51 protein-coding genes, 8 tRNA genes, 3 rRNA genes and 1 pseudogene (1 of these 63 only partly in view) are annotated in these 57671 nt (G+C 48.7%); 9 read left to right on the top strand and 54 right to left on the bottom strand.

The genetic code is table 11. The features are described from left to right. Nucleotides 1–72 precede the first annotated feature (72 nt). From PUP29_RS00595 to PUP29_RS00570, 6 genes are all read right to left on the bottom strand, one after another. Nucleotides 73–149: transfer RNA gene (locus PUP29_RS00595), tRNA-Lys, on the bottom strand. Nucleotides 150–171: 22 nt separating this feature from the next. Further along, nucleotides 172–245 (bottom strand) — tRNA-Gly (locus tag PUP29_RS00590). 78 nt (nucleotides 246–323) lie between these two features. Next, a tRNA-Gly gene (locus PUP29_RS00585) sits at nucleotides 324–397 on the bottom strand. Nucleotides 398–457: 60 nt separating this feature from the next. Beyond that, nucleotides 458–532 (bottom strand) — tRNA-Gly (locus PUP29_RS00580). Between the two features lie 11 nt (nucleotides 533–543). After that, nucleotides 544–627 (bottom strand) — tRNA-Leu (locus PUP29_RS00575). Between the two features lie 101 nt (nucleotides 628–728). Continuing rightward, on the bottom strand, nucleotides 729–1430 hold the full coding sequence (locus tag PUP29_RS00570; protein WP_353423558.1) for a M48 family metallopeptidase: 702 nt from the start codon (nucleotides 1428–1430) through the stop codon (nucleotides 729–731). A 140-nt stretch (nucleotides 1431–1570) separates the two neighbouring features. On the opposite strand from PUP29_RS00570, the gene murC reads away from it, so the two are divergent. After that, nucleotides 1571–2953 (top strand): UDP-N-acetylmuramate--L-alanine ligase, encoded by a 1383-nt coding sequence (gene murC / locus PUP29_RS00565; protein WP_079547735.1) that lies wholly within the window; start codon nucleotides 1571–1573, stop codon nucleotides 2951–2953. A 33-nt stretch (nucleotides 2954–2986) separates the two neighbouring features. On the opposite strand, the gene PUP29_RS00560 is transcribed toward murC, so the two are convergent. From PUP29_RS00560 to cysK, 3 genes are all read right to left on the bottom strand, one after another. Beyond that, on the bottom strand, nucleotides 2987–4213 hold the full coding sequence (locus PUP29_RS00560) for a [Fe-Fe] hydrogenase large subunit C-terminal domain-containing protein (protein WP_079547736.1): 1227 nt from the start codon (nucleotides 4211–4213) through the stop codon (nucleotides 2987–2989). An 88-nt stretch (nucleotides 4214–4301) separates the two neighbouring features. Then, entirely contained in the window at nucleotides 4302–5543 is a 1242-nt protein-coding gene (locus tag PUP29_RS00555) for a glycosyltransferase family 2 protein (protein WP_079547737.1), read from the bottom strand. A 108-nt stretch (nucleotides 5544–5651) separates the two neighbouring features. Next, nucleotides 5652–6581, bottom strand: coding sequence for a cysteine synthase A (gene cysK, locus PUP29_RS00550; RefSeq protein WP_079547738.1), 930 nt, complete (start codon nucleotides 6579–6581; stop codon nucleotides 5652–5654). A gap of 155 nt (nucleotides 6582–6736) precedes the next feature. On the opposite strand from cysK, the gene dinB reads away from it, so the two are divergent. Further along, nucleotides 6737–7993 (top strand): DNA polymerase IV, encoded by a 1257-nt coding sequence (gene dinB / locus PUP29_RS00545; RefSeq protein ID WP_079547739.1) that lies wholly within the window; start codon nucleotides 6737–6739, stop codon nucleotides 7991–7993. 98 nt (nucleotides 7994–8091) lie between these two features. Here the strand turns inward: dinB and PUP29_RS00540 are convergent, their stop codons facing one another. Then, nucleotides 8092–9978, bottom strand: coding sequence for a heavy metal translocating P-type ATPase (locus PUP29_RS00540; protein WP_079547740.1), 1887 nt, complete (start codon nucleotides 9976–9978; stop codon nucleotides 8092–8094). Between the two features lie 93 nt (nucleotides 9979–10071). Beyond that, nucleotides 10072–10293 carry a cation transporter gene (locus tag PUP29_RS00535; protein ID WP_079547741.1) on the bottom strand — a complete coding sequence of 74 codons (222 nt, stop codon included), beginning with the start codon at nucleotides 10291–10293 and terminating at the stop codon, nucleotides 10072–10074. A gap of 168 nt (nucleotides 10294–10461) precedes the next feature. Here PUP29_RS00535 and PUP29_RS00530 point away from each other — a divergent pair, with 168 nt between their 5' ends. Then, a complete protein-coding gene (locus PUP29_RS00530; RefSeq protein WP_353423557.1) occupies nucleotides 10462–10827 on the top strand; it encodes an ArsR/SmtB family transcription factor in 366 nt (121 codons plus the stop codon). Between the two features lie 196 nt (nucleotides 10828–11023). On the opposite strand, the gene PUP29_RS00525 is transcribed toward PUP29_RS00530, so the two are convergent. From PUP29_RS00525 to PUP29_RS00460, 14 genes are all read right to left on the bottom strand, one after another. After that, on the bottom strand, nucleotides 11024–11455 hold the full coding sequence (locus PUP29_RS00525; protein ID WP_079547743.1) for an ACT domain-containing protein: 432 nt from the start codon (nucleotides 11453–11455) through the stop codon (nucleotides 11024–11026). A gap of 18 nt (nucleotides 11456–11473) precedes the next feature. Beyond that, on the bottom strand, nucleotides 11474–12775 hold the full coding sequence (locus PUP29_RS00520; RefSeq protein ID WP_353423556.1) for a phenylacetate--CoA ligase family protein: 1302 nt from the start codon (nucleotides 12773–12775) through the stop codon (nucleotides 11474–11476). 128 nt (nucleotides 12776–12903) lie between these two features. Then, the gene (locus PUP29_RS00515) at nucleotides 12904–14097 is read right to left on the bottom strand and encodes a S41 family peptidase (RefSeq protein ID WP_079547745.1); all 1194 of its coding nucleotides are present in this window, start codon (nucleotides 14095–14097) and stop codon (nucleotides 12904–12906) included. A 92-nt stretch (nucleotides 14098–14189) separates the two neighbouring features. Next, nucleotides 14190–15590, bottom strand: coding sequence for an MATE family efflux transporter (locus tag PUP29_RS00510; RefSeq protein ID WP_353423554.1), 1401 nt, complete (start codon nucleotides 15588–15590; stop codon nucleotides 14190–14192). Between the two features lie 591 nt (nucleotides 15591–16181). Further along, a complete protein-coding gene (trpA, locus tag PUP29_RS00505; protein WP_353423552.1) occupies nucleotides 16182–16952 on the bottom strand; it encodes a tryptophan synthase subunit alpha in 771 nt (256 codons plus the stop codon). Next, nucleotides 16945–18135 carry a tryptophan synthase subunit beta gene (trpB, locus tag PUP29_RS00500; protein WP_079547747.1) on the bottom strand — a complete coding sequence of 397 codons (1191 nt, stop codon included), beginning with the start codon at nucleotides 18133–18135 and terminating at the stop codon, nucleotides 16945–16947. The genes trpA and trpB overlap by 8 nt, the downstream gene beginning before the upstream one ends. A gap of 3 nt (nucleotides 18136–18138) precedes the next feature. After that, on the bottom strand, nucleotides 18139–18741 hold the full coding sequence (locus tag PUP29_RS00495) for a phosphoribosylanthranilate isomerase (RefSeq protein ID WP_079547748.1): 603 nt from the start codon (nucleotides 18739–18741) through the stop codon (nucleotides 18139–18141). Next, nucleotides 18738–19520 (bottom strand): indole-3-glycerol phosphate synthase TrpC, encoded by a 783-nt coding sequence (gene trpC, locus PUP29_RS00490; protein WP_353423550.1) that lies wholly within the window; start codon nucleotides 19518–19520, stop codon nucleotides 18738–18740. Before trpC ends, PUP29_RS00495 begins: the two co-directional genes overlap by 4 nt. After that, on the bottom strand, nucleotides 19517–20548 hold the full coding sequence (gene trpD / locus PUP29_RS00485) for an anthranilate phosphoribosyltransferase (RefSeq protein WP_079547750.1): 1032 nt from the start codon (nucleotides 20546–20548) through the stop codon (nucleotides 19517–19519). The genes trpC and trpD overlap by 4 nt, the downstream gene beginning before the upstream one ends. Before the next feature lie 3 nt (nucleotides 20549–20551). Then, nucleotides 20552–21121, bottom strand: coding sequence for an anthranilate synthase component II (locus tag PUP29_RS00480; RefSeq protein WP_353423549.1), 570 nt, complete (start codon nucleotides 21119–21121; stop codon nucleotides 20552–20554). Next, nucleotides 21118–22584: an anthranilate synthase component I family protein gene (locus tag PUP29_RS00475; protein ID WP_079547901.1), complete on the bottom strand. Its 1467-nt coding sequence runs from the start codon at nucleotides 22582–22584 to the stop codon at nucleotides 21118–21120. Before PUP29_RS00475 ends, PUP29_RS00480 begins: the two co-directional genes overlap by 4 nt. A gap of 582 nt (nucleotides 22585–23166) precedes the next feature. Then, a complete protein-coding gene (locus tag PUP29_RS00470; RefSeq protein ID WP_079547752.1) occupies nucleotides 23167–23355 on the bottom strand; it encodes a 4Fe-4S binding protein in 189 nt (62 codons plus the stop codon). 90 nt (nucleotides 23356–23445) lie between these two features. Then, a complete protein-coding gene (locus PUP29_RS00465) occupies nucleotides 23446–23637 on the bottom strand; it encodes a hypothetical protein (protein ID WP_079547753.1) in 192 nt (63 codons plus the stop codon). Nucleotides 23638–23693: 56 nt separating this feature from the next. Continuing rightward, entirely contained in the window at nucleotides 23694–24092 is a 399-nt protein-coding gene (locus PUP29_RS00460) for an Rrf2 family transcriptional regulator (protein ID WP_079547754.1), read from the bottom strand. A 393-nt stretch (nucleotides 24093–24485) separates the two neighbouring features. Between PUP29_RS00460 and PUP29_RS00455 the strand changes: the two genes are divergently transcribed. Both PUP29_RS00455 and PUP29_RS00450 read left to right on the top strand, forming a co-directional pair. Beyond that, entirely contained in the window at nucleotides 24486–25046 is a 561-nt protein-coding gene (locus PUP29_RS00455) for a hypothetical protein (protein ID WP_079547755.1), read from the top strand. Next, the gene (locus PUP29_RS00450) at nucleotides 25047–26441 is read left to right on the top strand and encodes an HIRAN domain-containing protein (protein ID WP_079547756.1); all 1395 of its coding nucleotides are present in this window, start codon (nucleotides 25047–25049) and stop codon (nucleotides 26439–26441) included. Nucleotides 26442–26535: 94 nt separating this feature from the next. Here the strand turns inward: PUP29_RS00450 and tnpA are convergent. The 11 genes and pseudogenes from tnpA to mnmA all read right to left on the bottom strand — a co-directional run. After that, nucleotides 26536–26898 (bottom strand): annotated as a pseudogene (gene tnpA / locus PUP29_RS00445) (IS200/IS605 family transposase); the annotation flags it as partial. Nucleotides 26899–27006: 108 nt separating this feature from the next. After that, nucleotides 27007–27123 (bottom strand): 5S ribosomal RNA (rrf, locus tag PUP29_RS00440). A 2-nt stretch (nucleotides 27124–27125) separates the two neighbouring features. Then, a tRNA-Asn gene (locus PUP29_RS00435) sits at nucleotides 27126–27200 on the bottom strand. Nucleotides 27201–27299: 99 nt separating this feature from the next. Beyond that, nucleotides 27300–30332, bottom strand: a 23S ribosomal RNA gene (locus PUP29_RS00430). A gap of 160 nt (nucleotides 30333–30492) precedes the next feature. After that, nucleotides 30493–30569, bottom strand: a tRNA-Ile gene (locus PUP29_RS00425). 42 nt (nucleotides 30570–30611) lie between these two features. Continuing rightward, a tRNA-Ala gene (locus tag PUP29_RS00420) sits at nucleotides 30612–30687 on the bottom strand. A 133-nt stretch (nucleotides 30688–30820) separates the two neighbouring features. Further along, nucleotides 30821–32356, bottom strand: a 16S ribosomal RNA gene (locus tag PUP29_RS00415). The 16S, 23S and 5S rRNA genes sit together here with 3 tRNA genes alongside, the layout of an rRNA operon. 280 nt (nucleotides 32357–32636) lie before the next feature. Then, nucleotides 32637–33521, bottom strand: a complete 885-nt coding sequence (locus tag PUP29_RS00410) for an SPL family radical SAM protein (protein ID WP_079545212.1) — start codon at nucleotides 33519–33521, stop codon at nucleotides 32637–32639. A 104-nt stretch (nucleotides 33522–33625) separates the two neighbouring features. Then, a complete protein-coding gene (locus PUP29_RS00405; protein ID WP_079545214.1) occupies nucleotides 33626–34084 on the bottom strand; it encodes a GyrI-like domain-containing protein in 459 nt (152 codons plus the stop codon). 71 nt (nucleotides 34085–34155) lie between these two features. Continuing rightward, the gene (locus tag PUP29_RS00400; RefSeq protein WP_353424035.1) at nucleotides 34156–35022 is read right to left on the bottom strand and encodes a helix-turn-helix transcriptional regulator; all 867 of its coding nucleotides are present in this window, start codon (nucleotides 35020–35022) and stop codon (nucleotides 34156–34158) included. 52 nt (nucleotides 35023–35074) lie between these two features. Beyond that, nucleotides 35075–36169 (bottom strand): tRNA 2-thiouridine(34) synthase MnmA, encoded by a 1095-nt coding sequence (gene mnmA / locus PUP29_RS00395; protein WP_353423548.1) that lies wholly within the window; start codon nucleotides 36167–36169, stop codon nucleotides 35075–35077. Between the two features lie 82 nt (nucleotides 36170–36251). Between mnmA and PUP29_RS00390 the strand changes: the two genes are divergently transcribed. After that, nucleotides 36252–37205, top strand: coding sequence for a ComEC/Rec2 family competence protein (locus tag PUP29_RS00390; protein ID WP_353423547.1), 954 nt, complete (start codon nucleotides 36252–36254; stop codon nucleotides 37203–37205). 66 nt (nucleotides 37206–37271) lie between these two features. Here the strand turns inward: PUP29_RS00390 and PUP29_RS00385 are convergent, their stop codons facing one another. From PUP29_RS00385 to PUP29_RS00370, 4 genes are all read right to left on the bottom strand, one after another. Beyond that, nucleotides 37272–37760, bottom strand: a complete 489-nt coding sequence (locus PUP29_RS00385) for a hypothetical protein (protein WP_353423546.1) — start codon at nucleotides 37758–37760, stop codon at nucleotides 37272–37274. 127 nt (nucleotides 37761–37887) lie between these two features. Then, nucleotides 37888–38643, bottom strand: a complete 756-nt coding sequence (locus tag PUP29_RS00380; RefSeq protein WP_353423545.1) for an exodeoxyribonuclease III — start codon at nucleotides 38641–38643, stop codon at nucleotides 37888–37890. Between the two features lie 41 nt (nucleotides 38644–38684). Continuing rightward, nucleotides 38685–39467, bottom strand: coding sequence for a hypothetical protein (locus tag PUP29_RS00375; protein ID WP_353423543.1), 783 nt, complete (start codon nucleotides 39465–39467; stop codon nucleotides 38685–38687). 141 nt (nucleotides 39468–39608) lie between these two features. Then, nucleotides 39609–40151: a ferritin family protein gene (locus PUP29_RS00370; protein WP_079545228.1), complete on the bottom strand. Its 543-nt coding sequence runs from the start codon at nucleotides 40149–40151 to the stop codon at nucleotides 39609–39611. 195 nt (nucleotides 40152–40346) lie between these two features. Here PUP29_RS00370 and PUP29_RS00365 point away from each other — a divergent pair, with 195 nt between their 5' ends. Continuing rightward, nucleotides 40347–41726 (top strand): aldehyde dehydrogenase, encoded by a 1380-nt coding sequence (locus tag PUP29_RS00365; RefSeq protein WP_353423542.1) that lies wholly within the window; start codon nucleotides 40347–40349, stop codon nucleotides 41724–41726. Nucleotides 41727–41768: 42 nt separating this feature from the next. Here PUP29_RS00365 and PUP29_RS00360 read toward each other — a convergent pair whose 3' ends face one another. Together PUP29_RS00360 and PUP29_RS00355 are read right to left on the bottom strand one after the other, a co-directional pair. Beyond that, nucleotides 41769–44108, bottom strand: a complete 2340-nt coding sequence (locus tag PUP29_RS00360; RefSeq protein ID WP_353423541.1) for a sensor histidine kinase — start codon at nucleotides 44106–44108, stop codon at nucleotides 41769–41771. Beyond that, nucleotides 44077–44769 (bottom strand): response regulator transcription factor, encoded by a 693-nt coding sequence (locus PUP29_RS00355; protein WP_079545232.1) that lies wholly within the window; start codon nucleotides 44767–44769, stop codon nucleotides 44077–44079. Before PUP29_RS00355 ends, PUP29_RS00360 begins: the two co-directional genes overlap by 32 nt. Before the next feature lie 303 nt (nucleotides 44770–45072). Here PUP29_RS00355 and PUP29_RS00350 point away from each other — a divergent pair, with 303 nt between their 5' ends. After that, on the top strand, nucleotides 45073–46104 hold the full coding sequence (locus PUP29_RS00350; protein WP_079545234.1) for a DUF4349 domain-containing protein: 1032 nt from the start codon (nucleotides 45073–45075) through the stop codon (nucleotides 46102–46104). Between the two features lie 101 nt (nucleotides 46105–46205). Here the strand turns inward: PUP29_RS00350 and PUP29_RS00345 are convergent, their stop codons facing one another. The 5 genes from PUP29_RS00345 to PUP29_RS00325 form a co-directional block, all read right to left on the bottom strand. Next, a complete protein-coding gene (locus PUP29_RS00345; RefSeq protein WP_079545236.1) occupies nucleotides 46206–46502 on the bottom strand; it encodes a winged helix-turn-helix domain-containing protein in 297 nt (98 codons plus the stop codon). A 274-nt stretch (nucleotides 46503–46776) separates the two neighbouring features. Further along, the gene (locus PUP29_RS00340; protein ID WP_353423540.1) at nucleotides 46777–47184 is read right to left on the bottom strand and encodes a VOC family protein; all 408 of its coding nucleotides are present in this window, start codon (nucleotides 47182–47184) and stop codon (nucleotides 46777–46779) included. A gap of 71 nt (nucleotides 47185–47255) precedes the next feature. Beyond that, a complete protein-coding gene (locus tag PUP29_RS00335) occupies nucleotides 47256–47990 on the bottom strand; it encodes an ATP-binding cassette domain-containing protein (RefSeq protein ID WP_079545239.1) in 735 nt (244 codons plus the stop codon). Next, nucleotides 47987–48886 carry a glycine betaine ABC transporter substrate-binding protein gene (locus PUP29_RS00330; protein ID WP_353423538.1) on the bottom strand — a complete coding sequence of 300 codons (900 nt, stop codon included), beginning with the start codon at nucleotides 48884–48886 and terminating at the stop codon, nucleotides 47987–47989. The genes PUP29_RS00335 and PUP29_RS00330 overlap by 4 nt, the downstream gene beginning before the upstream one ends. Further along, nucleotides 48883–49536: an ABC transporter permease gene (locus PUP29_RS00325; protein ID WP_353423537.1), complete on the bottom strand. Its 654-nt coding sequence runs from the start codon at nucleotides 49534–49536 to the stop codon at nucleotides 48883–48885. Before PUP29_RS00325 ends, PUP29_RS00330 begins: the two co-directional genes overlap by 4 nt. A 271-nt stretch (nucleotides 49537–49807) precedes the next feature. On the opposite strand from PUP29_RS00325, the gene PUP29_RS00320 reads away from it, so the two are divergent. Then, nucleotides 49808–51268 (top strand): 4Fe-4S dicluster domain-containing protein, encoded by a 1461-nt coding sequence (locus PUP29_RS00320; RefSeq protein WP_079545241.1) that lies wholly within the window; start codon nucleotides 49808–49810, stop codon nucleotides 51266–51268. 52 nt (nucleotides 51269–51320) lie between these two features. Here PUP29_RS00320 and PUP29_RS00315 read toward each other — a convergent pair whose 3' ends face one another. The 7 genes in view from PUP29_RS00315 to PUP29_RS00285 are tightly spaced (at most 18 nt apart) and all read right to left on the bottom strand, a layout consistent with a single transcriptional unit that may run on beyond the window. Further along, complete coding sequence (locus PUP29_RS00315) at nucleotides 51321–52934, bottom strand: CTP synthase (RefSeq protein WP_079545243.1); 1614 nt, start codon at nucleotides 52932–52934, stop codon at nucleotides 51321–51323. A gap of 18 nt (nucleotides 52935–52952) precedes the next feature. Further along, entirely contained in the window at nucleotides 52953–53522 is a 570-nt protein-coding gene (locus tag PUP29_RS00310; RefSeq protein WP_079545245.1) for an ANTAR domain-containing response regulator, read from the bottom strand. An 11-nt stretch (nucleotides 53523–53533) separates the two neighbouring features. Then, a complete protein-coding gene (locus tag PUP29_RS00305) occupies nucleotides 53534–54247 on the bottom strand; it encodes a glutamate synthase (RefSeq protein WP_079545246.1) in 714 nt (237 codons plus the stop codon). Next, nucleotides 54244–55476: an NAD(P)/FAD-dependent oxidoreductase gene (locus PUP29_RS00300; protein ID WP_079545248.1), complete on the bottom strand. Its 1233-nt coding sequence runs from the start codon at nucleotides 55474–55476 to the stop codon at nucleotides 54244–54246. Before PUP29_RS00300 ends, PUP29_RS00305 begins: the two co-directional genes overlap by 4 nt. A 3-nt stretch (nucleotides 55477–55479) precedes the next feature. Next, complete coding sequence (locus PUP29_RS00295; protein WP_079545250.1) at nucleotides 55480–55908, bottom strand: 4Fe-4S dicluster domain-containing protein; 429 nt, start codon at nucleotides 55906–55908, stop codon at nucleotides 55480–55482. 2 nt (nucleotides 55909–55910) lie between these two features. Then, nucleotides 55911–57416, bottom strand: coding sequence for a glutamate synthase-related protein (locus tag PUP29_RS00290; protein ID WP_079545252.1), 1506 nt, complete (start codon nucleotides 57414–57416; stop codon nucleotides 55911–55913). A gap of 1 nt (nucleotide 57417) precedes the next feature. Further along, nucleotides 57418–57671: the 3' end of a class II glutamine amidotransferase gene (locus tag PUP29_RS00285; protein ID WP_079547757.1), read on the bottom strand. Its footprint extends 865 nt past the window's final position; only the last 254 of its 1119 coding nucleotides appear in the window; its start codon lies beyond the right edge, outside the window; it ends in the stop codon at nucleotides 57418–57420.

The following is a 57671-nucleotide window of genomic DNA, read 5'->3' as shown; positions in this document are numbered from 1 at the left end:
AGAAGCGGCAGTAGAGCATAAAAAAACCCTCGCTTTTGCGAGGGCTTTGGAATCGCGGAACTTGCCGCGACGTGGTGGGCCTTCAGGGACTCGAACCCTGGACACCCTGATTAAGAGTCAGGTGCTCTAGCCAACTGAGCTAAAGGCCCAAACCTGCATATTTGCAGAAGATGGAGCGGGTGATGGGAATCGAACCCACGTATTCGGCTTGGAAGGCCGACGCTCTACCATTGAGCTACACCCGCATATATTCTCTTTTCGTTCTGCCTCCTGCAAAACAAAATCCACTCATTCCACAGGCCGCTCCTCCGCAAAAGATGCTTTGGAGCGGGTGATGGGAATCGAACCCACATAGCCGGCTTGGGAAGCCGGTGCTCTGCCACTGAGCTACACCCGCATTTCATCTTTCCTAAAATGTACGTTCCCACCGCGCTGATGGGAACGACATTTTATTTTGTGGAGCGGAAGACGAGATTCGAACTCGCGACATTCGCCTTGGCAAGGCGACGCTCTACCACTGAGCCACTCCCGCATATATGAAATTGGTGCGGGCGAAAGGACTCGAACCTTCACGCCTAAGGCACCAGATCCTAAGTCTGGCGCGTCTGCCAATTCCGCCACGCCCGCGCTCTATACGCGTCCGTCGCGCGCAAGAATTATTATAATAGATAAGCATTCCTATTGTCAAGAGGATTTCTGCTTTTAAAATATGTTTTCTGTGGTTTTTCTTAAAACATTCTTATTCCGGCACTTTCGCTCGCCAGGCGGCGCTTTCGTGCCTTCCAATCCGGCATATGATCTGTCAGGAATGTTTTAAAGTCTGCTCCATGGTCCGGATAAAGCAGGTGTGCAAGCTCGTGGAGCACGACATATTCGATGCACTCAGGCGAAGCACACATCAAATAATAATTGAAACGAATGGTTCTTTGAACACTGGTACAGCTCCCCCACAGTGTCCTCATTTTTCGTATCTTGATCGTCGGTCTGTCTTCCTGCGGAAGTCCTAACACAGGGTACCATTTATCCACCGCTTCTTCCAAATAGGAATATGCCTGCCTTTCCCACCATTCCTGCAGTACTTTTTTATATTCCTCCGGGTTTCCGCAGAATACCGTCATGCTCCCGCCGCTTATGGCAACACCTGTCCTGCGGTCCTTTACAGCCTCCAGCGTATAGTCATTTCCCATAAACAGCACATGACCATCCTCCTGCTTCGCCGCCGTAAGACTTCTTATGTGTTCCTCGATCCATCCCTTTTTAGATGAGACAAATTCACGAATACGCCCGCTGTCTACACCAAAGGGTGCGCTTACGCAGGCCTTTCCGTCCCTGCAAATGCGCAGACGTATATTCTTCATCGTTTTTCGCATAATACCGATGTTCAGCTCACTGCCGTCGGATAATTCGATTTTTATAAATTCACCGCTCATATTGTTTATTATAGCACATCCATGGCAAAATAGCACGGCAAACGGTTGATAAACCGGCGCATATTCAGTATAATAGAAAAGCATTTAAAGAACAGGCGTATACCGGCCCCGGAGGCCGTAATGAAAATCAGGAGAATCGGATGGATACAAATATAACAATTCCCAGAGACAAGAAAGTCCATTTTATCGGGATAGGCGGCTGCTCTATGAGCGGACTCGCGCAGATCATGCATGCGAACGGCTATCAGGTAACGGGCTCCGATATGAAAGAATCCGCGTTTACCCGGCAGTTGGCCAAAAAGGGAATACCCGTCACATTCGGGCATGACGAAAAAAATGTCCGCGGAGCAGGTCTTGTCGTTTATACCGCAGCAATCAAGCCCTATAATCCGGAATATGCTTATGCTGCTGCTCATGATATCCCTATGCTCGAGCGCTCTAAGCTGCTCGGCCTCATTTCCCGGCACTATAAACGCGTGGCTTGTATTTCCGGCTGCCACGGCAAAACGACGATCACGTCCATGCTCGCGCTCATCATGCAGCATTCCAGTGAAGACTGTACGGTACACGTCGGCGGGATGGTCGATTTTCTTTCGGGCGGCGTCAAGATCGGTACAAACGATGCATTCATTACGGAAGCATGCGAATATGTTCGTTCTTTTCTGACTCTGCACCCCACTCATATCCTTGTAAACAATATCGATGACGACCATCTCGATTGCTATCGTGATATCGACGATATTTTCGATACTTTCGTCGAATTTATTCAGAAAGCGGATCAAAACGGGCTTTTGCTTCTCAATCAGTCGGACGAGCTTGCATACCGCTTAAAGGAGTATGCTTCCTGCCGCGTCGTGACCTATAACGCCGGTCCTGAAAGCGACTGGTATCTGGATTCTCCGACGTTCAACGATCTCGGCTGCGGCAAAGGAACCGTCGTATGTCATGGACAAAAGCTGGGCACGCTTGAGCTTACGGTTCCCGGTCTCCATAATCTGCGCAATGCGCTTGCTGCAACGGCGTTCGCAAATGAAGTATTTGGTGTAGACGTAAGGATTGCCATCGAGGCCCTCAAGCATTACAAACTGGCCGGACGGCGCTTTGAACTGATCGGCGAGCGTGACGGTGTACGCATTTTTCACGACTATGCGCATCATCCGAGCGAGATCGCCGCGTGCCTTGAGGCGGCTTCCATGGTTCCCCACCGCAAATTGTGGGTCGTTTTTCAATGTAATTCCTACACCCGCGCCCGCACGCTGAAAGATAAATATGCGCAATGCTTCGGCAATGCAGATGAAGTTTTGATGCCTGATATCTATCCGGGCCGCGACACAGATACGCAGGGTATCCACGCGCGCGACGTTGTGGCGGCAATCAACTCTAATTCCTCTTCGTGCCTGTATATCCCGACATTTCAGGAGATCAAGGACTATCTGCTGAAAAACTGGCAGCCCGGAGATATCGTGATGACTCTCGGCTCCGGAGATATCAACAAACAGCAGATGATATTTTTCGAAAAGTGATGAAAAAGAGACGCCGCTGCAGCGTCTCTTTTTCTATTCAAAGTTCCTCGTGAAAATATCGCTGTGCTCAAGCAGGCTTTCCACCGTATCAAAGCCCAGTCTGTGCAGCAACTCGATCACATACGGATTATCGATCGGCGTCGGATAGTTTGCTCTTTCCCCATATTCATCAACATATTCCGCGCCCTGCTCTTTTTTTATGATCGCTTTAGGCCCTCCTACGCAGCCTCCTGCGCAGCCCATGCCCTCAAAAAAGTTTGCATCCGCTTCTCCTGCACGCAAGGCACTGAGCATTTCCTTACATGCGGGAACGCCGTCAGCCTGACGGGTGCGCACTGTGATCTCGCGTTCCGGATTCAAGCGGTCTACCGTTGCTTTGACCGCTTCGCTCACCCCTCCCTTACGCGCGTAAATGCGTCCCGCACGGGAAGAATGATCTTTATCGTCCTCCGGCAGCGCGGATGTTTCGATATCCATGGCTTCCAGAATATCCTTTGCTTCCTGAAACGTCAGTACATAATCGACCGCCCCCGCGACGTCTTTTTCCCTCGCCTCGGATTTTTTTGCAAGACACGGCCCGATAAATACGGTCAGCGCGTCCGGATAGAGAGATTTGACCGTTCTCCCGCAGGCCACCATTGGCGATACGGCCCCCGGCACATGCGGCATCAGCTCGTGATAGACCTTGCGTATCATGGCGATCCACATGGGGCAGCAGCAGCTTGTAAGCTGATAGTCTGACTCCTTTTGGATATTCCGGTCAAATTCAAGCGCTTCCTTGAGCGTTAAGATATCCGCAAACAACGCGACCTCTATCATTCCGTCAAAGCCCACTTTTTTGAATGCGGTCCGCAGCTTTCCCGGCGTTACATCCGGCCCGAGCTGTCCGGTAAATGCCGGAGCGATCAAGGCGTAGGCAGGTCCCTTTTTTTCTTTCAGCGCATTTAAAACGGCGATCGCGTCACGGCTGCCCTCAAGCTTTCCTCTGTCGCACGCTTCTATGCAGGCTCCGCACCCGACGCATTCTTCTGCTGCGATTTCAATTCCGCCCTTTTCATTGGGCCGGATCGCATCAAATTCACAAACATTCCTGCACGCTTGCTGACGGCCGGGAGGACAGTCGCACTCTTCCCGCTTCCACACGACAGGATAATTCTGCGGCTGAAATAGGCAGTCAAGATCTTCCATATTATTTTCCACAGTTTCTCCCCGCGCAGATCTTTTCAATAAATTTTGGTATATTTTCTCAAAGGTCTCCATTGCTCTCCTCCATAAGGCAGTCGTTTTATTTATCATACCACAAGCCCGCCATACGAAAACAGCGGGGAAGAAAACCCGCTGCTCTTTTTTACGTTCCGGCGTCTACATCTTCAATTTTGTATTTGCTCTGATGCGCGATCGGCACCCATTCCGTCCGCGGTCTGAGCATTGCACCCAGCGCTATGAACATCATCGTCAGCAAAAAAATCGGGTAAAGCCATATCCCGCGCGTCATAGGCCTTATTTTCCTGTGTTCAAGCCTCAGCGTTAGGAACGCTACAAGCATTGCAAGGCTCCAGTTAAATACACATAATATCCCTACAATCAGCGCGGCAGACTGCGAAAATGCCGGCGTCAGAAACAACGTCAGCACAGCCGTCACATTCAGCGGTAAAGCCAAACCTGTTGCAGGAATAAACAGAATATACCACGCAAGATCAAGCGCTTTCAGATTCCCGCGGAATACATTTTTCATAATTTTCGAAAAATACAGCGGTATACACTGCATCCCTCCCACCATCCAGCGGTATCTCTGCTTGACCGACACGCTGTAATCGGCGGGTTGTTCGTCATAAAATACAGCCTTGCGCGCAGGAATGATCGTGTGACCTTTTAATATCTGCTGGATCGAAAACTCTACGTCTTCCGTCAGGGAATAGGTCGTCCACCCCTCCTCACCCAAAGCGGAAAGCCTGAACGCAAATCCGGTTCCTCCCACCATACTGGAAAAGCCGAGCGTATGGCGCGCCGTATAGTAAAACCGCTGCAGCATCAGCCAGTAGATCGAATAGACTTCGCTTACCCACGAATCATGGATATTTTTCGTATCCCGATAACCAAGCGCTACGTCGGCCCCGGCATTCAAGGCGCAGTTCATCTCCGTAAGAAAGGTAGGCGCCGCCAGATTATCTGCGTCGAATACGCATACTGCGTCATATTGGTCCGCATATTCGTTCAACAGGCGGTTGATCCCAAAATGAAGAGCATAGCCCTTTCCTTTCTTTTCCTCATTGAACCGCTCGAATACCGTCGCGCCGCACGCTTGCGCAACACGCGCCGTTTGGTCCGTACAGTTATCCGCCACAACAAAAATATGATACTTTTGATAGTCCTGCTTCTTCAGGCTATCGATCAAATTTCCAATTACATTTTCTTCGTTGCGTGCACAAATCAGTACCGCAAAACGGTATTGTTCTTTTCCGGTCACACAAAGCGCGCGCGGTCTGCGCAGTCCGGCAAGCGTTGTGATTGCCAGCCATATCATGATTGGCATAGAATAGACCGACAGTATGATCGTGATCCATTTACAGATCTCAAGTGCGGGATTCATTCCCCAGTTCCCCCATTTTCCGCCCGAATCAGGCCTCTCGTTTCATTATATCACTTTTTTGCTAAGCCGTTTCTTAAGAACCGCTTAACAACTTTGAAATAAGCTTTCTCATTCGCAGAACAGCGGCGTACTGAAATAGCGTTCCGCTGTGTCGGGCAAAACGGTCACAACTGTTTTTTCCGGCCCAAGCCTGCGTGCAAGGCGCAGCGCTGCCGCCACATTCGTTCCGCTCGATATCCCGCACATAAGCCCCTCCATGCGCGCGAGATCTTTTGCGGTTTGGATCGCTTCATCGTCGGTCACGATACAGATATCGTCATAAATTTTTGTGTTCAGATTTTCCGGAATAAGGCCGTCCCCGATCCCCATCTGCAAATGGGTCCCTATACTCCCCCCGGATAAGATAGCGGCGTTCTCCGGTTCGACCGCCCATATCGTCATATCAGGATTCTGCGCTTTCAGCACCTCTCCTATTCCGGTGATCGTTCCGCCGGTACCTACTCCGGAACAAAAACCGTGTATCGGCCCGGAGACCTGTTCCAATATTTCGAGTGCCGTATGATGCCTGTGCGCCATAGGATTCGCAGGATTCGCAAACTGCTGCGGCACAAAAACATGCGGATCCTCCCGCTGCATCTCAAGCGCCGTTTTCAGACATTCTTCTATGCATTCTCCGATATTTCCATCATCGTGTACAAGCTTTACTTCCGCACCATAGTGCTCCATCAGCTTTCTGCGTTCTTCGCTGACGGAATCGGGCATAATGATGACCGTTCGGTAGCCCCTTACCGCTCCGACGAGCGCAAGGCCGATCCCCTGATTGCCGCTTGTCGGCTCTACGATGATGGAATCCTGATCTAAAACGCCCTGCTTCTCCGCTTCCAAAATCATATTATACGCCGTGCGCGTCTTGATCGAACCCCCGATGTTAAGCCCTTCATATTTTACAAGTACCTGTGCGCAGTCCTCTCCCGTCATGCGATTCAGCCGTATCATGGGCGTATGCCCGACCGCCTCCAGAACATTATTGTAAATCATCGAAAAATCCTCGCTTCCTAAGCATGCCTATATATTATATACCGTATGAACGGCTTTTGGAATAAATATTTTAATTCGCATCGTTTTGACACTTGTCTGCCGTCTTTCTATAATAGAATATAACTATGCCAAAATCGTCGGAAAGGAGGAACGTTATGGATAGGACTATTCTGCATTGTGACTGTAATGCATATTATGCTTCAGTCGAGTGTATTGCGCGTCCCGAACTACGCAGCGTTCCAATGGCCGTATGCGGCGATCCTGAAAGCCGGCGCGGTATCATCTTAGCAAAAAATGAGCTTGCTAAAGGTTACGGCATCGTGACGGCCGAAACCGTTTGGCAGGCAAAGCGCAAGTGTCCCGAACTTGTTTTAGTCGCTCCCCACCGGGAAGCATATAAAGAATATTGTCAAAAAATTAACAAAATATATGCCGAATATACCAGCAAAGTCGAAGCATTCAGCATTGACGAGTCGTGGCTCGACGTAACGGGGAGCCTGCATCTGTTCGGATCCGGAAAAGAGATCGCAGACGCGCTGCGCGCCCGCATACGCAGAGAACTGAATCTTACCGTTTCGGTCGGCGTATCTTTCAACAAGGTTTTCGCTAAATTGGGCAGCGATTATAAAAAGCCGGATGCCACAACCGTGATCACGCGGGAAAATTTTAAAGACATCCTCTACCCCCTCCCCGTGACCGATATGCTGTTCGTTGGTCGGAAAACGGCTTCTGCCCTGCAAAAAATAGGCGTCACGACCATTGGCGCGCTTGCCGCGCTGAAACGTACAGAAATCGCAAAGCTATTGGGGAAATCCGGCGAACTCATCTGGGAATATGCAAACGGTCTGGACGAAAGTCCGGTCCGCGAGATCGGTCAGGCCGATCCTGTCAAAAGTATCGGGAACAGCATCACCTTTCGGCGCAATCTCGTCGGTGAGCGGGATATCCGCTCCGGCGTATTGATGCTCGCAGACAGTGTAGGCGCACGCCTCCGCAAGGCCGGGCTTTACTGCCAAACTGTTCAGGTGCAGATCAAAGATCCCGGCTTCAGGGTGATCTCCCGCCAGCAAACACTTGCACACCCGCTTCATCTGACAAAAGACCTTGCCGACGCAGGTATGGAAATTATTCTGCGGGCATGGGATATGGCAAATCCGATTCGTCTTATCTCACTTACCGCAACCGGCCTTACCCCGTCTTGTACAGGAGGACAGATAACATTCTTCGACGCGCCGCGGGAGCGTTCGGAAAAACAGGAAAAACTGGAAGATACGATCGACCGTATTCGCGGAAAATTCGGAAAGGATGCCGTTTCCTATGCCTCGATCCTCAAAACGGATATCGTTTCCGAAAAGAAAGCCGATATCCCTCTGCTTTCTGAGAGTAAGCCCGATTGGCCCACAAAGGAATAGCCTTCATTTTATAACAAGATTTCCCTGCCTGTTGACACAAAAAGCCTCCCGCCGCCAAAAAAGGATTTTTCCGGCTGGGGAGGCTTTCTGTTTTTCTATCACAGGTCATGCACCCGCAGCGCGCGGATCGCATTTAAGATCGCAATGATCATGACCCCTACATCCGCGAAAATTGCAAACCACATATTTGCGATGCCTACTACGCCAAGCCCAAGACAGGCAAATTTGATAATCAATGCAAATATGATATTCTGATACACGATCCGAATGCATTTCCGTGAAATTTTAATAGATTTCGCGATCTGCACCGGGTCGTCGTCCATCAGCACTACGTCTGCAGCTTCAATGGCAGCGTCGGAGCCCATCGCGCCCATGGCGATCCCGATATCTGCCCGCGATAATACAGGAGCATCGTTGATGCCGTCCCCAACGAACGCCAGCTTCGCATTTTTTTGCTTTCCGGACAAAAGCGCTTCCACCTTTTCCACTTTGCCGGCAGGAAGGAGCTCACTGTATACCTCGTCTATCCCCAATTCAGATGCCACCCGGTCGGCCACTTTTTTGACGTCGCCGGTCAGCATGACCGTTTTTTCCACTCCCGCATGTTTCAGGGCAGCGACCGCTTCTTTGGAATGAGGCTTGATGACGTCGGATATCACGATGTGCCCCGCATATTGCCCATCGATCGCTATATGAACGATCGTTCCGACGCTATGGCAGCTGTGATAGGAGATGCCCAGCTTTTCCATCAGCTTGTGGTTCCCTGCAGCGATAGGAACGCCATCCACCTTTGCCATAACGCCGTGCCCGCTGATCTCCTGAATATCTGATACGCGGCTCCGGTCTATTGGTTTTCCATAAGCTTTTTGCAGGCTTTTACTGATCGGGTGGGAGGATGCGCTTTCAGCGAGAGCCGCATATTCCAGAATTTTCGCTTCATCCAAGCTGTTGTGATGCACGGCATTGACTTCGAATACTCCCTGTGTCAGCGTTCCTGTCTTGTCAAATACGACATATTTTGTCTGCGACAGCGTTTCCAGATAGTTGGAGCCTTTGATCAAAATACCCTCTTTGCTCGCACCGCCGATCCCTGCAAAAAAGCTGAGCGGGATACTGATGACGAGCGCACACGGGCAGCTTATTACGAGAAACGTAAGCGCCCGATAGATCCATACGTCCCATTCTGCGCCTGTATCCATAAACAACATACGGACCAAAGGCGGGAAGATCGCAACAGCTAAGGCTGCAAAGCAGACCGCCGGAGTATAGACTCTTGCAAATTTGGAGATAAAGTTTTCCGACCGCGATTTCCGCGAACTGGCATTTTCTACCAGATCCAGAATTTTGGAAACTGTCGATTCCCCAAATTCCTTGGTCGTCCGTATTTTCAGAACGCCCGACAGATTCACACAGCCGCTGATGATCTCGCCGCCCTCCCGCACGTCGCGCGGCACGCTTTCCCCCGTCAGCGCACTGGTATTAAGGCTTGAGTGGCCGTCCACCACGATGCCATCCAACGGAACCTTCTCTCCGGGCTGTACCACAATGATACTGCCGATCTTTACTTCATCCGGGTCGACCCGCTCTAATTTTCCATTCCGTTCCATATTGGCATAATCAGGACGTATATCCATAAGAGCACTGATATTCCGGCGGCTCTTTCCCACAGCATAGCTCTGAAACAGTTCTCCTACCTGATAAAAAAGCATGACTGCGATCGCTTCATTATAGTCTCCGTTCCGTTCATAGATAGCCAGTGCGAAAGCGCCGATCGTGGCGACAGTCATCAAAAAATTTTCGTCAAACACCTGATGGTTCAGGATCCCCTTGCCCGCCTTTCTTAAAATATCATAGCCGATGACCAAATAAGCCGCCAGATATAAGGCGAGCTGCGGGAGTCCTGTCACCGGGATAAAATGCAGCGCAAGCAGCATCGCAGCTGTGATAAGAATGCGCGTTAGCATTTTTTTCTGTTTCCTATTCATTCCATGGCTCCTTTACAATTAAACATTTGTTTAATTGTTTGTTCTAAATATGCGCCCCTTTTCGTTCTGTCGTCCGGGGCGCTTGATACGTTTCTATGAAAGGGCTATCTCACAATCCGGCTCCACCTTTTTGCAGGCTTTCAAGACTGCCTTCATTACTACGCCGGGCTCTTCCCCCTCTTCAAATTCTACAATCATTTTCTGCGTCATAAAATTGACTGTCGCATTTTTCACTCCATCTACTTTCCCTGCAGCTGTTTCCATCAAATTAGCGCAGTTGGCACAATCTACTTCAATAGCATAAGTCTTTTTCATAAGAATGCTCCTTTCGATATTCGCGCTTTGAATTTTACAATTAAGCACTTGTTTAATTATTCTAACTGTAATATAATACAATCAAACGAAAAAGTCAACGCTTTTCTTCCATACCTTTCCAAAAGAAAGAAAAGCATTGCCGCCCGGGCTAAAAAGGAGGAATCGGTTATGCCGGATAGAACACTGCCCCATCATCACAACGAAGAAAAAATGATGAACCGTATGCGTACTGAATTGAATAAGGTCGACAATTTTCAGGCGGTCGCCGAAATTTTCAAGCAGCTCGGCGATCCGACCCGTGTCCGTATTTTTTGGCTGCTGTGCCACTGTGAGGAATGCGTCATTAACATTTCCGCGATGCTGGAAATGTCCAGCCCTGCTGTTTCCCATCATCTCCGGCCCCTTCGCAACAGCGGTCTTGTTGTCAGCCGGCGCTCGGGAAAGGAAGTCTATTACCGTGCGTCTGATACAGAGCAGAGCCGGCTGCTCCACCAAATGATCGAGCTGGTCATGGCGATCACCTGTCCAAACTAAACAAGTCAGAAAAACAGTAAAAGCCGTACCTGAGCGGGCTCACATAAAAACCGGTCCGCTCCTTTCATGACCACATCTTCTCTATGCAGAAATCCAATCATCGCCGGAGCTTGTATTTTTTTGTATTACAAAAGCGGCATGGCGATTCTTTATCCATGCCGCTTTTTATGCTTCTGCTGCGTGTATCTTTTTTGTTTTACAGCTCGGTGAGGGCATCCTGACAAATCGGCCGTATGCCGTTCTTGGTCAGGACCTCTATGGCTTTTTCGTTGTCCTCTACGCGGAATATCATACATGCCGTGTCTCTTCTGCGTGTGATAAACGCATAAGTATATTCAAGGTTCACTCCGTTGTCTCCAAGAAGCGTAAGGAGCCTCGTGAGCCCGCCCGGCTCGTCCGGTATTTCCACTGCGAGGACCGGAGTGATCGAGCAGATATACCCTGCGTCTTTCAGAACACAGGCCGTTTTATACGTATCATCCACAATAACGCGCAGGATCCCGAAATCCTTGGTGTCGGCAACGGACATTGCCCGCATATCGATCCTGTTTTCATTCAGCACTTTTACGAATTCCGCAAGCTGATTCGGTTTATTCTCCAAAAAAACGGAAATCTGTTTTACCGTCATGCCAATTCCCTCCTCTTTTCAATAGAGATTACGTTTATCGATCACGCGTACCGCTTTTCCCTCGCTGCGTGCGATCGACTTCGGCGCGACAAGCTGTACCTGCGCATAAATACCAAGCATCGCCTTGAGCGCCGCTACCAGCTCTTCCTCACGCTTTGCAGTCTGTGCGAGCGAATCCGAGAACATCTCCGGCGTCATCTCGACCTGCACCTCCAGCTTATCGCTGTTATGCTCACGTCTGACCGTAATTTGATAGTTGGCCGGATATCCTTTGTTGAGAAGTACCGTTTCGATCTGCGACGGGAACACGTTCACGCCCTTAACAATCAGCATATCGTCGCTGCGTCCCATCGGCTTTGTCATTTTTACATGCGTTCTCCCGCACGGGCATTTTTCATGACTCAACACGCAGATATCCCGCGTACGGTAACGAATCAGCGGGAACGCCTCTTTTGTAATGCTCGTAAATACGAGCTCTCCTTTCTCTCCGTCCGGCAGCACCTCTCCCGTTGCAGGATCGATGATCTCCGCAATAAAGTGGTCCTCGTTGATGTGCATTCCGGTCTGCGCGCTGCATTCAAAGGATACGCCGGGACCCGATATTTCCGTCAGCCCGTAAATATCATAGGCCTTTATTCCAAGCTTATTCTGAATATCCTGCCGCATTTCCTCGCTCCAAGCCTCCGCGCCAAAGATACCTGCTTTCAGCTTGATCTGATCCTGCAGCCCGCGTTCACAGACCGTTTCCGCAAGATAAGCGGCATAGGAAGGCGTACAGCATAAGATGGTAGAGCCTAAATCCACCATAAACTGTATTTGCCGGTCCGTATTTCCCGAAGACATAGGAAGCGTAAGCGAGCCTACCTTGTGCGAGCCGCCGTTCAGCCCGGGACCTCCGGTAAACAGGCCATATCCATAGCTGACATGCACCACATCGTCCTTTGTTCCCCCTGCCGCCATAATGGCGCGTGCACAGCAATCGTCCCACAAATCAAGGTCATGCTGCGTATAAAACGCTACGACGCGCCGTCCGGTCGTTCCGCTCGTAGACTGTATACGGACCGCATCGGACAGCGGTACGGCAAGCAGACCATAAGGATATGCATCTCTCAGGTCGTCTTTCGTCAGAAACGGAAGCTTGTGCAGATCGTCTATTGATTTGATATCCGCAGGCGTAACGCCTTTTTCTTCCATCATATTTCTGTAATAAGGTACATGCTCATAAACATGCTTCACCGTATGCACCAAACGCTCGTCCTGCCACTTGCGTATTTGCTCCCGCGAGGCGCATTCGATCTCCGGTTGATAATAGTGCTCCATTTTATCTCAGCCAATCCTTTCTTTTTCTACAAAAATATCCTCTTCTATGATACCATCTCTCTGTTTTTACGAAAAGTTTTTTTTGTCTCGTTTATTCCAATAGACAGTAAAATCTGATCTTTACTCGCTTATTTTTTCTGAAGCGCAGCTAATGCCGCCTGAAGCTGAACGTCCTCCGCCGGCACAAGCGGAGCATCCCGCTCCCGCGGAGGGTCCATTTCTACGGTAATGTCCGGTATCAGTCCGTTTCCTTGGATCGGATAACCAGCCTTCGTGAAATAAGCCGTTGTCGTAAGCTTTATGACGCTTCCGTCTCCAAGCTGAAAGGTCTCCTGTACGATCCCTTTTCCAAAGGTAGCCGTTCCAACCAACTCTGCCCAGTCATAATCCCGCATAGCGCTTGCGAACACCTCCGCTGCGCTTGCAGAATTCTCATTCACCAGCACGGCCGAGGGAACTTCTATTTCATGACCGTCTTCTCCCATATAAGTGCTGCGCGTCGCGCCTTGTTTATCCGCCGTATAGACGATCAGCCCGTCCGGCAGAATATAATCCAATATATCGACTGCACTGTTGAGGCTCCCGCCCATATTGCCGCGCACGTCATATATAAGCTGCCGGGCTCCATCCGCAAGCAGACTGTCTGCAGCTTCTTTAAATTGCTTGACTGTTTCTGCCTCGAACGCTGTGATTTGGATATATCCCGTTTCATCGTCCAGCATCTGATAGAATACAGTCTGCGATACGATCGGCTCCCGTATGACCGTAAACGTATATTCTTTGCCATCCGACGGCCGCAGCACCTTCAGAGAAAGCTCACTCCCCTCCGGCCCTATCCCATAGGTTTCGATCAATTCATTCAGCTCCATCTGTGTAACATCGCTGCCATCCATTTCCAAAAATATATCGCCTGCTTGTACGCCTGCTTTTTCAGCAGGTCCCCCTGTTTCTACCGTTACGACCGATGTTGCAAGCGTAGCAGGGTCCTGTGCGACCGTGGCTCCGATCCCGCAGTAATTTCCCTCCATCTTGCGTTTATACGCCGCATATTCATCCGTATCCATATAATAGGAATATTGATCTCCCAAGCCGGCCAGCATTCCCTGATAAATATAATATTCTTCCCGTTCTGCATCTTCACCGAAATAAAAATGCTCGTCTATCAGGGCTTGTATCCTTTCCATCTTGTCAAAGACCGGATACAGATCTATTGTCTTTCCTGTATTTTGTGCCGCACTGCCGGATATTGTCGTCACAATAAAAACTGCAGCAAGAAATATAACGCCGCTCACAAAGCCCTTCCAATATCCTCTGCCCGCCATGAACTCTTTCCTTTCTTCGGATATCCTTTTGCATCTCCCGCCTTATGGCTCTTCCGCCATAGCTCAATGACCCGCCCCAACCGCAGCTCGGTTCAGGTTTTGTTGTATGCCGCTGCCATTGTGGCCCGATATACTTTTTTTCGTATCGTAAAATAGGCAATGAGCGCAGCTGTACCGGTAATGATCCACGAGACCGGATATACGTTCATCAGCGCTTCAAAGCTGGTGTAATACTGACATACTGTGTATACCCAAACGAGCCGGAATACGCAAGAGCCAAGAATCGTGATAACTGCGGGCGTCATGGAATATCCAAGCCCTCTCATTGCCGCGCCGCTGATCTCATAGGTTCCCGTCAAAAACTCAAAAAGCAAAACATGCATCATACGAAAAGCTGCGTATTGGACGACCGCCTCATCTGCCGTATAAAAACGGATAAAAAGGTCTTTTCCCAAAACAAAGGTCAAGCTCAGCAGGCCACAAAAGAGCATCCCTGTAAACAGGTTGATCTGAAAGATTTTTTTGCACCGGTCAAGCCGCATTGCCCCATAGTTCTGACTGGTGAAGGTGACCGTAGCCTGACTAAATGCGCTAATAAGAAAATAGGTGAAATACTCAAAATTCAGCGCGGCCGCAGAGCCGGCCACTGCATCGGAGCCGAAGCTGTTGACTTCCGCCTGAATAAAGACATTCGCCAACGAAAAAACCATACTTTGGACCCCTGCCGGAACTCCTATCTTCAAAACGCGCTTCAAAATTTCCTTTTTGATCGAGAGCTTGCGGAAATAAATCCGTATCGGCTCTTTTTCATGCGTCAATATGCGAAGGATGATACCCGCGCTTACTACATTGGAAATAACGGTGGCAATCGCCACCCCCGCAACGCTCATGTGGAACACAATGACCAACAGCAGATTCAAGCCGGCGTTGACGACGCCCGCAATGATCAGGCAATATAACGGCCTTTTCGTATCTCCGATACTTCTTAGAATAGCCGAGCCGAAATTATAGACCATAAAAAATGGCATGCCCAAAAAATAGATCCTCAAATAGAGCACGGCAAGATCTATGATATCCTCCGGCGTACTCATCGCCTCTAATATAGGCCGTGCTATCATAAGGCCTAAAAAAAGCAAAAAAATTCCGCTGATAAGCGCCACAACAAGCACAGTATGTACTGCGTTTTTGATTTTGTCTTTCTCCTGCTGCCCGATGTAGTTGGCAATGACGGCATTGGCCCCCACAGATATCCCAACAAAAAGATTGATCATCAGGCTGATCACGGAACTGTTGCTGCCCACGGCTGCAAGCGCCTGACTGCTTGCAAACCGCCCTACGACCGCTACGTCTACCGAATTAAATAATTGCTGAAGGATACTGCTTGCCGCCAGCGGCAGGGCAAAAATCAATATCTTTTTAAATAAGGGGCCGTGCAGCATATCGATCTGCCCCGTGTGCCTGTTTGTCGTTTTCTCCTGTTCCGAAGCTTCCATTATTTTGTTTTCTCCTAAAACGCCGATGCTTTAACGGAAAAATCGGCAAAAATAACACTCCCGTTCGCAAACCTTCTATATATAATATAGACAGGCGAACAAAAACAATATCTTCGCCGCTGTTCAGCCTATAGTATAGGTCCTTTTTTACATTATACCCTATTTCCCGCTGCAAGTTAACTGGTTTTGAGCAGCAGCATCCCTTTCCAGTCTGCAATGATCGTCGTTCGCTTTTCTAATCTAATACATAATTAAATATATACCTTTGTTCATTCATCAGCAAGCATGTATCGCCGTTTTATTTGATCATCCGGTAATGTAGCATTCTTTCATGGCTGCAGATTAGATTATATTTATATTTTTCAGGCTAAGGCCCATATGTTGTTAAGTACACGTTGCTATTTCGCTTTCATTTTGTCCAAGCAGCTGATAGCCGGAACCAAATGCCGCCCCTTTCAGGACATGCTCCGCCGATATAAGCGCCTTGCTGCAAGGGCCCGAACGGTTCCCAAATATAAAACGCTGCACCGCCATCCTGTACAAAGATAAGCATTGCAGCGTTTTGTATCACCAGTAAGATAGAGTGCAATGTTACCTTATAGCATCTTTCATAGCTTTTACGTACTCCTCTACATACTCAGGCGCTTTTTTGCCGTACTTTTCGAGCAGTTTTATGATAGCCGAGCCGACGATGACTCCATCGGAGATATCTGCCAGTCTTTTTGCTTGCTCGGGCGTGGAGATGCCAAATCCGATCGCGCAAGGCACCCCGGTATTTTCCCTTACTACTTTTATAATAGAGGCAAGATCCGTTTTGATTTCACTTCTTGTTCCCGTTACGCCAAGACTGGAAACGATATAGAGAAACCCCTCCGCTTCTTTTGCGATCATAGCAATGCGGTTTTCAGACGTCGGCGCTATAAGCGAGATCAGGTCAACGCCGTACCGCCTGCACAAAGACTGAAATTCCTCCTTCTCTTCAAAGGGAAGATCGGGCAAAATAAGCCCGTCGATCCCGATATCCCGGCAAGTGGAAATAAACTTTGCCGAACCGTAAGAGAATACCACATTGGCGTAGGTCATGAATACCATCGGCACTTTTAGCCCGCGGCGAAATTCCTTGACCGCAGAAAAAATTTTATCTGTCGTGATGCCGCCGTTCAGTGCTCTCAGGTTCGCCCCTTGAATAACAGGGCCCTCTGCCGTCGGATCGGAAAACGGAATGCCAAGCTCGATCAGGTCGGCCCCATTTTCCACAGCGGCACGGACGGCGGCGGCAGTCGTTTCCCAATCGGGGTCGCCGCAGGTGATAAAGGAAATGAATGCCTTTCCGTTTTCAAAAGCTTTTTTAATATTACTCATAGATATCCTCTCCTCTGTAGCGTGCAATGGCAGCACAATCCTTTTCGCCCCTGCCGGATAGAGTGATCACAATAATTTGGTCTTTCCCCATCTTTGGTGCGATCTTTAAAGCATGTGCAACAGCATGAGCCGATTCGATGGCAGATACGATCCCTTCTGTCTTTGCGAGATATTCAAAAGCGCATACCGCCTCCTCATCGGTTATAGGAACATATTCCGCTCGGCCGATATCGTGTAAATGAGCGTGTTCGGGCCCGATCCCCGGATAATCAAGACCTGCTGAGATAGAATAAACGGGAGCGATCTGGCCATATTTATCCTGACAGAAATATGACTTCATTCCGTGAAAGATACCTACTCTACCGGTATTGATAGTCGCGGCGGTCTCGAAGGTGTCAAGCCCCCTTCCCGCCGCCTCGCATCCAATCAGCTTTACGTTTTTCTCTTCGATAAAATGATAAAAGCTGCCGATGGCATTGGAGCCGCCGCCTACGCAGGCGATCACCGCATCGGGAAGTCTGCCCTCTTTCTGAACGATCTGTTGCTTGATCTCCTTGGAGATGACCGCCTGAAAATCACGGACAATGACCGGGAACGGATGAGGCCCCATCACCGATCCGAGGCAATAATGGGTATCAGAAATGCGGGAGGTCCACTCCCGCATCGCCTCAGATACAGCATCTTTCAATGTGGCTGTTCCTGTTTTTACAGGAATCACTTCTGCCCCCAGCAGACGCATACGGTACACATTAAGAGCCTGACGAACGGTATCTTCCTCTCCCATAAAGACGACGCATTCCATATCCATAAGAGCAGCAGCGGTCGCTGTGGCAACGCCGTGCTGACCGGCTCCGGTTTCGGCAATCAATCTTGTTTTTCCCATCTTTTTTGCAAGAAGTGCTTGTCCGAGAACATTATTGATCTTATGGGCACCGGTATGGTTCAGATCTTCACGCTTGAGATAAATTTTCGCACCGCCGAGGTCGTTTGTCATTTTTCCGGCAAAATACAGTCTTGACGGCCTGCCTACATATTCGTGAAAGAGCGCTGTGAGTTCCCTGTTGAATTCCGGATCGTTTTTATAATGACGATACGCTTCCTCCAGTTCAATGACGGCATTCATCAGCGTTTCCGGAATATATTGCCCGCCGTGAATGCCAAAGCGTCCGTTTGGATTTGTCATGATCTATCTTCCTTTCCTTGCGGCGGCAACGAATGCCGCCATTTTTGTTTTGTCTTTTCGGCCGTTCGTTTCGATACCGGAGCTGACGTCGACCGCAAATGGCTTCAATATCCGAACAGCCTTTTCCACATTACAGGGCTCAAGCCCCCCTGCAAGAAAATACGGCCGTTTGATGCTCTGTATCAGATTCCAGTCAAATGCCGTTCCCGTTCCAGCGCCGGAATCCAAAAGAATATGGTCGGCAATGCTGCGTTCAGCGTTTATGACATCGCTTGCGTTTCCTATACGAAAAGCTTGGATGATCGGCTTATGAGTAAGCCTGCGCAGATGCTTGATATATACTTCGTCTTCATTGCCGTGGAGCTGGGCAATGTCGATAATATTACCGTTCAACAACCGCGCGACGGTCTGCGGCTTCTCATCTACGAATACGCCTGCCGCCTGAATACCGGGCGCAAGCATTTTTTTTAGTTCTTCCGCTTTTTCAGACGTCAGATGTCGCTTACTTTTTTGCGCAAACACAAAGCCGATATATTCAGGCTTAAGTTCGTTTGCGGTTTCTATATCGCAGGGGCGGGAAAGGCCGCAAAGCTTGATTTTTGTCATGATATGCCCCTCAGCTCGTTCAGCATGTTTTTTTTGTCTGCAGCTCTCATCAGAGCCTCGCCGATCAATACCGCATCGGCATCGATCTTACGGAGCTTCCCTATGTCTCCGGCGCTGCCGATCCCGCTTTCAGAAACAAACAACGCATCGTGCCGTATCAGCTTCCGCAGTCTGCGGCTATTGTCAGTATCCATGGAAAAATCTTTCAGATCACGATTATTGACGCCGATGATGCGTGCTCCCGCGCTCAGCGCAGCCTGCACTTCATCTTCACTGTGTACCTCCACTAAGGCGGAAAGCCCAAGTTCATCGCAAATGCTGATATATTCTTTGATCTGTCCTCCCCTCAGAATAGAACAAATAAGCAGTACCGCTGATGCGCCAAGCACTTTTGCCCTGTAGATCATATATTCGTCAACCGTAAAATCTTTGCGCAGGCAGGGGATGGAAACGCTGTTGGCGATCTCCCTCAGATATTCGCCGCTTCCCAAAAACCATTTTGGTTCGGTCAGCACGGAAATACAATCTGCTCCTGCTTCCTCATAATCCCTTGCGATCTGCAGATATGGAAAATCGGGAGCAATCAACCCTTTGGAGGGGGAAGCTTTCTTGCACTCGCAAATGAATGAGAGGCCCGGCCTTCTCAGCGTATTTTCAAAGCTAAAATTTCCTTTCGGAAGAGATAAGGCCTGTCGTCTGATCGCCTCCAGCGATACGTTTCTTTTTGCTTGTGCAACGCGTTCACGCGCATGATCTGCAAGCTGTTCAAGAATCGTCATGCCCTCACCTCCGGACGGTTGCTGACTTCAATAAATTGATTCAGAGTTTCCATGGCTTTACCGGAATCTATCATTTCAGCAGCAAGAGCAATACCGTCCTTCATTCCGCCGGCTTTCCCTCCAATATAAAGCGCCGCTCCGGCATTCATCAATACGGCATTTCTCTTATGGCCCTTTTCCCCGTTTAAAACCGCAAGAGCGATCTTCGCATTTTCTTCAGGACTCCCTCCTCTTAAATCCTCCTTCGCGCAGCGTTCAAATCCGAGAGCCTCCGGTGTAATAACATAGGATCTCATCCAACCGTCGCGGAGTTCGCAGACCGTAGTCGGCGCGCTCAGAGAGAGCTCGTCCAGTTTATCCTGTCCGTAGACCACCATGCCGCGTTTGATCCCGAGATCGATAAGCACCTGAGCCAATGGTTCAACCAGATAATCGTCATATACGCCGAGAAGCTGCATCGATGGCATTCCGGGATTCGTAAGAGGTCCGAGAATATTAAATACAGTGCGAAATCCAAGTTCCTTACGGATAGCTCCCACATATTTCATAGAAGCGTGATATTTTTGTGCAAAAAAGAAGCATATGCCGACCTCGTCCAGAAGTTCAACGCATCTTGCGGGGCTTTGTTGAATATTTACGCCGAGAGCTTCGAGACAATCTGCTGTTCCACACCGGGAGGAAGCGGCACGGTTGCCGTGTTTCGCCACTTTCATACCACCGGCTGCCGCTACAAGGGCCGATATCGTGGAAATATTGAAGCTATGCGCATTATCTCCGCCTGTTCCCACAATTTCAAAAAGCTCCATTCCGGTCTCTACTTTGGTTGCATGTGCTCTCATAGCGGCTGCGCATCCAGCGATCTCGTCCGTAGTCTCGGCCCGGGCGCTCTTAGTAGAAAGAGCGGCAAGAAAAGCGGCATTCTGTGTAGGCGATGTCTGACCGCTCATGATTTCATTCATAACACCATACGCCTCGTCATAGGTGAGGTCTTTTTTGTTTACAAGCTTTACAATAGCTTCTCCAATCATGTTTCATACCTCCTTTATAAAATTTCTGAGCATTGTTTTTCCGTCGGGGGTCATAATGGACTCAGGATGAAACTGTACGCCGTAAACGGGATACTCCTTATGCTGCACTCCCATCACCTCGCCATCAGTGGCCAGAGCCGTGATTTTCAGACATTGCGGAATAGTATCGGCGTCTACCGCAAGAGAATGATACCGTGCGACAGGCACCACTTCGGGACATCCGCTGAACAGCGGACAACTGGCATCGAGCCTGACATCCGACTGCTTTCCATGCATCATCGTTCTTGCATAAGTAACAGCTGCACCAAACGCTGCGCATATTGCCTGATGCCCGAGGCAAACGCCAAGCATTGGAATATCCTTTCCGAGCGTCCTTATGGTTTCGATGAGCACACCGACAGCCTCCGGCCTTCCGGGTCCCGGCGAGAGGATAATACGGTCCGGATGTAGAGCCTTGATCTCTCCGACGGTCATTTCATCATTTCGGATGACTCTGATATCAGAGGCTATCTCGCCGACAAGCTGGTAAAGGTTATATGAGAAGCTGTCATAATTATCAATCAAAACGATCATAATTCCACCTCCTGCGCCATCTCCAGTGCTCTTAAGGAAGCTTTTGCTTTGTTCAGGCATTCCTCATATTCCTTTTCGGGCACGGAATCCGCCACGATCCCGGCTCCGCTTCTCACGAATACCTTTCCGTTTTTCTTATAAGCAATTCGTATAGCAATGCAGGTGTCCATGTTGCCTGTAAAATCGATATAACCAATCGCGCCGCCGTAAATGCCCCGCTTATTATTTTCGAGTTCCCCAATTAACTGACAAGCCCTGATTTTCGGCGCACCGGAAAGCGTTCCAGCCGGCAGTACCGCCTCGATCGCATCCAGTGCATTGTAACCGTCGCCGATCTCGCTGCGTACTGTAGAGCCGATGTGCATAACATGGGAAAAACGTTCAATGGAATGCAGCGTTTCAACCTGCACTGTGCCGAACTTGCTGATTTTTCCCAAATCGTTTCTGCCGAGATCTACCAGCATATTATGTTCAGCAAGTTCCTTTTCATCTGCCAGCAGTTCAGCTTCAAGCGCTTTGTCCTCCGCATCGTTCTTCCCTCTTGGCCTCGTTCCTGCAAGGGGAAACGTATGCAGTACACCATTTTCTAATTTAACGAGTGTTTCAGGCGAAGCGCCTGCAACCTCGACATCCGTTCCGGAAAAATAGAACATATAGGGCGACGGGTTGATAGTACGAAGCACGCGGTAGGTATTCAGCAGGCTCCCTTCAAAGGGCGCGCTCAGCCGGTTGGAAAGCACGATCTGAAAAATATCTCCCTCGCGGATATAACGCTTTGCTTTCTCCACCATATCGCAGAATTGTTTTTTATCGAACAGCGCCTTGACTTCTCCCGTCAGTTTTCCACCCGGTTCGTTCTTTTTTTCTCCATTACGAAGGAGCTCTGCGAGTTGCTTTAGTTCCATGACCGCTTTGTTATATCCAACTTCCACGTCATCAAGCGGCATATTTACTATGAGAATAATCTTCTGCCGGATGTGGTCGAAAGCGATGACTTTGTCAAAAAGCATCAAATCAGCATCCTTAAAATCTTCTGTATCTTCCACGCCGCATCGCACCGCCGGCTCACTATATCCAAGGTAGTCATAGGAAAAGTACCCAACAAGCCCGCCCGTGAAGGAAGGAAGATATTCGAAACGCGGGCTCTTATAATCAGCAAGAATCTGACAAAGATAATCGGAAGGGTTATCCACTGCTATTTTAAGCTTCCCAATTTTGATTTCTCCTGCGCTGCAGGTGATTTCCAACTTTGGATCGAAGCCGAGGAAGGTATAACGCCCCCAAGTTTCGTTTGCCTGTGCCGACTCCAGCATATAACAATGAGTAGATACATTTTTTAGTATTTTCATCGTTTCTATGGGTGTCGTAAAATCAGAAAGGATCTCAAGGCTGACCGGCAATACATTATAGTTTCCAGTGGCCGCAATTTTTTTGACGTCGCTAAGATCGGGAAAAATTTTCATGATCAGTACCTCCAAATAAAAATACTCCTTTGCCTCTCTGCCAAAAAACAATACAAAAACGTCCTTGACAGAAATATACTTTCCGTCAAGGACGAATAATGCAAATATACTATCCGCGGTGCCACCTTGATTCACGGTATGACCCGTGCGCTTAGCAGGATACCAACATATCCCCGGCAAATAACGTCTGCCTGCAACGTCGCAGAATACTTTGTGAATATCACATTTGACTGCGCCCTCAGCGGTCCATTTGACAACTTGTTTCTCACCTGACTCTCAGCACCACAGGCTCTCTGTAAAGGCATGATTGCCGTTATCTCCGCTTCAACGGTTTAAAAGTAATAAATTGTTATGAACACGATATCACAGCGGTTTCAGATTGTCAATCCCCCTATTGCTCGTTCATATTCTCTGTATCGTTCGGATGTATAGGGATACTTCTCTATTCGCTTTTGCATGAATGCGGTAAACGATCTCGCCGCTACCCACTCCGTCAAAAAATTTACTGATTAAGTCAATTTCTGTTGGTGCGCAGGAAGTATGATCATGTAGTCAACAGGACCATATCATAGTATCTGTCTTTCATGTAATAATCAACGCCTGTTTGGGGCAAAATTCCATGCACGTTCCGCAACAGATACATTTGCTTTCATCTATTGTCGGAGCTTTGTACTCATCCTGCTCAAGCGCCATTGCCGGACAAACCGAAACCGGCGGACACACATGGTTCTTAGAACATTTTTCCACAATCAACGTTAGCCGCTTTTCCATCTCAGTATCCCCTTTTCCCTGAAAATCAATAAATGATACAAATCATATCTTTCTTCCGGCGCGTTCTCTGCCGCTTGCAGTTACTTGGCTCTATTTCTTCTTTCCCTCCAATTCTGCTGCACGGGCCAAACCCAGCCTGACTAAATTCGCGACACCGTGCGAACGATAGCGATATTGATGTTCGAAACAATAAGCATCGATTTCATCAAACAGATCCTCGTCGATCGTTATGCAATATCTTGCTTTTACTCTTGTTGCTTTCGGTCTTTTTTCCTTTTCCATATTTATCACTTTTTCCTTTTTATAAATCGTATATACAAAATTTATACTAACCGTTCTTACATTTCACTTTTCGAATACAAATCCTTAAGCTTGACAAACTTCCATCGCTCCATCTGAATCTCCATATCGTTTTTAAGATATATATGAAACGGATCGTCGTACAGCTCTTGGGACATCCCCCGTGTCTCGCATCTATTGTCCTCAACCTCGAAAATCTTTACAATATCATATACGGATATTTCTTCCGCATTACGCGCAGCCCTATATCCTCCTTTGCACCCCTGTTCCGATACAATCATTCCCCCATTTTTTAGCATATTCAATATTTTTAAACTATACTGATAGCTGCATTTCGCCGCTTTCACAAGTTCTTCGCATTTTATCAACGGTTCTCCACTCTTCGTAAAATATCCCATCATACGCGCCGCATAAATCATTGATAACTTAATTTTCATTCCGTTTCTCTCCTATTTCTATTTCCCATATGCTTATTCCAAATTTTTCTTATAATCCTTATATTCTTGTAATATATAATAATCAGGGTACGCCCGCTCTTTCTTCATTCAATTCTGCAAAATTCATATCCAACCAGTTCAGTATCACTATATAACTTTCTTTCTCCCCCAAACAGATTGTTACTGTAATCTGATAGCATATAATACTCTATAAATTATATATCGTAAAATTCTTTGCCAACTTTAGCCTGTATAATATGATTTCTTAACTTTGATTTTGTATTCTTCTTTTCCCGAAATCGTTCCGCTCTAAACTTTTTTAAAAATGAGACGATAAAATAATGTAGAAACGGTCTCAAAATATACAAATTGAAATCAGAAAGACGCAATTTTATGAATCCTATGTTTATTAACCAATATATTGTCTCGGAAGATACCGCTCCAAAATATCATTACCTCTCGGCTGCAGTTTCAGAAGAACCGGAGACTCTTTCCCGTCACAATGAGCGGCCCGGTAAAGTGATACGCGGGATCGGCCTTACCGCTGCTGCCATTCTCTCCATCTTTTGTCTCATGGTCGAAGAATATGGTCTAATGGCAGTCGGCCTGTTGCTTGCCGCAGTCTATGTATACAGGATTTTTTTTGTAAAACGCAAAACGGACATCGATGTAGGACGTCCCGTATTTTTAAATACTATGAGCGAGTTGAAGTGGATCCGAATCATAAGGTTCTGCGAGCATCATATCGAGGTGGAAGACCCCAAATATGGCGGAAACTATCAATACGGTAATGTCATCAGAAGAAGCGAGGAGCCTTTATACTGTACTTTATGGTTCACAGACCGCACCAGTCTGCGCATTTTAAAAAACGGATTTATTACAGGAACGTATTCCGATTTTGAGACGTTTATTGACCGTATCATACTGAACAATATCAATAAAGGGAACAGATAAATGAGTAATTTCTTTAAAATAAACCGAAAAGCAAAATCAAAGCCCGGGGCAGCGCCGCTCTCCAGCACATCGGTCCAGCCGAATCAAACTGAAAATCACATAGATAAAGCTCCATTTGTAAAAATAGATCCCGCCGATCGATCCATTTTTGATGAAAATGGTTATCCCATTGATATTAATATGCCGATCGATCCGGCTTCTGATTTAAATCAAGAGATACTCAAATATAGGTCTGCCGACGGCCAGTATCAGTTTTCAGCGGCTTTATATGCAAATTTTCCTGATTTAAAGGAAAACTTTGAAGAGAACCGCGAAGATGTCGCCGATATCATTTGTGATTTGTTTTTGTTGGATGAAAGCTATGCGTATAAAATCTGGAAATGGTTATTGATAACGTTCCGATCCGTTTTATCTTCTCCGTCTAATTCATATAGGCTCATCAGCGGTGTTTTATATACCTTGGCGCATCAGTACACTTTTTTTGAGCATCTGCTTCCTTTCCTGAGATCAGATATGGAATTTTCAGAAATTTTATTCAGGGAATCCGCTTATGTCGATAAACGTCACGCCCTGATATTAGCTTCCTGTATTGAGAAACAGGACTGCAGCCTCTTTCAGGAGCTTGTCGTCTTTTTAAAAAGTAATCCCCACCTTGGCCATGAAAATGCAATTGCTTTTGAAAAAATTTTGCAAATAGTTCTCGAAGAAATTCCTTCTCCGGCTGTCGATCACGGGATATACAGTATTTTATCCGACTGTATCAAAACGAGCGCAAAGCCTATGATGCGTAAAATCCTGCTGAAAATCTTGGATGGTAAGCTCGAATATCTATTGAAAGAAGAAGCCCGGAAAAAAGCGGAAAAGAAACGTTTAAAGCGTATAGAGGAACAAAATCTTCTTCACCAGAAAGAAATTGCTTCTCGACTGAATCTAAGAAACACAAAGCTAAAATATCACGAATTAAAGCTGGCATGTCTTTCCCAACGGAAAAATGATCCTTATTGGGAAAATGGGCGTTTTATAGATTTTCAAGCTCTCGCCGGCACTATGATCGCCTTGAAAGATCATACCGAGGTTCTTGCTTCTCTTTTACCGGGAGACAGGGTAGAGCTCGTGCGGGAGCCTTACAACGCCAAAGATCCCGCGTCTATTTCTGTTCATGATGGAACCGGCGTAAAGCTCGGGTATATCTCCAATCAAGCTAATACTCTTTTATCTTTTATCATAGATCATGGAGAATATCTTTTCGGACGTATCTATTCTCTCGGAAGGGAAACAGATTCTGATATTATACAGATTTGTATTGAAATATTTATAAAAAACGCAATATTGTTTTTATCTATATTAGTAAGTAATACTAATATAGTATCTTTGCCCGTTCCATCGGAAAGGTGATTTTTTGTATAACTCCTGCCATGCACCTGCATAGCGGGGGATTTATATCTCGTATGCTTCGTATGCTCGACAGGATAAAGCCTTAAAGGCTCTGTTACCAGCAGCGACTCAAGGCGAATGTTGGTCTGCCACTTGCAATACTCTTGCCACCCGTAAACGGATCGGTATACTCTTTAAACATCAATTGTTCATTTACCTGATCCTCTTTCAATCGGTTCTGTATGTATTCTGTTATTTTCTTTGCATTTTTGCCCTCCATATCTACATAGTATCCCCGGCACCAAAAGCTACAATTTCCGTGTTTGTATTTCAGGCTCCAATAGGTCTCTCATGCAGCAGCTCCTACAAGCCCGGAAACGCTCATTTTAGGTGGTATCTCCAATAGCATATGCACATGATCTATACATATCTCTGCTTCTATTATCTTCACTCCCTTCCATTCACATAATTTCTCAATATTTCTTCTGCTTCAGCTTCAAGCTTTACGCAACCTTACGCTTAGCGCGGGGTTCTCATTATACAAAAAAGCCTATGGGCATTATCCATAGGCTTTTCTATTAGTAGAATCCGGCAGCTACCTATCCTCCCACACCGTCTCCAGTGCAGTACTTTGGGCGTATAAGGGCTTAACTTCTGTGTTCGGAATGGGAACAGGTGGATCCCCTTAGCTATCGCCACCGGAAATGGCTCCCCAGGTAGGGTTTGAACCTACGACCCTTCGGTTAACAGCCGAATGCTCTACCGCTGAGCTACTGAGGAATATGAAATTGTTATCAGTGAAACACACTGAAAACTGAATAGTAGTAAGGAAAGAGATAAGTCTTAAAGTTGTTAGTTAGACTGTTGAATCAACTTTCGTTGATCAAGCCCTCGACCTATTAGTACTGGTCAGCTGAATACATTGCTGTACTTACACCTCCAGCCTATCAACCTTGTAGTCTTCAAGGGGTCTTACTCCATAAAGGATGGGAAGTCTTATCTTGTGGGGGGCTTCACGCTTAGATGCCTTCAGCGTTTATCCCGTCCGTACGTAGCTACCCAGCCATGCCGTTGGCACGACAACTGGTGCACCATTGGTACGTCCATCCCGGTCCTCTCGTACTAAGGACAGCTCCACTCAAACTTCCTGCGCCCACGATGGATAGGGACCGAACTGTCTCACGACGTTCTGAACCCAGCTCGCGTGCCGCTTTAATTGGCGAACAGCCAAACCCTTGGGACCTGCTTCAGCCCCAGGATGCGACGAGCCGACATCGAGGTGCCAAACCTCCCCGTCGATGTGGACTCTTGGGGGAGATAAGCCTGTTATCCCCGAGGTAGCTTTTATCCGTTGAGCGACGGCAATTCCACTCTCATACCGCCGGATCACTAATCCCGACTTTCGTCCCTGCTCGAGATGTCTCTCTCGCAGTCAAGCTCCCTTATGCATTTGCACTCTAATGAATGATTTCCGACCATTCTGAGGAAACCTTTGGGCGCCTCCGTTACTCTTTCGGAGGCGACCGCCCCAGTCAAACTGCCCACCTGGTACTGTCCATGAGCCGGATCACGGCCTCATGTTAGAACCCTAGTATTAGAAGGGTGGTATCCCAACAGCGGCTCTGCGTCAACTGGCGTCAACGCTTCTCAGCCTCCCACCTATCCTGTACATCCAATACCAAAATCCAATGCCAAGTTGCAGTAAAGCTCTACGGGGTCTTTCCGTCCTATCGCGGGTAATGAGCATCTTCACTCATACTACAATTTCGCCGGGTACATTGTTGAGACAGTGCCCAAGTCGTTACGCCATTCGTGCGGGTCGGAACTTACCCGACAAGGAATTTCGCTACCTTAGGACCGTTATAGTTACGGCCGCCGTTCACTGGGGCTTAAGTTCCCTGCTTCGCTTGCGCTAACAGTTCCCCTTAACCTTCCAGCACTGGGCAGGCGTCAGCCCGTATACTTCATCTCTCGATTTCGCACAGACCTGTGTTTTTGCTAAACAGTCGCTTGGGCCTATTCACTGCGACCTATTGCTAGGCACTCCTTATCCCGAAGTTACGGAGTCATTTTGCCGAGTTCCTTAACAATGCTTCTCCCGATCGTCTTAGGATTCTCTCCTCGCCTACCTGTGTCGGTTTGCGGTACGGGTACCTGTCATTCTCCTTAGCAGCTTTTCTCGCCAGTGTGGATTCACAGACTTCCATACTTATTTTCTGTCCCCATCACACCTCAGGCTTTATGGAAACCGTACTTCACTAATTTCCACCCTCAGTGCTTAGACGCCCTCTACCATCAAGGCGCTTCTGCTATCCTCCTGTGTCACTGCTTCAGTCAAACGAATGACCGGTAGTACAGGAATATCAACCTGTTGTCCATCGCCTACGACTATACTGTCCTCGGCTTAGGTCCCGACTTACCCTGGGCGGACGAGCCTTCCCCAGGAAACCTTAGGCTTTCGACGGTGAGGATTCTCACCTCACTCTCGCTACTTATGCCAGCATTCTCTCTCGTATCCGGTCCACCACTCCTCTCGGTATGGCTTCGATCCAAATACGATGCTCCTCTACCGCGCAACGTTTTCAACAATACCGCCTGATTCTTCAGGTTCTATCCTGTTGGATTTGACGCAAACCTCCTTTTTCCCGGTTTGCTACGTGTCCTTTTCCCGACACCTTCTTCAGCATTGTTGAAAACGCTGCACCCATAACTTCGGTGGTAAGTTTTAGCCCCGGACATTTTCGGCGCACAATCACTCGACTAGTGAGCTGTTACGCACTCTTTAAATGAGTGGCTGCTTCTGAGCCAACATCCTAGTTGTCTCTGCAATTCCACATCCTTTTCCACTTAACTTACACTTTGGGACCTTAGTTGATGATCTGGGCTCTTTCCCTTTTGACAATGAAACTTATCTCACACTGTCTGACTCCCAAGCAGGTAATATATGGTATTCGGAGTTTGATAAGATTCGGTAAGCCGTGAAGCCCCCTAGTCCATTCAGTGCTCTACCCCCATATATCTTCACTTGAGGCTAGCCCTAAAGCTATTTCGAGGAGAACCAGCTATCTCCGAGCTCGATTGGAATTTCTCCGCTACCCACAAGTCATCCCCGCATTTTTCAACATACGTGTGGTTCGGTCCTCCACGGTGTTTTACCACCGCTTCAACCTGCTCATGGGTAGGTCGCCCGGTTTCGGGTCTACAGCATGCAACTTAACGCCCTATTCAGACTCGGTCTCCCTTCGGCTCCGTGACTCCAGTCACTTAACCTCGCTACATACCGTAACTCGCTGGCCCGTTCTACAAAAAGTACATGGTCACACTTTCTAATAGTGCCCCCACTGCTTGTAAGCACAAGGTTTCAGGTTCTCTTTCACTCCCCTCCCGGGGTGCTTTTCACCTTTCCCTCACGGTACTATTTCTCTATCGGTCATCAAGGAATATTTAGGCTTGGAAGGTGGTCCTCCCGGCTTCCCACTGGGTTTCACGTGCCCCGTGGTACTCTGGTGCCCATCTCGCTGACTCGTATTTCGCTTACGGGGCTTTTACCCTCTTTGGCTGCACTTTCCAATGCTATTCAGCTATATTCGTCAGATCGATTATATGGGTCCGCAACCCCGGATGTCCGAAGACTTCCGGTTTGGCCTCTTCCCATTTCGCTCGCCGCTACTTTGAGAATCACGGTTGTTTTCCTTTCCTCCGGCTACTTAGATGTTTCAGTTCACCGGGTTCCCCCCATATACCTATGGATTCAGTATATGGTAACACACTATTACATGTGCTGAGTTCCCTCATTCGGATATCTGCGGATCAATGTTTGCTTGCAACTCCCCGCAGCTTTTCGCAGCTTGACACGTCCTTCTTCGGTTCTTGATGCCAAGGCATTCACCCTGTGCTCTTCATAGCTTGATCTTTTCGTCTACTTCTCTCTCCCTAAGACTTTCGCAAAATTATATCTTACCCTTTTTCATCTTTGCAGATTAGTTCTTTCTAGATATCGTTTCGCTTTTCTCTTTCGGTTTACTATTCAGTTTTCAATGTGCTTCGGCACTCTGCTCTAACGCATTTGCCATGGTGGGCTTTAGTGGACTCGAACCACCGACCTCACGCTTATCAGGCGTGTGCTCTAACCTGCTGAGCTAAAAGCCCATCTTCAGTTAGCTGCTTCGGTGTCTCCCGCTTTCCCCCACTTGGTGGAGATGAGCGGAATCGAACCGCTGACCCCCTGCTTGCAAGGCAGGTGCTCTCCCAGCTGAGCTACACCCCCATTTTAAATCACATACATCCCTGTATGTGCTCTAAAAGGCTTCCTATGCAGTTTGCTGCTCTTCAATCTCTACAGTACCGAAAAGAAAATCCTCTACTCGCTTCTCCTTAGTCTTCTCTTTTCTACACCCTAGAAAGGAGGTGATCCAGCCGCACCTTCCGATACGGCTACCTTGTTACGACTTCACCCCAGTCATTGATCTCACCTTCGACAGCTCTCTCCTTGCGGTTAAGCCACTGGCTTCGGGTGCTCCCAACTTCCGTGGTGTGACGGGCGGTGTGTACAAGGCCCGGGAACGCATTCACCGCGACATGCTGATTCGCGATTACTAGCAACTCCGACTTCATGTGGGCGGGTTGCAGCCCACAATCCGAACTGGGACCGGCTTTTTGAGATTCGCTCTGCCTTACGACGTCGCTGCCCTTTGTACCGGCCATTGTAGCACGTGTGTAGCCCAAGACATAAGGGGCATGATGATTTGACGTCGTCCCCACCTTCCTCCGAGTTGTCCCCGGCAGTCTCACTAGAGTTCCCACCATGACGTGCTGGCAACTAGCAATAAGGGTTGCGCTCGTTGCGGGACTTAACCCAACATCTCACGACACGAGCTGACGACAACCATGCACCACCTGTCTCTCTGCCCCGAAGGGAAGCTGTATCTCTACAGCCGTCAGAGGATGTCAAGCCTTGGTAAGGTTCTTCGCGTTGCTTCGAATTAAACCACATGCTCCGCTGCTTGTGCGGGCCCCCGTCAATTCCTTTGAGTTTCAACCTTGCGATCGTACTCCCCAGGCGGGATACTTAATGCGTTTGCTTCGGCACGGAACCCTATCGGGCCCCACACCTAGTATCCATCGTTTACGGCGTGGACTACCAGGGTATCTAATCCTGTTTGCTCCCCACGCTTTCGTGCCTCAGTGTCAGTTGCAGTCCAGAAAGTCGCCTTCGCCACTGGTGTTCCTCCTAATATCTACGCATTTCACCGCTACACTAGGAATTCCACTTCCCTCTCCTGTACTCAAGTCAAACAGTTTCAAATGCAATCCCGGGGTTAAGCCCCGGTCTTTCACATCTGACTTACTTGACCACCTACGCACCCTTTACGCCCAGTAATTCCGGACAACGCTCGCTCCCTACGTATTACCGCGGCTGCTGGCACGTAGTTAGCCGGAGCTTCCTCCTATGGTACCGTCACTTTCTTCGTCCCATAGGACAAAGGTTTACAATCCGAAGACCTTCTTCCCTCACGCGGCGTTGCTGGGTCAGGGTTTCCCCCATTGCCCAATATTCCCCACTGCTGCCTCCCGTAGGAGTCTGGACCGTGTCTCAGTTCCAGTGTGGCCGATCACCCTCTCAGGTCGGCTACCCATCGTTGACTTGGTGGGCCGTTACCTCACCAACTATCTAATGGGACGCGAGCCCATCCTGCATCGAATAAATCCTTTTACCTCAAAACCATGCGGTTTCGTGGTCTTATGCGGTATTAGCAGTCGTTTCCAACTGTTGTCCCCCTTTGCAGGGCAGGTTGCTCACGCGTTACTCACCCGTCCGCCACTAAGTATATCCAATCTTCCACCCGAAGGCTTCTGTCTGGATAACTTCGTTCGACTTGCATGTGTTAAGCACGCCGCCAGCGTTCGTCCTGAGCCAGGATCAAACTCTTAATTAAAATCTTAACATCTTCTCAGATGTCTTTAACTAATCTCTTGACCTAGGCTCCGCTTTCAAGCATTTCCTTTTCGTTCTTGGTACTGTATTGATTTTTCAAGGTCCGCCGCTTTTTTTGCGGCTCATTTATAATACCAAACTCCATTCCCCATGTCAACTACTTTTTTAAAAAATTTTCATCCTTTTTTGACAAACTTTTTACTTGTCAGAAAACTCCGCTCCCATTCTACTTTATGTAGTATGATCTATTTCCGCCGCCGCTATATCTTGCTCCTCATTATTTAAAATAAAGAAAGCTGCCTTATCTCTCCCGGCATTTTTTTATATGCTGCAACGATATCTTCCATCCGGAATAGGAGGCTGCGGCTTTGGCATTCTCTCCGAAATAAATTATGCAGTCTGCCTGCATAAGGTGATTTGCACAAATAGCTGTCTTGAAATGTATTGCGGTACTTCCGGCTGAATCCCGGGAAACGTTCATCTATTTTCTTATAGTAGTAAGTTTTTTGATTTTGGCGAAGGGTAACACCAAACATAGGGAAAATAAAACGCGCTCCATTTTTATAGGCAAGTCGGACGATTTCCGTTATATTATCTTCTGAATCCGTAATATATGGGAGTATCGGCATAAGGAGCACACCTGTAAAAATCCCGGCAAGGCTGAGTTCCCTGACCGCTCGGAAACGTTCTGATGAAACCGGTGCATTCGGTTCAATACGCTTTGACAAAAAATCGCTTGCCGCCGTGACTGTCAGCTTGATATTGACACAGCTTTTCCGGGATATTCGCTTAAGTAAATCAATATCCCGCAGGACCAACGGGCTTTTGGTGTCGAGCGTTACACCAAACCCATATCGTTCCAACAGCTTTAGCGCCCCGCGTGTTATTTCCATTTTTTCTTCATACGGATTATAGGGATCGGACATCGCTCCTATGCTTACAACACCCTTTTTCCTCTTTTTGGATAACTCTCTTTCCAGAATCTGCAATGCATTCTTTTTGATTCGCACTCTATCGAAATCTTCCACGCCGTAGCAATTGCTTCTACTGTCGCAATAAATACATCCATGGCAACAGCCACGGTATAAATTTATATTATAATCATTCCCGAACCATGTACCGCTTTTAGTTCGTATGAGAATTGTTTTCGCGGGCACAAACTCCATATCTATCATAGTTCCTTTTTTCCAAGGCCGATCGTTTTGCCGTTAAAACCCCATCGGCTATAAACGCTTCATTATAATAAGCGTAACATTATATCATTTCCCGTTTACTTCTCCACCCCGATATAAATATGTACCTCCTTGGGCTGTCCGTCCTCTCCCGGAAAATATTCTTCAAAGTCGCTGACATACCGTCTTTTCAGCGGCATGTTCCACACCGCCCTCCAAATCTTTTCGATTCCATCCTCCGGCTCTTTTGTTACAAACTTCGCATAACTGCCGGCGCGAACCTTTTTTACCTTGAATGCCGCCGGCCTTTCCCCCGCTGTCTCACATCCTGCAAGATAAGAATAGGGCTTCGTGAAATCGCCGTCATAATCAGTATACAGGCCAATATAATTGGTATTCACACGCCCGCAGATCATCCTGCCCCTATCATTCTCAAAAAACGCTTTCCACAAACAGGAAATATCCTTTGCTGCTTTTCCGTTTTTATTTTCCGTCCTTATCTCAAGCCCTTCGATAATTTTTTCCTCAACTCTGACTATTTCATATTCATTGCACATATCCGTTTGCTTCCTCTCCTATTATTATGATAGAAGCAGCATAGCAAACATAATGTGACATCATATGTCAGCTAACTATAATTTTCAATCATCTTTTTCAGCCGTTCGGCAATCAGTCCACGAATCCTTTCCGGCCTGACCACAGCGGCAAAGGGGCCGAATGAAAGTATATAGCCATAAAGCCATTCATCCTCCGGTACATTCATCTCTGCCAGAAAACCATCTTCTGTTTTTTGAACATCCTCTTCTTCAAATTCGTCATAGATGCGGTATGCCATTTTCACATCGACATGCAGAAGAATATTGATAGGCGCTTGTCCGCTTTGGTCTGTCTCTTTTGGAAGCTCGCCATTGCTCCGCCGGAACGTCTCTCCCGTCATTTTAGGTTCCCTGATGCGCGACATTCGGAATGTCCGGTAATCCTGCCTGTTCCGGCAATATCCCTGCATATACCATGCCCGGCTTTTATAAAGCATACGAAGCGGCTCTACCGTCCGCTGCTCCTTTTTGCCGTTCGCGCCGAAATAGCTGAAAGTGACCGCTTCTTTTTTTAGTATAGCCTCTTTTATGACCGCAAATTTATCCGTTTCCTTTTTTCCCCATGCCGAAAAATCCACCGCGATCCAATCATTCTCTTTCCGCCGGAAAGCAGCGCCCAATTTTGCAAGAGTCTCTTCTGTTTCCGGATATTGCGCAGCACGCAGACTTTGCAGCCCTATCAGTATCCTGCGCTGTTCCTCCTCCGAAAGGAGGGAATGCCGCAAGACAAAATTTTCCGCCAGAAAAATACCGCCTCCTTTTCCCTTTTCTGCATAGATGGGAATACCCGCAAGGCTTAATGCATCAATATCACGGTAGACCGTGCGTACGGAAACCTCAAGCCGTTCTGCAAGCTCTCTGGCGGTTGCTCTGCGCTTATCCAGCAGAATATAGATCATTTCAAACAAACGTTGGTTTCGCATAATAATAGGTAAAAATCAGCCGGCGGCCTTAAAAAATCACTTCGTCGACTACACCGCCGCCCAAACAAATATCTCCGTCATAAAGAACGCAGTACTGCCCCGGCGTGACCGCGCGCTGCTTTTCGGCAAATTCTACGCGGTATGCTCCGTCGCCGATTTTTTCCGCTCTGGCCCGCTGGTCCGGCTGACGATAACGCACTTTCGCCATGCAGCCAAAATTCTTTTTTTCTTCCCCGCCCGAAATGAAATTTACACCGCTCATCACAAGCGCACGAGAGAAAAGCAGTTCCGACTCTGCCCCCTGCGAAACGTAAAGAACATTATGCTCCATGTCCTTTTTAACAACGAACCAGCGTTCTCCTGTTCCGTCTTTGGAGCCGCCGATATCAAGCCCCCTCCGCTGCCCAAGCGTGTAATACATCAACCCGTCATGCCTGCCTACAACTTTTCCGTCCAGCGTTTTCATGTCTCCCGGATTCGCAGGCAGATAAGTCTGCAAAAATTGTTTGAATTTCCGCTCTCCAATAAAGCAGATTCCCGTAGAATCCTTTTTCTTTGCTACTGAAAGCCCCGCTTCTTCGGCAATACGCCGCACCTCCGCTTTTTGCAGCTCCCCTACCGGGAACACCGCCCGTTCAATCTGCTTCTGTGAAAGCATGCACAGGAAATAGCTCTGATCTTTATTATCATCGAGCCCTTTTTTCAGATATGTCATTCCATCCCGGCGCTCAAGCCGCGCATAGTGTCCGGTCGCAAGAAGCTCCGCCCCCGCTTTTTGAGCGAAATCAAGGAATGCTGCAAATTTGATTTCTTTATTGCACAGCACATCCGGGTTCGGCGTGCGTCCCCGCTTATATTCTTCCAAAAAATACCGGAATACCCGCTCCCAATATTCCTTTTCAAAGTTAACGGTATAATAGGGAATATCGATTTTTGCGCAGACTGAACGGACATCGTCATAATCCGCTTCCGCCGGGCATTCGGAATCTTCCGCGCTGTCATCCCAGTTTTTCATAAAAACGCCTATCACATCATAGCCCTGTTCTTTCAGGAGCAAGGCCGATACCGCCGAGTCAACTCCGCCGGACATCCCCACAATGACGCGTTCTTTCTGATTTCCCATAAAAATTTTTCTCTCCGGTCTTCTATAATCTGTCGCTTACTTATAGTATAATCGTTCATAGGAATTATGCAAGGAGGCGCGCATGGCGGCAAAAAGGAAAAGCAAAACAGCGCGGGCAGCGATCATATTTTTATGTACGGTCGGCTTTTTTCTTATTTTTTTACTGGGTTCGGGCATCGATATCACAGAAATGGCCGGGCAAATTTGGAACAGCCTCGGCTCTTCCGAAAATACTGCCTCCGCTCACGCTGCTAAGCTCGTTCCTGAAGATAGCGACAGCTTGCTTCTTTATATAATAGATACCGGAAATTCCGACAGTATGGTCCTGCGCTCCCCCGACGGTCACTCTGTATTGATCGACGCCGGCGAAAGCGATGACGCGCAATATATTCTCGATACGCTTTCCGCACTGGGCATCCGCAAGCTTGACGCCGTAGTCGCCACGCACCCGCATGCCGACCATATCGGCTCTATGGTCGCTATATTAAAACAAATACCTGCTGATGTGGTCTATATGACTGATTTCGCCGCCTCCACCCAAACCTACGAGGATATGCTGGACGCCATAGAGGCATCCGGTATTCCTACAGTAGATATAAATTCCGGTGACACCTTTGATATCGGCGCTGTTCATTTTACTGCCCTAAATCCACAGGACCGCATATATGACGACGCCAATAATTCCAGTATCGTATTGCTCGCAGAATATGGCGATACACGCTTTCTGTTTGAGGGCGATGCAGAAGATGAGGCTATTTCCGACATGCTTGCCCAATATTCGGAGCTGTTGGATGCAGACGTTTTAAAGGTCGGCCATCACGGCTCCCGGAATGCCACTACGTCTGAATTTCTCAAAGCCGTAACACCGGAAACTGCCATTATAACCTGCGGAGAAGAGAACGATTACGGTCATCCGCATCAGGAAACGCTCGATTTGCTCGGTTCGATGGGCGTTACCACGCTCCGTACCGACCAAGACAGCGATATCGCCATTTTTTCGGATGGGGCTGCAGTATGGTATGCGGCTGCTGCATGAGACCTTCTGAAAAACGGATGCAAATAGCACCCGTTTTTTTATTCATTCTTACCCGCCATGTCTTTTTTACGAGAGCTTCATTCCACACGCAGCCTCAAAGCTTTCTCTGTCGTTTTCATAAACATGTGCGATCTTCCCGTCCGCATCCCGTTCCACGAGAGCAAAGGCTCCGTTTTCTATAAATTCGCCGTTTGTCACCGTGTTATGGCCCTTATCGCGAAGCCTCGCAAGCGGTTTTCCGTTAATCCAATCATTTCCGTCTTTTTTGTGCAGAATCACTCCAAAAGGCTCGTACCGCTTCATGAGCTTTTCTTCCCCATTCCATCCGCCGCTGTCTTCGGAGTCGGCATTTCCTATTGCAAATTTTTCAGCTTCTCCTTTTTCCTGTTCCGTGCCGCTTTCTTCCGCACGTTTATTTTGATTGACACTCGTGACCGCTCTCAGCATCTCCCCGGCTTTTCCGTTAAACGGTGCGCAGCCGCATAAAACGCCCGCCGCAAGCATGCCGGCTGCAACGATAGCTATCATTTTTATCGTTCTGCTTTTACTGTCCATTTTTCCGCCTCCGTTCCATATCGCTTTTTTTCATTATAAGCGAAAACAAAACATGATATTTTACGGCATACAGAATACTTTCTTAATATTATATGAAAAGGACAGCCAACGGCTGCCCTTACCCGATTCAATCCTTTAGCTTCAAAAATACCGGACAATGGTCGCTCCCAAATATGTCCGGAGAAATATCTGCCTCCTCGATCCTGTCTTTCATATCTTCGGATACAAGAAAATAATCAATGCGCCATCCGGCATTGTTTGCCCGCGCGTTGAACCGGTAAGACCACCACGAATACCGCCCTGTTTCATCCGGGTGCAGATAGCGAAATGAATCAATGAAGCCGGAGCGGAGAAGCTCCGTCATTTTTTCCCGCTCCTGCGGCGTAAATCCTGCGTTCTTTGTATTCGTCTTTGGATTCTTTAAATCGATCTCCGTATGTGCTACATTAAGGTCTCCGCACACGATCACGCCTTTTTGTTCCTTTAGAGTATGCAGATAGGCGCGGAAATCATCCTCCCATTTCATACGATAGTCAAGCCGTTTCAATCCCTCGCCGGAATTTGGAGTATAGACGTTCACTAAATAAAATCCTTCAAACTCGAGCGTGATCACACGCCCCTCGTGGCTATGCTCCTCCACATCAAAATCATACGTTACCTCGATCGGTTCTTTTTTTGTAAATACCGCCGTTCCGGAATATCCCTTTTTCTCCGCACTATTCCAGTATTCGTCATAATCCTGCAAATCAAATTCCGCTTGTCCGCGCTGCATCTTTGTTTCCTGTACGCAAAAAATATCCGCTCCGCTCGTATGCAGATATTCAAAAAAGCCTTTTCCCGCAGCAGCGCGGAGACCATTTACATTCCATGAGATCAGTTTCATTTTTTCACCTGCTTTCCGCTCTCTTTGACTGCCATATTCTTTTATCTGTTTTTTGTATGCTTCGCAAGACGCACTGCTTCATCCGCCATGATCCGCGCGCGGCGCGCTTCTCCTTCCAGCTTCAGATATTCCTTCTTTACTGCTTCGGCACGTTTCGCCAGCTTTTCAGCTTCCTCCTCAGCCTGCTGCGCATCCCGCTCTTTAAGAGACTGTACGGGGTCAAAATTATCCTCTTTATACAGCCGTACCAAAGTTACGAAGAGAAAAACAGATGCAAGAATGATGCCCGTCATTTCTGTAATGCTCCGTGTCCCGAATAAGCTCATAAGTGCGATCAGAACCGCCCATATAATCAAGACAAATATCAACGTCTTCTTGAATAAGACCGTATAGGAATTTCTCAGGGTCAGCGCAAACAGCATGAGGCTTACCGCGAGAGAAACAGAGGATATCTGCGCGCAAAAATTATGGAGCTGAGCAAAGCCCGGAAAGGTCTCCGGCAGGAAAGGAATGATATTCCCAACGATCAAAACCGCTATTGCAAAATAGACGAACCCCCGTATTTTAGAATGAGTGTTTCTGGTCAGCATCAGTAAATAGCCCATAAAGCCTGCAAAATATGCGCAAAATACGATTGTCCATAAAATGAACCAGAAATGCATATTACCGCTCGTATTTCCCATCGCTGACATAGATACCAAAAGGATATTATCCTGCGTTCCCATAATGAGCGTAAAGACCGGTATGACTGCCAGCGATAGGACAGCATACAATATGATCCTGCCCGTAAGCCGCCACCTATAGGCGAACGATTCGTTTTTCATAAACCAGTTCTCCTCTTTCATTTATTTATGGCCTTTTTTACCATACCATATTGCCGCGGAGGACTGCAATCAAAATTGATTTCCTTTTAGGCAAAAAAATACGGAGCGTTTTTTGGCGCTCCGTATCTTCTCTAAAACTGATTATTTTACAACTCTGTCAAGCAGGCCCTGAAATGCGCAGCCATGACGCGCTTCATCTTTCGCCATCTCATGAACGGTGTCATGGATCGCATCATATCCGAGCTCTTTCGCACGCTTTGCAAGAGCGAGCTTTCCTGCTGTTGCGCCGCATTCCGCATCTGCACGAAGCTGCAGGTTCTTCTTCGTATCGGCATAAACGACCTCGCCCAGCAGCTCCGCGAATTTCGAAGCATGCTCCGCTTCTTCAAAGGCTGCACGCTTGTAGGTCTCCGCAACTTCCGGATAACCTTCCCGGTCTGCCTGTCTTGCCATTGCAAGATACATGCCAACCTCCGTGCACTCGCCCATGAAGTTTTCCCTTAAGCCTTTTACTACTTCTTCGTCAAGCCCCTGTGCTACGCCGATCCTATGCTCATCAGCCCAAACGCGTGCGCCGCCCTGTACTTCATCGAACTTAGAACCGTCCGCTCCGCACTGCGGGCATTTTGCCGGGCGCTCGCCCTCTACCGTGTAACCACATACCTGACATACATACTTAGCCATTCTAAATTACCTCCCAATCTTTTGCGATTGAGCGCTGTGCGCTCATCTTTTTTAAATATACCCTGCCGTGCATTGGTCTAAACAAAATTTTTTTAATTTTTTATTCTTTCGCGATAACTGTATCCTCTTGATTCACTTCTGCAAAAGTGTGGTATAGATATATAAATAGAAAAAATGATAGATCGGAGAACGAATATGAGCCATGCAGCGGAAACTGTAATGATGCAGAACGAATATTTTTATACAGGAGGAACAAAGCCGTATGATGCCCGTATCGAAGCCCTTTCAGCTTTGCAAAGAGCGATCATCCAAAATGAATCCGCCATCTTCGACGCACTTCATGCGGACTTGATGAAAAGTCCTTTTGAGGCTTTCGAGACGGAAGTCGGAATTACGCTCGATGAGATCTCTTTTCTTATGAAGCATTTACGGAAATGGATGAAAAGCAAACGCGTACGCACTCCCTTTTCACAATTTCCTTCCAAAAGCTTCATGCTTCCAGAACCCTATGGCACAGTTCTGATCATGTCTCCGTGGAATTATCCTTTTCAGCTTACGGTCGAACCCCTCGCCGGCGCACTGGCTGCCGGAAATACGGTCGTCCTGAAGCCCTCAGATTATTCCCGCAATACGTCCCGGGTCATCGCTGATATCGTCCATTCCATTTTTCCAGCGTCTTATGTAGATGTAGTGCCCGGCGGGCGCGAGGCCAACCAAGACCTTCTGCAGCAGCAATTTGATTACATCTTTTTCACGGGAGGTGTTTTCGTCGGAAAGCTGGTCATGGAATCGGCCGCTAAATTCGTTACGCCCGTAACACTTGAGCTTGGAGGAAAGAGCCCGTGCATCGTAGACGAAAGCGCCGATGTCGAAACGGCGGCAAAGCGTATCGTTTGGGGAAAATTCCTGAATGCAGGACAGACCTGCGTCGCACCGGACCATCTTTATGTGCACGAGTCGGTCAAAAAAGATCTCCTCGCTCATATCCAAAAAACCGTTGCAGCCTTTTATACGGCGAACCCGCTTGCATGTGTCTGGTATCCAAAAATCATCAATCAAAAGCATTTTGACCGTTTGCTCGGCCTTATGGAGAATACTGAGATCGTTTTTGGCGGGAAGAGCGATCCACAGTCGCTCCGCATCGAGCCGACCGTCATAGACCATGCCGCCTATCACCAGCCGATCATGCAGGAAGAGATTTTTGGTCCTTTGCTGCCGGTGCTTGAATTCCGCAATTTATATGATGTGGTGACTGAAATACGCCGTCAGCCGAAGCCTTTGGCCTTTTACCTGTTTTCATCGAACAAAAAAAATATTCGATATGTATTAGAAACGACATCTTTTGGCGGCGGTTGTATCAACGATACGGTGGTCCATCTTGCCACTTCTCATATGCCGTTCGGCGGTGTCGGCAGCTCCGGTATGGGGAGCTATCATGGCAAAGCCAGTTTCGATACATTTTCACACTACAGGAGTCTTCTGCACAAGTCAAACCGTCTCGATCTTCCGGTGCGTTATTTCCCTCCTACCGATAAAAAGCTAAAGACGCTGCGCAAATTTGTCGGCAAGAAATAAAAACAAAAAGCCGGGAATACCGGCTTTTTATTATCATGACCTCTATTCTTCCTCCTGCGCGTTTTCTGCCGGAAAACAAATTATAACTTTGAACAAATCACCGTCGATTTCTATCCTGAACTTCCCTTTCATAAGCTCCATAAAATTCCTTGCAATAGATAGTCCGAGGCCTGAGCCCTCAGTATGGCGCGACTCATCCCCCCGTTTAAAGCGCTCCATCAGTTCCTCTTCCGACATATTGAGCGGCTCGCGCGAGACATTTTTCACGATGATACAGGCTTCCCCATCTTTCTCTTCAAAATCGATATAGACCCGCGAATGCGCCGCTGCATATTTGATCGCATTGTCTATTACATTGCCGATCACCCGGAACAGCAGCTTGCCGTCCGCATATACATACATACCCGTTTTTTGCCCTGCAACTACGAAGGAAAGGCCGGAGGCTTCCGTTTTATCGGACATTTCCCCCATGACCTGTTCCATAAACTCGACAAGATCGAGCCTCGAAAGCGAGACCGACATATCGCCGCTGCTTGCTTTGGCCGCTTCGAACAGATCGTCCGTCAGATATTTGAGACGCCGCGACTTCATATCGAGCACTTCCAGATAACGCGGTGCATTCGGACTGTCGAGCCCTTCTTTTTTCAAAAGATCGACATACGTCAGAATAGAGGTGAGCGGCGTTTTGATATCGTGTGACACATTGGTAATCAGCTCCGTTTTCATACGCTCCGATTTTACTTCCCGTGTTACCGCCGTATCGAATCCCTCCGCGATATGCTCGATCCCTGCCGCTATCTCGTCAAATTCCTGTCCGCCGCCTTTTGTGATCTGGTAACCGAATTCTCCGTCCTTGATGCGCTGCACGCCTTCCGCTATCCCGCGTACTGCCGCCGCTTTCTGCAGCACATATTTTAAGACTGCCGCTAAATAGATCGCAAGGAATACGATCCCGATAAACACTCCTGTACCGCCCATCAGAAAACCAAAGAGCACCGTGATAAGGCACAGCAGGATGCCGCCTACTAAATACCATAATACGGCTCCTACGCCTTTGGCCTTTGCGCCGCTTCTTTTCCACACAGTCCGGAAGCCGCCGAACACTGCTTCGCAAAGCGTATAATTTTCCCTGCGCTTTACCCGCCGCGAAACACTCATGCTCCACAAAAGCAAAAGCGTCACGCTTACCGCCGTACAAGCGGAAAGACGGAGTATCCGCAAAGCACTCACTGCCATATCCGCAGACCGGAACTCGCTCGCAAACAATGCACCGAGAAAAATTTCGATGACAAGCAAAATGATTCCGCCAATGTCGAGCCAGATCGCATCCAGAAATGTGACCCGCACGCCGTCTTCCTTGGGCGAACGTCCCGCCGTATAAATCAGCCACGCGAATCCCCCGGCAAATAGTACGATCCAAACGACGAGCAGGATGATCGTTGTGAGATAGCCTCTATAACTGATATCATATTCTTGTCTGCTCTTTTCATAGAAAGAATCTGACATCCCCGTATAAATAGAGGCCCCTGTCAGTGATTCCGGCTCGGAGCCATAGGCCTCTTCATAAGCCGTCCGGGTGATTTCCGCATTTAACGCTCCGGCTTCTTTGTAAAGGCCGTTTTCCACACCGTTCCACCGGTATTCCCGGTTGCCCTCGAGTTCCTGAATGGCCGCAATAGGGTCCCCGCTATTCTGCGGCACGTTTGTATAGATCGTCCGGCCGTCTGCAACGACTGCATAGTAATAATTCCGGTTATTCTTCAGATTTTCCTGCGCCTGACGCTCCAGCAGTTCATATTGCTCATCTATATGAGCTTCAGCATCCACCAGAAGCTCCGCATATTTTTCATTGATGGAATCAAGCTGCTTGAGCATATATTCATCCAGCGCCGGAAGTCCTGCATCCGCTATTACAGTCTCTGCGCTTACAGGATCAGGCTGGCCCTGATCCGTTCCTGCCACCGTTTCTCCCTGCGCTGCTGCCGACGCCGCTTCACGTTCCGAAACTTTCGCGCTAAGCGCTCCTTGCAGTTCATTAAGATATGCGTCATAATCGCCCTCCAATTCTGTGCTTCCAAGCACCATGCCGATTTCTCCCGAATAAGAATCCCTCAGTCCGGAGATATAGTTTTGCAGCTCCTGCTGCTTTGCCGAGTCGCTGTATCCATAAAACGCGTGTTCCACGGAAGCTGTATAGCTCTGCATCATGGAAAGATATTCCGCGCTTTCAATATATTTGCTGCTCGTCATCGTTCCGGCGGGATCATATTTGACCAGCCGTATTGCGGAAAAGGAAATCAGGCATCCGGCGGCAATACACAGAATCCAAGCGATGACCTTAAATTTCATGTCATACTTTGATTTTATCGATTTTGTATCCAATCCCCCACACCACCTTTAAATATTTGGGCTCTTTCGGGTTGATCTCGATCTTTTCACGGATCCTGCGGACGTGTACTGCAATCGTATTTTCTGCGCCAACTGCTTTTTCGTCCCACACGCTTTCATAGATCTGCGTAGTAGAAAGGACACGCTCCATATTTTGCATCAGATAGCGCAGGATCTTATACTCCATAGGGGTAAGCTTTACAGGTTCTCCGTCCACTGTGACGGTCTTCTTCATATCGTCAAGAACGAGCCCTCCTGTCTGAAGCACGCCGCTTTCTCCCGCCATGCTCCCAAGCGATGTGTAGCGCCGGAGCTGGGACTTCACGCGGGCGACCAGCTCAAGCGGGTTGAACGGCTTTGCCAGATAGTCGTCCGCTCCGGAATTCAATCCTAAAATCTTATCGTTGTCCTCTGATTTGGCACTCAGCATGATGACCGGTATGTTTTCGCTCTCCCGCAGCTTCATCGTAGCGCGAATACCGTCCATCCCCGGCATCATGACATCCATAATGATCAGCTGAACATCCTCTTCCTGCGCATACTTGACCGCCTGCGCACCGTCGTACGCTTTCAGGACCTCATAGCCCTCATTGACCAAATAGATCTCGATCGCGTCTACGATCTCCTTGTCATCATCGCACACCAGTATCCTCATGTGCTCCACACCTCCGTTATAATGGCTTGACTCATACCATTATAACATGCCTTTTCCTTTTTCCATAATGTTAGGATAGATCATAAATATTAAAAATAAACTCCGAAAATTCTTAAGAGTTTATGACGATCTCTCCTCATTTATTACCGTTTCGTTAAAACTCTGTCACGATCCTGTTTCTTTGTGAACACTGTGTGAATTTATCCGGCCTCCTGCTGATTTTGTAGTATAATGAAACCAGCTTATATACTTCGTTCAATATCCATACAAACAAACGAATAAAGTCATTATGGAGGTAAAACCATGAAAAAGATCGCTGTCATTCTATTATGCTCCGTCCTGTTTCTGGCATCCTGCTCCGCAGCTCCGTCTGAAACAAGCAGCAGCGCTGTGATGTCCGCTTCTGAAAATGGGTATGAGGCTTCCTCCGATTCCGGCGCAGTCAATGAGGAAAGTGCGGCGGAACCGGAGAGTTCCGAGGAATCCGGCGGGCTCGGCAGTCTCTCAGACCCCATTCTTCCGGAGACCGGCCGCAAATTGACATACAGCGCTTCCCTCAGCATCAATACCAAACAGTACGACGCGGACTATGCAAAGATCAATGAGGAGCTTTCCGCGGTAGGCGGTTACGTGGCAAATGAGGAAAGTGCGGCATACTCTTCCGATACCGGAAAAAACCATGGAAGAAATTCCTATTTTTCCCTGCGCATTCCGGTAGACCGCCTCAATGAATTTTTGGAACGCATCTCGGGAGTCGGTGAAATCGTGAGCAAGCATAAAGCCACAGAAGACCTTACCTCAGAATATTACGATACTGAAGCCCGCATCGAGGTTTTAGAGCTGCGCCGGGAACGGCTGATGAGCTATCTCGAGACTGCCGCTTCCACAGAGGATATCATTGCCTTAGAACAGGAGATCTCCGATGTACTTTATGAGCTTGATCAGCTTCAGGGCAGCAAGCGCAGAATGGACACCCTGATCGATTACGCGACAGTCGACGTAGAGCTGATAGAGCTTATCACACCGGAGACGATCGGCGCGGACGGCAAGCCGCTCGGCGACCGTGCCTCCGACGCATTTGCGATGTCTTTGACAGGCGTTGGTGAATTTATGGAAAACTTCGCCGTCTTTTGGGCGGCAGCTCTGCCGGTGATCATATTGATCGCTATTTTTGCAGCAGTAATTTACGCGGTGATACGTCTTATTCTATGGCTCCGCAGAAAATATTATGAAAAGCATCCGGAAAGACGCCCCTCTCGGCCTGTACCGCCTGTCATACAGCAGTCTTCCTCTCCGCGGCAGTCTCCCGGCGGTGACAGTCAAACGAAACAGTGAAAATCATCTCTATAAAAATATCCTGCCTTTTTGGCAGGATATTTTTATAGATGCTCAGTAAACAAAAAACGGTATGCCCACCCGGCACACCGTTCTCTGTTTTAGGCGGTGAGGGAATATCCCTGCTTTCGGAACGTCTTGATCAGCTTTTTTTCATGCCCGTCGTCTATTTTCGCCCTTAAAAATCTGATATATACATCCACCACATTGGAAAAGCAATCGTAATCGCAATCCCAGACATGCTCCAAAAGCTCCGCACGGGACACAATCTTGTCTTTATGCAGCGCGAGATATTTCAATACCTCGTACTCTTTTGCGGTAAGCCTGATATCTTCATCTCCACGCCGAACCGTCCGATTATCGATATCCACCGCTAGGTTGTCAACCATGATACGCATAAATGTTCCATCCTTTCTTTTTTACTTGCTGGCACCCAGCCGCCCGTACACGCTCCCGCATATACGCGTGGCCGGTTACGCATATCATACCGCCAACCTTACGTCTTATTGATAAGCCCGCAGAACGCATTCTAATCATAATTTGCGGTATTTGTTTGTAAACATTTCATTAACGCACGGTTCACTCTTCCCACAGCATGAAGACAGGCCGCAGAATCGATCTGCGGCCTGTCTTTTCCTTTTCCGGTTCGTCTTCATTTTTCCCAAAACAGGCTCAATACGGAAAAACCTCATTGATTTCCAGATGTTCCCCATCCGGCCCGCGGAACGTGAGCCATTTCGCTCCATTCGGGAATACATTCGCCCCGAGGACCGGCTTATCCGTCTCAAAACGGATGCCCCGCTCCTCCAGAAGCTTTTGTATGCTTTCAATGTCTTCCACTGCGAGTGCAATGTGGTCTACCCATCCGTCCTGCCTTTTCTGCGGATTTGCAGTGCGTACAAGCTCAAGCACGAGGTTCCCGTTTTTCACGAATGCCACGTCTGTCGTCGTTCCATCCGCTTCCGGAACGCCGCACTCATAGATCGTCTCAAAATCAAGGACCTCCTCATAAAATTTTTTGCTGCGTGCAAGGTCTGTAATAAATACACCGATATGCGCGAGCCCTTCCATCTTTGCCATAAAATCCCTCCCTGAATATTGATCGAGTACTTCAAGGATATCTCTTTTCGAAAGCGTATGCAAGTGGAAAATCATTCACATTCCAGCTGCTTGATGAACTGCGCTGCGTAATCCCCATTCGGATTATTCCGTACATCCTCCGGCGTGCCCTGCTGCACGACCTCTCCCTCGTTCATGATGAGTATCCATGAACCGAGGCGGACCGCTTCGCGCAAATCGTGCGTAACGAATACGATCGTCGCTTTTGTGCGCTCGTGGATATCTCTGATTGCATCCTGAAGCTGTTTTCTCGTAATTCCATCGACCGCTCCAAACGGCTCGTCCATCAATAGTATCTCGGGCCTTGCCGCAAGCGCGCGTGCGATCCCGACGCGCTGCTGCTGTCCGCCTGACAGCTCGCTTACATTACGCTCCATGATATCTGCGGGCAGCGCGACCATATCGAGCAGTTCGCCTATATGCTCCGGCGAAATCTTTTCTTTCTTAAGGCGCGGCACATACGCGATATTTTCCCGTACATTCAAATGCGGGAATAATCCGCCTCCCTGAATCACGTAACCGATCTTTCTTCGGAGCGCGATCAGATCGGTGTGGGCCGTATCCATCCCACCAACGCGTACAGAACCGCTGTCCGGCAGCAGAAGCCCGTTGATCATTTTAAGCATCGTTGTCTTTCCGCCCCCCGAGCCTCCAACCACGGTAAGGAACGCCCCTTTCCGTATCTCAAAGCTGAAATCCCGCAGAGCATATTTATCCTCATACATCTTCTCTGCCCTATCAAAAACGATGATCGTCTCCTGCCTCATAGCAACCCCTTTTCCATCAAAAAATCCACCGCGACCGTTTTTTCGTCCTCCCCGTTGTTTTCTACGCGGTAATTGAGTTGCGCCATTTCCTCATCCGTCAGGAGCCCGTCCATTTTCATCAGCACTTCGCGCAGCTCCGGATGTATCTTGAGGAGCTCTCCGCGCACGACCGTTCCGCAATAATAAGACGGGAAAAAATTTTTATCGTCTTTCAGCGTTTTCAGTCCGTACGCGCCGAGCAGACCGTCTGTCGTAAAAGCGTTTATCACGTCCACTTCATCCGTTCCGATCGCCTGATATTTCAGGCCGATATCGAGATCTGCCGTATCCGCAAATTGATATCCATACTCTGCGCAGAGCGGCTCATAGCCATCCGTTCGTTCATAAAAATCATATTCTGCGCCGAATTTCATACCGGGAGCGAGTGCCGCAAGGTCAGAAAATGTCTCCGTGTTATGTTCCTCTGCAAATTCCTCCTTGACCGCCAGCGTATAGGTATTGTTGAAGCCATAGAGTCCTATCCATTCCATATCGAACTGCTCCTTATACTGCTCCTGCAATTCCTCATACATTTCTGTGGGCGTTAATTTTTCCGTTCGTTTCAGAACGTCTGACCATGCCGTTCCCGTATATTCCGGATAAAGGTCAAAATCCCCTTTCACCATGGCTGGATGGATGTTTCCGGTGCCCCCGGCGATCCCCTTTGTGATCTCCACATTGAGGTCTGTGTCCTGTTCGATCAGCGCACCAATCATTTCGCTTAAAATAAACTGCTCCGTCATTGGCTTTGCAGCGATACGGACCGTATCTGTCCGCGTTCCCGCACAGCCTCCGAGGATAAATGCTCCGCATATCAAGACCGCAGCCAGCAGGGCTGTCCATTTCCGTCTTTTCATTTTATCATACCCTTCCCATTGATTTTTCTATATATCTTCTTTTCAAAAAAACCGGCAATCAGATCGGCAGCCAAAGCAAGCCCTGCAATCAGCAGGCTTCCTGCTACCGTCATTGCCATATTGTTTGTCGTGATGCCTCTGTAGATCGCTACGCCGAGGCCGCCTGCGCCTACGAAAGACGCAATGCCGCACAGAGCGATCGTCATCACGATCATATTCCGCGCGCCCGCCAAAATGACCGGCATCGCAAGCGGCAGCTTGATCTTATACAACAACTGGCTATCGGTGGAGCCCATTCCCCTGCCGGCCTCCACGATCGCCGGTGATATTCCACGGATACCCGTGTAGGTGTTGCGTACCATCGGAAGAAGCCCATACACGGTCAGTGCGATCACCGCCGTCATATCGCCGATGCCCGTTGCCGGTACCAGAAAGCCCAGCATGGCAATGGAGGGGATCGTATAAATAAAATTGGTGACCCCTAACACCGGAAACGCAAGGCGCGTATGCTCTGAGATCAGTATCCCCAAAAAAATACCGATCAGGGCCGCAAGACCAATCGCCGTAAAGGAAAGCTGAAGGTGCTGCAAAATAAGCTGAGCGAAAAAATCCCAGCGGGATGCGTACAATTGGAAAACCTCTGCAATCATAAATCATTTTCTCCTGACCATAGTGCCTTTTTAATACCCATTTTCTCTTATGGCCTATCATTTATTTTTAATAAAGCCCCGATCTGTATATCTTTTCCGGGACCCTGCTCTCTTTTTTCAGCTTCAGCTCTTTATACGATTTTCGTATGACAGTATGATATATTTTATGTTAATATGGTTTTTTTATGCGGGAAAAGCGGCTTTCCGAAACTTAATTCAGGACGCATTGACAGCAGGTTTTGAAACCATTATAGTAAGTATGAAGAGAATAATGAACCAAGGAGAAAATCATTTGGATTACAGAGTGTTCGACACAAGCGTACAGGAAATCAAATATAAGGTCCTCAAAGAAGTAGCGTCCCTTGCATGGGAGGATGATCTGGACCGCGGGCTGCTCCATATCGCGGAAAAAATCATGCCGGGGCCTAAACCCACGATGCGTTGCTGCATTTATAAGGAGCGCGCTATTATCAATGAGCGCGTCAAGCTTGCCATGGGCGGCGATCCTGATAATCCGAATGTTGTCGAGGTCCTCAATATTGCCTGCGACGAATGCCCGGTCGACGGGATCCGTGTTTCCGAGGCATGCCGCGGCTGCATCGCCCACCGCTGCAAAAACGTTTGCCCCAAGGATGCCATCGAGATCATAGATTTAAAAGCGCATATCAATCCTGATAGGTGTATCGAATGCGGCCGCTGCGTCGCCGCTTGTCCCTATAACGCGATTGCAAAAATGGTGCGCCCGTGCGAGAACGCCTGCAAAGTCGGCGCCATTACTATGACAGAGGATAAAAAAGCGGATATCCACGATGAAAAATGTATCTCCTGCGGCGCATGCGTCTATCAGTGCCCGTTTGGCGCGATCTCCGACCGTTCGTTTATCCTCGAGGCAATCAATATTCTCAAGCAGGCGGAAAACAACACCAACTATAAAGTATATGCCGTCGTCGCCCCCGCGATCTCCAGCCAATTCAGCGGCATCAAGGTCGAGCAGGTAGTTGCCGGCATCAAGCGTCTGGGCTTTTTCAACGTCGTCGAGGCCGCTCTCGGTGCGGATATGACAGCGTATAAGGAGGCCGAAGAGCTTTATGAAAAGAAATTTCTCACCAGCTCCTGCTGCCCTGCTTTTGTGCGTTATATCAAAACGGCCTTTCCGGACCTTGCCCAGCATATTTCGCATAACGTTTCCCCCATGGAGGAAATTTCCACGTATTTGAAAAAGATGGATCCTGATTCCAAAATCATCTTTATCGGGCCGTGTATTGCAAAAAAAATGGAATATAAGCTGCCTGAAGTCGAAGGTATCATAGACTGCGTCATTACGTTCGAGGAGCTGCTTGCGCTTTTGGACAGCCGGGGGATCGATCTCAACGATATGCCCGAAGAGCCGCTCGACAACGCTTCCTACTACGGCCGCATCTTTGCGCGCAGCGGCGGCGTTTCTACCGCGGTGGCACAGGCGCTGAAAGAACACGGTTATGACGATTTCACCTGCAATCCCGCTGTGTGCAACGGCATCGAGGAATGCAAGGTCGCTCTTCTCAAGGCCTCGCGCGGTATCCTGCAGGAAAACTTTATCGAAGGTATGGCCTGTCAGGATGGCTGTATCGGCGGCGCAGCCTGCATCACACACGGTCCTAAAGACAAAAAACAGGTAGACGCTTACGGCAATGAAGCAAAAGAAACCACGATCAAGGAATCTATTGGTATTTTAGGAATGATCAGGGAATAAAGCATTTCGTAAAAGGACCGGGGTTCCCGGTCTTTTTTATGCTCCGATCAGTTCATAGCGCACATTTCGTCTGGTGTGCAAGCGCGGCCGCAACAAATTCCCGGAACAGCGGGTGCGCTTTATTCGGTCGGCTTTTGAATTCGGGATGGAATTGTACGCCGATGAAAAAGTCGTTTTCCGGGATCTCTACAGCCTCTACGAGCTTTCCGTCCGGCGAAAGCCCCGTTAGAGCAAGCCCCGCTTCCTGCATTTGCTTTCGAAAATCATTGTTGAATTCATAGCGGTGCCTGTGGCGCTCCATCACGTTTTCCTCACCGTAGGCACGCTGCATGATGGAATCCGGCAGGATTCGGCATGGATATGCTCCAAGGCGCATCGTTCCGCCCTTTTTATCTACCTCTATTTGTTCGGGCATCAGGTCGATCACAGAATAGATGTTGGTCTCGTCAAATTCACGGGAGTTCGCACTCCGGTACCCAAGCACATTGCGCGCATATTCGATGACTGCTACTTGCATGCCGAGGCAGATCCCGAGAAACGGTATATTTTGCTCCCGTGCATATTTCGCAGCTTCTATCTTTCCCTCTATTCCCCGGGTTCCAAAGCCTCCCGGTATCAATATTCCATTGCAGCCCGCAAGCTTTTCTTTTACATTCTCCCCATTGAGCTCCTCTGAATCGAGCCATTCTATCTGTACATGTGCTCCGTTTTCATATCCCGCATGTGCAAGCGCTTCCGCCACAGAAAGATAGGCGTCGTGCAGCTGTACATATTTTCCTACAAGCGCGATATGCACAGGCGTTTTTGCATTTTTGATCCGCGCAAGCATTTGTTCCCACTCTGAAAGCTCCGGTCTGCCGCAATCTATGCGGAGCTCGCGGCACACGATCTCCGCGAGTCCGTTTTTCTCCAGCATGATAGGCGCCTGATAAAGAATAGGCAAGGTCCTGTTTTCGATCACGCAGTCCGGCTTTACGTTGCAGAACAGCGCGATCTTCTGCTTGATCGTCTCTCCCACCGCTTCATCACTGCGCATCACGATGATATCCGGCATGATCCCGAAAGACTGAAGTTCTTTCACAGAATGCTGGGTCGGCTTCGATTTATGTTCTCCCGAACTCTTGATATACGGAACGAGCGTTACGTGGATAAACAGGCAGTTGTCCCGGCCCACCTCACAGCTTACCTGACGGATCGCCTCCAGAAAGGGCTGGCTTTCGATGTCGCCTGTCGTTCCTCCGATCTCCGTAATGACAACATCTGCGTTCGTTTTTTTGCCTACAGCGTAAATAAAGGTTTTGATCTCATTGGTAACATGTGGGATCACCTGAACGGTTTCGCCGAGATATTCCCCTTTCCGTTCTTTCGTAAGCACATTCCAGTATACCTTTCCGGTCGTGAGGTTGGAGAATTGGTTCAAATCCTCGTCGATAAATCTTTCATAATGCCCAAGATCAAGGTCCGTCTCCGCGCCGTCCTCCGTCACAAAGACCTCGCCATGCTGGAACGGGCTCATTGTTCCCGGATCAACGTTAATATACGGGTCGAGCTTTTGCGCCGCTATTTTGAGGCCGCGCGCCTTCAGAAGCCGTCCGAGCGATGCCGCAGTGATCCCTTTTCCAAGCCCCGAGACAACGCCGCCCGTTACAAAAATATACTTTGTCATAGTACCCTCCCTGATTTTTTATTCTTCCGTATAGGTTTTCAGCAATTCTTCAGCGACCTGCCTTTTGGATATCCGCATATCCATCGCCTGTTTTTCAATATAACGGTGCGCTTGCGGTTCCGTCAGGCCGAGTACTTGGATCAGTGTACATTTTGCCCGGTCCACAAGCCCCATATCCTCTAATCTGCGGGAAAGGCGTCTGTTTTCATCGCGTATACCATACATTCTGTTCCGCGTCGCCTGCGCAAGCCGGAACGTCTGCCGGAACGCCGCCTTCGAAAGAGGAGTCCGCGCAACGAGTCCGCCTGCCGCTTCGATCTGCACGGCAAGGCGTTCGTCTATATCGTTTTTTGCAATTACGATCATTCCGCAATAGCTGTTGCGCGATGCATATTCGGCAAGCGCTTCCCCAAATTCATCCGGCAGCGGCGCATGAATGATCAGGATATCGATCTCCATCTTGCTGAGCGTCTCCCGCGCCTCTTTGCCATCCTGTGCACATAAAACCTCCTGTCGGCCGTATTCCTGAACCAAATGTGCAAAGAAATCCCGCCCCTTCAGCGTTCCGGAGACAAGCAATACCCGCATGGCTTTCCTCCTTAATTCTGCGTATAAAGCTGCCTGTAAGGATTTTTGGAATCCGGACGCAGCACATAAAAGTCACTGTTCATGATCATGCACTCTCTCCGTCCGAATATTTCACAAAATTCTTTTACATACGTTTCGATCGTTTCCATATCCTCTTCAGAAGCCTTTTCCACAGTAATCTGTCTCGGCAAGCCTTTAGGCGGAACGGAGCAGCGCAGATATATCCTGCCGCCGTGCATGCCCATACCGCAGAAATTGCCTACCGGTTTTGTATGCTCAAGTCCGAGTACGATGATCGTTCCTCCGGCCTGATATTCCCCCAGAAAGCTTCCGGCCGCGCCGCCGATCACTAATACCGGGCTTTTTTCCTTATATTCTTTCATGTGTATCCCGGCCCGGTAACCTACGTCGCCATTCACGAAAATTTTCCCGCCGCGCATCGCATAGCCTGTCGCGTCGCCCGATGAGCCCGCAATATAGATCGCACCATCGTTCATCGTGTCGCCCGTCGCGTCCTGTGCATTCCCGTGCACAAGGATCGTGCTCCCATCCAGATAGGCCCCCAGCGCATTTCCCGGCGTTCCGTTGATCACGATACTCTTTCCTGCAAGACCGCTTCCAATATATCGCTGGCCCATGCAGTTATCGACCACGATTTCCCTGCCCGCCGTTTTGATCTGTTCGTTCAATTCTTTGAAATGCATTCCTGCCGCATTGATGTTCATTTTTCCGCACCTCCCAGTTTTTTCATCCGTTCTGTCCGCGAAAACGCCATAAGCTGAGGCTTTTGCTTAATGAGCTCGTAATCGATGCTTTCAAGAGGCGTCCGTTCCCGGATCAATGCCGTATAGATCCCGGCACGCGCAACGTCGCCAATCAAAACAAAGCCCTTCAAAACGCCGTCTCTCCGGACAAGCAGCTTATAGCTTTCTCCCTCCCTATGGACAAACCGTTCTCCAGCATAGCTTCCGGCAGTGATCATGTGCAGTCCAAAAAATCCGATCGCATTCATAGGCATCGCCTTATCATAGCTTTTGCTTCCTCCCGCCATATTAACGCCCGCGCACTCTCCCTGCATATAAGCATTCGGCAAAAGAGCCAGAGGACGGTCCGTATCCGTCGTGATATCATGGCTTTCCGTACAGTCGCCTGCAGCATAGATATCCTGCCGCGACGTCTGGCAGCTTGCATCCGTTACGATCCCTTTTTTCACTTCGATCCCCGCTTTTTCTGCAATCTCCACATTGGGGCGTACCCCTACTGCGATCACAAGAACGTCAAAGGAGAGCTTCTTTTCACTTGAAAGCACCGCGGTATTCCGATCAAAGGACGTCACGCCGTCCGACAAATGAAAACGTATCCCTTCCCGTTCAATATGCCTTTGCACCAACGCCGCCGCTTCCGGTTCCAGAATGCTGGGCAATATCCTGTCCGCGAGATCCACAACGTCTATCTGCCGTACCTTGTGGGCGATCCCCTCGGCACATTTCAGGCCGATCAGGCCCGCTCCCATAATCAGAACTCTGCTGTCTGCTTTTAAAGCCGAATCGAGAGCCTCTGCATCCTGAAGCGACATGAACGTGTATTTTTTCTCCACACTGTTTAAACCTTCTATGTTTGGTATGAACGGTCTTGACCCTGTTGCGATCAGCAGCTTTTCATACGCTACCGCTTCTCCGTCCTCAAGCAGCACCCGTTTTTTCGCTGCGTCTATCCCTGCCGCGGTCTTTCCGAGAAGCGTAGTGCAGCCCATTTTCCGATAAAAGCCGTCCGCCCTGTATTTCATCCGTTCTTTCGTCGTTTCTCCGGCCAGCAGGTAGGAGATCGCCGGACGCGAATAGGTATGGTACGGCTCTTCCGCGATCAGCAGAAGCTCGTTTTCCTTATCATGCTGTCGAATCCCCTCTATGCATCCGACGGCGGCCGCTGAATTTCCAATGATCACATATCTCATGGTCTATCTCTCCTCAAATACAATGGCCCTGTTCGGGCAGCCCTCCACACATGCCGGCTTTCCGCCCGCATTGTTTATGCACAGCTCGCATTTTTGCATCACGCCCGTATCTGACGGCATGATCGCCCCATAAGGACACATCAGGATGCAGGTGCAGCAGCCGACGCATTTTTCCTGATCGATCATGATGACGCCATCTTCCACAGAAAGCGCCCCCATAATACACCCTTTCATACAAAGCGGCTCCTCACAATGCCGACAGGAAACCGCAAAATGAATATTTCCCGCTTCCTCAATACGAATGCGCGGATTGATGGGTACATCTTTGAGTGCCTTTACCATATCCGTTTCCGCAGAATTCGAAAATGCGCAGTTATATTCGCACAGATGACATCCAAGACACCATTTTTCATCTACATAGATTCTTTTCATTCTCATTCACCCGCATATTTCACGCCAAGGATGCCAAGCTCTTTTTCATTCAGCCCGATCCCGCGCAGCATCAGCCTGTTTCCTTTCAGCGCCTCGATAGAATTGATCCCCATGCCGCCCATCATCTCTTTGATCTCGTGCTGCCATGCATGGATAAGGTTTACGAGCCGTTCGCTTCCAATATCCGGATTCAGACGCTTTACAAGCTCCGGCTCCTGCGTTGCGATCCCCCAGTTGCATTTTCCCGCCTGACAGCTGCGGCATAGGTGACAGCCGAGTGCAAGAAGCGCACCTGTCGCAATATATACTGCATCTGCACCGAGCGCCACCGCTTTCACAACGTCCGCGCTGTTGCGGATACTGCCCCCTACAACGATCGAAACATTGTTTCGTATTCCCTCGTCCCGCAGGCGTTGGTCTACGCTTGCCAGAGCAAGCTCGATCGGTATCCCCACATTGTCCCGTATCCGGGTAGGCGCGGCGCCCGTGCCGCCGCGGAAGCCGTCTATTGCGATAATATCCGCACCGCTGCGTGCAACACCGGAAGCAATCGCCGCCACATTGTGCACCGCCGCTATTTTTACGATCACAGGCTTTTGATAATCCGTCGCCTCTTTCAGCGAATAGACAAGCTGGCGCAGATCCTCTATGGAATAGATATCGTGATGCGGTGCGGGCGAGATCGCATCGCTTCCCTCGGGTATCATGCGCGTACGTGAAACGTCTCCTACGATTTTCTGGCCCGGAAGATGCCCGCCGATCCCCGGCTTTGCCCCTTGCCCCATCTTGATCTCAATTGCGGCTCCGGCATTCAGATAGTCCTTATGCACGCCAAAGCGCCCGGAAGCGACCTGAACGATCGTATTTGCGCTGTACTCATAAAAGTCCTCATGCAGCCCGCCTTCCCCTGTGTTATAAAGCGTATTCAGCGCCCGCGCAGCGCGGGCAAGGCTCTCGTGCGCATTATAGCTGATGGAGCCATATGACATAGCGGAAAACATGACCGGAACGTCAAGCTCGAGCTGCGGCGTCAGATTACAGATGATTTCTCCATTTTGGTCCCGCTGTATCGCGCCGGGCTTCTTTCCCAGATAAACGCGCGTCTCCATCGGCTCCCGCAGCGGGTCGATGGATGGATTCGTTACCTGAGATGCATTGATCAGCAGCTTGTCCCAATAAACGGGATATGGTTTGGGATTTCCCATCGAAGAGAGCAACACGCCTCCCGTTGCCGCCTGCCGGTAAACCTCTTTGATCGTCTCGCCCGTCCAGTTTGCATTTTCCTTAAACGTGTGGTCCGTCTTTACGATCTTCAGCGCCCGCGTTGGGCACAAGGAAACGCATCTGTGGCAATTGACGCATTTTGCATCGTCGCTTTTCATCAAGTTCAGCGTTTCATCAAGCATGTGCACACCGTTCGCGCATTGCCTTTCACATACACGGCACGCAATACATTTCGTTTGATCGCGTACCACCTCATAATCCGGATATAAAAAATTGATCGCCATATTACGCACTCTCCTTTGCGCTCTCCGCCTGTCCTGTTTCGTTCAGCGTCACAATGACGGGCTCTCCTCCGCTCGGCGCCCATATCCTGTCCGGTTCGGGCTCGATCACGCGGATCGCGCATTCCTCGCTCGCCACATAAACCATATCGTCCTTTTCAGCCGCTACCATAGACCGTAGCTTCAGTCTGTCGTTTAAAGCCATCATACCGCCCTCGAATCCAAGCAGAATAGAAAACGGGCCTGTAATAAGCAGAC

It is taken from the genome of Christensenella massiliensis, assembly GCF_040409835.1.
Classification (GTDB): domain Bacteria; phylum Bacillota; class Clostridia; order Christensenellales; family Christensenellaceae; genus Christensenella; species Christensenella massiliensis.
The sequence above is the reverse complement of the archived record's forward strand: the minus strand, read 5'-3'. Positions and strand labels throughout refer to the sequence as shown.

Coding starts and splice junctions, on each gene's coding strand:
- trpD (WP_079547750.1), bottom strand. CDS start 20,548: ATGATTGGAGAAGCTATTGTAAAGCTTGTAAACAAAAAAGACCTCACC.
- trpB (WP_079547747.1), bottom strand. CDS start 18,135: ATGACAAATCCAAACGGACGCTTTGGCATTCACGGCGGGCAATATATT.
- PUP29_RS00515 (WP_079547745.1), bottom strand. CDS start 14,097: ATGGCGGGCAGAGGATATTGGAAGGGCTTTGTGAGCGGCGTTATATTT.
- PUP29_RS00465 (WP_079547753.1), bottom strand. CDS start 23,637: ATGGAAAAGGAAAAAAGACCGAAAGCAACAAGAGTAAAAGCAAGATAT.
- PUP29_RS00310 (WP_079545245.1), bottom strand. CDS start 53,522: ATGCGGGTATTGCTTGTCTCCGGAACGCTGAAGGGGCGGGATTTCTTT.
- PUP29_RS00495 (WP_079547748.1), bottom strand. CDS start 18,741: ATGACAAAAATCAAGCTTTGCGGCCTTTCCCGCCCCTGCGATATAGAA.
- PUP29_RS00320 (WP_079545241.1), top strand. CDS start 49,808: ATGAACCAAGGAGAAAATCATTTGGATTACAGAGTGTTCGACACAAGC.
- PUP29_RS00365 (WP_353423542.1), top strand. CDS start 40,347: ATGAGCCATGCAGCGGAAACTGTAATGATGCAGAACGAATATTTTTAT.
- PUP29_RS00460 (WP_079547754.1), bottom strand. CDS start 24,092: ATGAAAATTAAGTTATCAATGATTTATGCGGCGCGTATGATGGGATAT.
- PUP29_RS00410 (WP_079545212.1), bottom strand. CDS start 33,521: ATGGAGTTTGTGCCCGCGAAAACAATTCTCATACGAACTAAAAGCGGT.
- PUP29_RS00520 (WP_353423556.1), bottom strand. CDS start 12,775: ATGGAGCACTATTATCAACCGGAGATCGAATGCGCCTCGCGGGAGCAA.
- PUP29_RS00405 (WP_079545214.1), bottom strand. CDS start 34,084: ATGTGCAATGAATATGAAATAGTCAGAGTTGAGGAAAAAATTATCGAA.
- PUP29_RS00535 (WP_079547741.1), bottom strand. CDS start 10,293: ATGAAAAAGACTTATGCTATTGAAGTAGATTGTGCCAACTGCGCTAAT.
- PUP29_RS00290 (WP_079545252.1), bottom strand. CDS start 57,416: ATGGCGATCAATTTTTTATATCCGGATTATGAGGTGGTACGCGATCAA.
- PUP29_RS00470 (WP_079547752.1), bottom strand. CDS start 23,355: ATGGAAAAGCGGCTAACGTTGATTGTGGAAAAATGTTCTAAGAACCAT.
- PUP29_RS00305 (WP_079545246.1), bottom strand. CDS start 54,247: ATGAACATCAATGCGGCAGGAATGCATTTCAAAGAATTGAACGAACAG.
- murC (WP_079547735.1), top strand. CDS start 1,571: ATGGATACAAATATAACAATTCCCAGAGACAAGAAAGTCCATTTTATC.
- PUP29_RS00510 (WP_353423554.1), bottom strand. CDS start 15,590: ATGGAAGCTTCGGAACAGGAGAAAACGACAAACAGGCACACGGGGCAG.
- PUP29_RS00475 (WP_079547901.1), bottom strand. CDS start 22,584: ATGAAAATTTTTCCCGATCTTAGCGACGTCAAAAAAATTGCGGCCACT.
- PUP29_RS00525 (WP_079547743.1), bottom strand. CDS start 11,455: ATGACGGTAAAACAGATTTCCGTTTTTTTGGAGAATAAACCGAATCAG.
- PUP29_RS00480 (WP_353423549.1), bottom strand. CDS start 21,121: ATGATCGTTTTGATTGATAATTATGACAGCTTCTCATATAACCTTTAC.
- PUP29_RS00300 (WP_079545248.1), bottom strand. CDS start 55,476: ATGAGATATGTGATCATTGGAAATTCAGCGGCCGCCGTCGGATGCATA.
- PUP29_RS00295 (WP_079545250.1), bottom strand. CDS start 55,908: ATGAAAAGAATCTATGTAGATGAAAAATGGTGTCTTGGATGTCATCTG.
- mnmA (WP_353423548.1), bottom strand. CDS start 36,169: ATGGGAAATCAGAAAGAACGCGTCATTGTGGGGATGTCCGGCGGAGTT.
- PUP29_RS00400 (WP_353424035.1), bottom strand. CDS start 35,022: ATGATCTATATTCTGCTGGATAAGCGCAGAGCAACCGCCAGAGAGCTT.
- cysK (WP_079547738.1), bottom strand. CDS start 6,581: ATGATTTACAATAATGTTCTGGAGGCGGTCGGGCATACGCCCATGATA.
- PUP29_RS00390 (WP_353423547.1), top strand. CDS start 36,252: ATGGCGGCAAAAAGGAAAAGCAAAACAGCGCGGGCAGCGATCATATTT.
- trpA (WP_353423552.1), bottom strand. CDS start 16,952: ATGAGTAATATTAAAAAAGCTTTTGAAAACGGAAAGGCATTCATTTCC.
- PUP29_RS00450 (WP_079547756.1), top strand. CDS start 25,047: ATGAGTAATTTCTTTAAAATAAACCGAAAAGCAAAATCAAAGCCCGGG.
- PUP29_RS00370 (WP_079545228.1), bottom strand. CDS start 40,151: ATGGCTAAGTATGTATGTCAGGTATGTGGTTACACGGTAGAGGGCGAG.
- PUP29_RS00555 (WP_079547737.1), bottom strand. CDS start 5,543: ATGAATCCCGCACTTGAGATCTGTAAATGGATCACGATCATACTGTCG.
- PUP29_RS00345 (WP_079545236.1), bottom strand. CDS start 46,502: ATGCGTATCATGGTTGACAACCTAGCGGTGGATATCGATAATCGGACG.
- PUP29_RS00355 (WP_079545232.1), bottom strand. CDS start 44,769: ATGAGGATACTGGTGTGCGATGATGACAAGGAGATCGTAGACGCGATC.
- PUP29_RS00340 (WP_353423540.1), bottom strand. CDS start 47,184: ATGGCAAAGATGGAAGGGCTCGCGCATATCGGTGTATTTATTACAGAC.
- PUP29_RS00570 (WP_353423558.1), bottom strand. CDS start 1,430: ATGAGCGGTGAATTTATAAAAATCGAATTATCCGACGGCAGTGAGCTG.
- PUP29_RS00315 (WP_079545243.1), bottom strand. CDS start 52,934: ATGACAAAGTATATTTTTGTAACGGGCGGCGTTGTCTCGGGGCTTGGA.
- PUP29_RS00335 (WP_079545239.1), bottom strand. CDS start 47,990: ATGAGGCAGGAGACGATCATCGTTTTTGATAGGGCAGAGAAGATGTAT.
- trpC (WP_353423550.1), bottom strand. CDS start 19,520: ATGACGATTCTTGAACAGCTTGCAGATCATGCGCGTGAACGCGTTGCA.
- PUP29_RS00530 (WP_353423557.1), top strand. CDS start 10,462: ATGCCGGATAGAACACTGCCCCATCATCACAACGAAGAAAAAATGATG.
- PUP29_RS00375 (WP_353423543.1), bottom strand. CDS start 39,467: ATGAAAAACGAATCGTTCGCCTATAGGTGGCGGCTTACGGGCAGGATC.
- PUP29_RS00455 (WP_079547755.1), top strand. CDS start 24,486: ATGAATCCTATGTTTATTAACCAATATATTGTCTCGGAAGATACCGCT.
- PUP29_RS00350 (WP_079545234.1), top strand. CDS start 45,073: ATGAAAAAGATCGCTGTCATTCTATTATGCTCCGTCCTGTTTCTGGCA.
- PUP29_RS00560 (WP_079547736.1), bottom strand. CDS start 4,213: ATGGAGACCTTTGAGAAAATATACCAAAATTTATTGAAAAGATCTGCG.
- PUP29_RS00330 (WP_353423538.1), bottom strand. CDS start 48,886: ATGAAAAGACGGAAATGGACAGCCCTGCTGGCTGCGGTCTTGATATGC.
- PUP29_RS00380 (WP_353423545.1), bottom strand. CDS start 38,643: ATGAAACTGATCTCATGGAATGTAAATGGTCTCCGCGCTGCTGCGGGA.
- PUP29_RS00540 (WP_079547740.1), bottom strand. CDS start 9,978: ATGAATAGGAAACAGAAAAAAATGCTAACGCGCATTCTTATCACAGCT.
- dinB (WP_079547739.1), top strand. CDS start 6,737: ATGGATAGGACTATTCTGCATTGTGACTGTAATGCATATTATGCTTCA.
- PUP29_RS00325 (WP_353423537.1), bottom strand. CDS start 49,536: ATGATTGCAGAGGTTTTCCAATTGTACGCATCCCGCTGGGATTTTTTC.
- PUP29_RS00385 (WP_353423546.1), bottom strand. CDS start 37,760: ATGGACAGTAAAAGCAGAACGATAAAAATGATAGCTATCGTTGCAGCC.